The sequence below is a fragment of the Rhodococcus sp. B10 genome, assembly GCF_011770055.1.
GTDB lineage: Bacteria > Actinomycetota > Actinomycetes > Mycobacteriales > Mycobacteriaceae > Rhodococcoides > Rhodococcoides kyotonensis_B.
Genome location: NZ_JAAFYV010000003.1, coordinates 57,242 through 114,912, shown reverse-complemented (window position 1 = coordinate 114,912; position 57,671 = coordinate 57,242). Strand labels below are relative to the sequence as shown.

The 57,671-nt window shown below is 66.5% G+C and carries 53 protein-coding genes (2 of these 53 running past the window's edge); 14 read left to right on the top strand and 39 right to left on the bottom strand.

Translation table 11 applies throughout. The annotated features are described in order from the left end of the window. Both RhoFasB10_RS03015 and RhoFasB10_RS03010 read right to left on the bottom strand, forming a co-directional pair. On the bottom strand, nucleotides 1–99 hold the 5' portion of the coding sequence (locus RhoFasB10_RS03015) for a pyruvate dehydrogenase (RefSeq protein WP_167675013.1). Its footprint begins 1,689 nt before the window's first position; 99 of the gene's 1,788 nt are visible here — the first part of the coding sequence; its start codon is at nucleotides 97–99; the stop codon falls past the left edge of the window. After that, entirely contained in the window at nucleotides 99–536 is a 438-nt protein-coding gene (locus RhoFasB10_RS03010) for a nitroreductase family deazaflavin-dependent oxidoreductase (RefSeq protein ID WP_068420713.1), read from the bottom strand. Before RhoFasB10_RS03010 ends, RhoFasB10_RS03015 begins: the two co-directional genes overlap by 1 nt. A 163-nt stretch (nucleotides 537–699) precedes the next feature. Between RhoFasB10_RS03010 and RhoFasB10_RS03005 the strand changes: the two genes are divergently transcribed. Continuing rightward, nucleotides 700–933 (top strand): hypothetical protein, encoded by a 234-nt coding sequence (locus RhoFasB10_RS03005; protein ID WP_167675011.1) that lies wholly within the window; start codon nucleotides 700–702, stop codon nucleotides 931–933. A gap of 90 nt (nucleotides 934–1,023) precedes the next feature. Here RhoFasB10_RS03005 and dnaE read toward each other — a convergent pair whose 3' ends face one another. The 4 genes from dnaE to lspA form a co-directional block, all read right to left on the bottom strand. Further along, nucleotides 1,024–4,560, bottom strand: a complete 3,537-nt coding sequence (dnaE, locus tag RhoFasB10_RS03000) for a DNA polymerase III subunit alpha (protein WP_068420963.1) — start codon at nucleotides 4,558–4,560, stop codon at nucleotides 1,024–1,026. A gap of 134 nt (nucleotides 4,561–4,694) precedes the next feature. Then, complete coding sequence (locus RhoFasB10_RS02995) at nucleotides 4,695–5,357, bottom strand: hypothetical protein (RefSeq protein ID WP_240930843.1); 663 nt, start codon at nucleotides 5,355–5,357, stop codon at nucleotides 4,695–4,697. Then, nucleotides 5,354–6,280: an RluA family pseudouridine synthase gene (locus RhoFasB10_RS02990; protein WP_068420709.1), complete on the bottom strand. Its 927-nt coding sequence runs from the start codon at nucleotides 6,278–6,280 to the stop codon at nucleotides 5,354–5,356. Before RhoFasB10_RS02990 ends, RhoFasB10_RS02995 begins: the two co-directional genes overlap by 4 nt. Then, nucleotides 6,277–6,783: a signal peptidase II gene (gene lspA, locus RhoFasB10_RS02985; RefSeq protein ID WP_240930854.1), complete on the bottom strand. Its 507-nt coding sequence runs from the start codon at nucleotides 6,781–6,783 to the stop codon at nucleotides 6,277–6,279. The genes RhoFasB10_RS02990 and lspA overlap by 4 nt, the downstream gene beginning before the upstream one ends. Before the next feature lie 213 nt (nucleotides 6,784–6,996). On the opposite strand from lspA, the gene RhoFasB10_RS02980 reads away from it, so the two are divergent. Then, nucleotides 6,997–7,920, top strand: coding sequence for a hypothetical protein (locus tag RhoFasB10_RS02980; protein ID WP_308115154.1), 924 nt, complete (start codon nucleotides 6,997–6,999; stop codon nucleotides 7,918–7,920). Nucleotides 7,921–7,960: 40 nt separating this feature from the next. Then, nucleotides 7,961–8,665, top strand: coding sequence for a hypothetical protein (locus tag RhoFasB10_RS02975; RefSeq protein ID WP_240930842.1), 705 nt, complete (start codon nucleotides 7,961–7,963; stop codon nucleotides 8,663–8,665). 72 nt (nucleotides 8,666–8,737) lie between these two features. On the opposite strand, the gene RhoFasB10_RS02970 is transcribed toward RhoFasB10_RS02975, so the two are convergent. The 25 genes from RhoFasB10_RS02970 to RhoFasB10_RS02850 all read right to left on the bottom strand — a co-directional run bounded on the left by RhoFasB10_RS02970 (nucleotide 8,738) and on the right by RhoFasB10_RS02850 (nucleotide 37,372). Next, nucleotides 8,738–9,250: a hypothetical protein gene (locus RhoFasB10_RS02970; protein ID WP_068420701.1), complete on the bottom strand. Its 513-nt coding sequence runs from the start codon at nucleotides 9,248–9,250 to the stop codon at nucleotides 8,738–8,740. Between the two features lie 239 nt (nucleotides 9,251–9,489). Beyond that, a complete protein-coding gene (locus RhoFasB10_RS02965) occupies nucleotides 9,490–10,827 on the bottom strand; it encodes a DNA polymerase IV (protein WP_068420699.1) in 1,338 nt (445 codons plus the stop codon). A 34-nt stretch (nucleotides 10,828–10,861) separates the two neighbouring features. After that, the gene (locus tag RhoFasB10_RS02960) at nucleotides 10,862–11,506 is read right to left on the bottom strand and encodes a peptide deformylase (protein WP_114330577.1); all 645 of its coding nucleotides are present in this window, start codon (nucleotides 11,504–11,506) and stop codon (nucleotides 10,862–10,864) included. Then, nucleotides 11,503–14,637 (bottom strand): isoleucine--tRNA ligase, encoded by a 3,135-nt coding sequence (ileS, locus tag RhoFasB10_RS02955; protein WP_114330673.1) that lies wholly within the window; start codon nucleotides 14,635–14,637, stop codon nucleotides 11,503–11,505. The genes RhoFasB10_RS02960 and ileS overlap by 4 nt, the downstream gene beginning before the upstream one ends. 291 nt (nucleotides 14,638–14,928) lie before the next feature. Further along, nucleotides 14,929–15,099, bottom strand: a complete 171-nt coding sequence (locus tag RhoFasB10_RS02950; RefSeq protein WP_165839562.1) for a hypothetical protein — start codon at nucleotides 15,097–15,099, stop codon at nucleotides 14,929–14,931. Nucleotides 15,100–15,183: 84 nt separating this feature from the next. Then, complete coding sequence (locus RhoFasB10_RS02945; protein ID WP_114330576.1) at nucleotides 15,184–16,041, bottom strand: DivIVA domain-containing protein; 858 nt, start codon at nucleotides 16,039–16,041, stop codon at nucleotides 15,184–15,186. A 160-nt stretch (nucleotides 16,042–16,201) separates the two neighbouring features. Next, on the bottom strand, nucleotides 16,202–16,489 hold the full coding sequence (locus tag RhoFasB10_RS02940; RefSeq protein WP_068420693.1) for a YggT family protein: 288 nt from the start codon (nucleotides 16,487–16,489) through the stop codon (nucleotides 16,202–16,204). A 101-nt stretch (nucleotides 16,490–16,590) separates the two neighbouring features. Further along, on the bottom strand, nucleotides 16,591–17,256 hold the full coding sequence (locus RhoFasB10_RS02935; RefSeq protein WP_068420690.1) for a cell division protein SepF: 666 nt from the start codon (nucleotides 17,254–17,256) through the stop codon (nucleotides 16,591–16,593). A 102-nt stretch (nucleotides 17,257–17,358) separates the two neighbouring features. Next, a complete protein-coding gene (locus RhoFasB10_RS02930; protein ID WP_346764343.1) occupies nucleotides 17,359–18,123 on the bottom strand; it encodes a YggS family pyridoxal phosphate-dependent enzyme in 765 nt (254 codons plus the stop codon). Beyond that, nucleotides 18,120–18,851 (bottom strand): peptidoglycan editing factor PgeF, encoded by a 732-nt coding sequence (gene pgeF / locus RhoFasB10_RS02925; RefSeq protein WP_167675093.1) that lies wholly within the window; start codon nucleotides 18,849–18,851, stop codon nucleotides 18,120–18,122. Before pgeF ends, RhoFasB10_RS02930 begins: the two co-directional genes overlap by 4 nt. Before the next feature lie 35 nt (nucleotides 18,852–18,886). Beyond that, nucleotides 18,887–20,113, bottom strand: a complete 1,227-nt coding sequence (gene ftsZ, locus RhoFasB10_RS02920; protein ID WP_068420685.1) for a cell division protein FtsZ — start codon at nucleotides 20,111–20,113, stop codon at nucleotides 18,887–18,889. A gap of 238 nt (nucleotides 20,114–20,351) precedes the next feature. Then, nucleotides 20,352–21,188, bottom strand: a complete 837-nt coding sequence (locus RhoFasB10_RS02915; RefSeq protein WP_346764342.1) for an FtsQ-type POTRA domain-containing protein — start codon at nucleotides 21,186–21,188, stop codon at nucleotides 20,352–20,354. After that, a complete protein-coding gene (gene murC, locus RhoFasB10_RS02910; RefSeq protein WP_068420952.1) occupies nucleotides 21,185–22,672 on the bottom strand; it encodes a UDP-N-acetylmuramate--L-alanine ligase in 1,488 nt (495 codons plus the stop codon). The genes RhoFasB10_RS02915 and murC overlap by 4 nt, the downstream gene beginning before the upstream one ends. 35 nt (nucleotides 22,673–22,707) lie before the next feature. Next, on the bottom strand, nucleotides 22,708–23,862 hold the full coding sequence (murG, locus tag RhoFasB10_RS02905) for an undecaprenyldiphospho-muramoylpentapeptide beta-N-acetylglucosaminyltransferase (RefSeq protein ID WP_068420683.1): 1,155 nt from the start codon (nucleotides 23,860–23,862) through the stop codon (nucleotides 22,708–22,710). Beyond that, nucleotides 23,859–25,328, bottom strand: coding sequence for a putative lipid II flippase FtsW (ftsW, locus tag RhoFasB10_RS02900; protein WP_240930841.1), 1,470 nt, complete (start codon nucleotides 25,326–25,328; stop codon nucleotides 23,859–23,861). The genes murG and ftsW overlap by 4 nt, the downstream gene beginning before the upstream one ends. After that, the gene (gene murD, locus RhoFasB10_RS02895; protein WP_084423516.1) at nucleotides 25,325–26,761 is read right to left on the bottom strand and encodes a UDP-N-acetylmuramoyl-L-alanine--D-glutamate ligase; all 1,437 of its coding nucleotides are present in this window, start codon (nucleotides 26,759–26,761) and stop codon (nucleotides 25,325–25,327) included. The genes ftsW and murD overlap by 4 nt, the downstream gene beginning before the upstream one ends. A gap of 87 nt (nucleotides 26,762–26,848) precedes the next feature. Further along, nucleotides 26,849–27,928: a phospho-N-acetylmuramoyl-pentapeptide-transferase gene (gene mraY, locus RhoFasB10_RS02890; RefSeq protein ID WP_068420681.1), complete on the bottom strand. Its 1,080-nt coding sequence runs from the start codon at nucleotides 27,926–27,928 to the stop codon at nucleotides 26,849–26,851. 72 nt (nucleotides 27,929–28,000) lie between these two features. Further along, nucleotides 28,001–29,491, bottom strand: coding sequence for a UDP-N-acetylmuramoyl-tripeptide--D-alanyl-D-alanine ligase (gene murF, locus RhoFasB10_RS02885; RefSeq protein ID WP_068420679.1), 1,491 nt, complete (start codon nucleotides 29,489–29,491; stop codon nucleotides 28,001–28,003). Next, on the bottom strand, nucleotides 29,488–31,086 hold the full coding sequence (locus RhoFasB10_RS02880) for a UDP-N-acetylmuramoyl-L-alanyl-D-glutamate--2,6-diaminopimelate ligase (RefSeq protein ID WP_068420678.1): 1,599 nt from the start codon (nucleotides 31,084–31,086) through the stop codon (nucleotides 29,488–29,490). Before RhoFasB10_RS02880 ends, murF begins: the two co-directional genes overlap by 4 nt. A 195-nt stretch (nucleotides 31,087–31,281) precedes the next feature. Then, complete coding sequence (locus RhoFasB10_RS02875; protein WP_167674213.1) at nucleotides 31,282–33,237, bottom strand: penicillin-binding protein 2; 1,956 nt, start codon at nucleotides 33,235–33,237, stop codon at nucleotides 31,282–31,284. Between the two features lie 106 nt (nucleotides 33,238–33,343). Next, nucleotides 33,344–34,075: a hypothetical protein gene (locus RhoFasB10_RS02870; protein WP_240930840.1), complete on the bottom strand. Its 732-nt coding sequence runs from the start codon at nucleotides 34,073–34,075 to the stop codon at nucleotides 33,344–33,346. Then, complete coding sequence (rsmH, locus tag RhoFasB10_RS02865) at nucleotides 34,072–35,079, bottom strand: 16S rRNA (cytosine(1402)-N(4))-methyltransferase RsmH (RefSeq protein WP_174551338.1); 1,008 nt, start codon at nucleotides 35,077–35,079, stop codon at nucleotides 34,072–34,074. The genes RhoFasB10_RS02870 and rsmH overlap by 4 nt, the downstream gene beginning before the upstream one ends. Before the next feature lie 227 nt (nucleotides 35,080–35,306). Next, nucleotides 35,307–35,738: a division/cell wall cluster transcriptional repressor MraZ gene (mraZ, locus tag RhoFasB10_RS02860; protein ID WP_068420672.1), complete on the bottom strand. Its 432-nt coding sequence runs from the start codon at nucleotides 35,736–35,738 to the stop codon at nucleotides 35,307–35,309. 512 nt (nucleotides 35,739–36,250) lie between these two features. Continuing rightward, a complete protein-coding gene (locus RhoFasB10_RS02855) occupies nucleotides 36,251–36,691 on the bottom strand; it encodes a DUF3040 domain-containing protein (RefSeq protein ID WP_068420670.1) in 441 nt (146 codons plus the stop codon). A gap of 231 nt (nucleotides 36,692–36,922) precedes the next feature. Beyond that, nucleotides 36,923–37,372: an SAV_6107 family HEPN domain-containing protein gene (locus tag RhoFasB10_RS02850; protein WP_068420669.1), complete on the bottom strand. Its 450-nt coding sequence runs from the start codon at nucleotides 37,370–37,372 to the stop codon at nucleotides 36,923–36,925. 187 nt (nucleotides 37,373–37,559) lie between these two features. On the opposite strand from RhoFasB10_RS02850, the gene RhoFasB10_RS02845 reads away from it, so the two are divergent. Genes RhoFasB10_RS02845 through RhoFasB10_RS02825 form a run of 5 tightly spaced genes read left to right on the top strand, consistent with a single transcriptional unit; the run spans nucleotide 37,560 to nucleotide 42,552 of the window. Next, nucleotides 37,560–38,168 carry a GNAT family N-acetyltransferase gene (locus tag RhoFasB10_RS02845; RefSeq protein WP_068420667.1) on the top strand — a complete coding sequence of 203 codons (609 nt, stop codon included), beginning with the start codon at nucleotides 37,560–37,562 and terminating at the stop codon, nucleotides 38,166–38,168. 10 nt (nucleotides 38,169–38,178) lie between these two features. After that, nucleotides 38,179–39,792 (top strand): NAD(P)/FAD-dependent oxidoreductase, encoded by a 1,614-nt coding sequence (locus RhoFasB10_RS02840; RefSeq protein WP_084423502.1) that lies wholly within the window; start codon nucleotides 38,179–38,181, stop codon nucleotides 39,790–39,792. Continuing rightward, nucleotides 39,789–40,610 carry a carotenoid biosynthesis protein gene (locus RhoFasB10_RS02835; RefSeq protein WP_068420665.1) on the top strand — a complete coding sequence of 274 codons (822 nt, stop codon included), beginning with the start codon at nucleotides 39,789–39,791 and terminating at the stop codon, nucleotides 40,608–40,610. Before RhoFasB10_RS02840 ends, RhoFasB10_RS02835 begins: the two co-directional genes overlap by 4 nt. Before the next feature lie 35 nt (nucleotides 40,611–40,645). Next, on the top strand, nucleotides 40,646–41,380 hold the full coding sequence (locus RhoFasB10_RS02830) for a DUF3153 domain-containing protein (RefSeq protein ID WP_068420664.1): 735 nt from the start codon (nucleotides 40,646–40,648) through the stop codon (nucleotides 41,378–41,380). Further along, nucleotides 41,377–42,552, top strand: coding sequence for a glycosyltransferase (locus RhoFasB10_RS02825; RefSeq protein WP_254303365.1), 1,176 nt, complete (start codon nucleotides 41,377–41,379; stop codon nucleotides 42,550–42,552). Before RhoFasB10_RS02830 ends, RhoFasB10_RS02825 begins: the two co-directional genes overlap by 4 nt. Here the strand turns inward: RhoFasB10_RS02825 and RhoFasB10_RS02820 are convergent. Beyond that, nucleotides 42,535–43,461 (bottom strand): methylenetetrahydrofolate reductase, encoded by a 927-nt coding sequence (locus RhoFasB10_RS02820; protein ID WP_068420662.1) that lies wholly within the window; start codon nucleotides 43,459–43,461, stop codon nucleotides 42,535–42,537. The two genes, RhoFasB10_RS02825 and RhoFasB10_RS02820, sit on opposite strands and share 18 nt — an antisense overlap. A gap of 212 nt (nucleotides 43,462–43,673) precedes the next feature. On the opposite strand from RhoFasB10_RS02820, the gene RhoFasB10_RS02815 reads away from it, so the two are divergent. From RhoFasB10_RS02815 to RhoFasB10_RS02800, 4 genes are all read left to right on the top strand, one after another. Then, nucleotides 43,674–44,756, top strand: coding sequence for a polyprenyl synthetase family protein (locus RhoFasB10_RS02815; RefSeq protein WP_254303364.1), 1,083 nt, complete (start codon nucleotides 43,674–43,676; stop codon nucleotides 44,754–44,756). A gap of 17 nt (nucleotides 44,757–44,773) precedes the next feature. After that, nucleotides 44,774–46,420, top strand: a complete 1,647-nt coding sequence (gene crtI, locus RhoFasB10_RS02810) for a phytoene desaturase family protein (RefSeq protein WP_068420660.1) — start codon at nucleotides 44,774–44,776, stop codon at nucleotides 46,418–46,420. A gap of 71 nt (nucleotides 46,421–46,491) precedes the next feature. Beyond that, a complete protein-coding gene (locus RhoFasB10_RS02805; protein ID WP_114330563.1) occupies nucleotides 46,492–48,102 on the top strand; it encodes an alpha-(1->6)-mannopyranosyltransferase A in 1,611 nt (536 codons plus the stop codon). Beyond that, nucleotides 48,095–49,132 carry a phytoene/squalene synthase family protein gene (locus RhoFasB10_RS02800; RefSeq protein ID WP_068420657.1) on the top strand — a complete coding sequence of 346 codons (1,038 nt, stop codon included), beginning with the start codon at nucleotides 48,095–48,097 and terminating at the stop codon, nucleotides 49,130–49,132. The genes RhoFasB10_RS02805 and RhoFasB10_RS02800 overlap by 8 nt, the downstream gene beginning before the upstream one ends. Here the strand turns inward: RhoFasB10_RS02800 and RhoFasB10_RS02795 are convergent. Further along, nucleotides 49,104–49,475 (bottom strand): Rv2175c family DNA-binding protein, encoded by a 372-nt coding sequence (locus tag RhoFasB10_RS02795; RefSeq protein WP_068420655.1) that lies wholly within the window; start codon nucleotides 49,473–49,475, stop codon nucleotides 49,104–49,106. The two genes, RhoFasB10_RS02800 and RhoFasB10_RS02795, sit on opposite strands and share 29 nt — an antisense overlap. A gap of 134 nt (nucleotides 49,476–49,609) precedes the next feature. Between RhoFasB10_RS02795 and pknB the strand changes: the two genes are divergently transcribed. Continuing rightward, nucleotides 49,610–51,628, top strand: a complete 2,019-nt coding sequence (gene pknB / locus RhoFasB10_RS02790) for a Stk1 family PASTA domain-containing Ser/Thr kinase (protein WP_068420653.1) — start codon at nucleotides 49,610–49,612, stop codon at nucleotides 51,626–51,628. Nucleotides 51,629–51,647: 19 nt separating this feature from the next. On the opposite strand, the gene RhoFasB10_RS02785 is transcribed toward pknB, so the two are convergent. Both RhoFasB10_RS02785 and RhoFasB10_RS02780 read right to left on the bottom strand, forming a co-directional pair. Beyond that, nucleotides 51,648–53,036, bottom strand: coding sequence for a 3-deoxy-7-phosphoheptulonate synthase class II (locus tag RhoFasB10_RS02785; RefSeq protein WP_068420651.1), 1,389 nt, complete (start codon nucleotides 53,034–53,036; stop codon nucleotides 51,648–51,650). A gap of 125 nt (nucleotides 53,037–53,161) precedes the next feature. Further along, a complete protein-coding gene (locus RhoFasB10_RS02780; protein ID WP_114330559.1) occupies nucleotides 53,162–53,647 on the bottom strand; it encodes a polyadenylate-specific 3'-exoribonuclease AS in 486 nt (161 codons plus the stop codon). Between the two features lie 188 nt (nucleotides 53,648–53,835). Between RhoFasB10_RS02780 and RhoFasB10_RS02775 the strand changes: the two genes are divergently transcribed. Beyond that, nucleotides 53,836–54,996, top strand: a complete 1,161-nt coding sequence (locus RhoFasB10_RS02775) for a glycosyltransferase 87 family protein (RefSeq protein WP_157105198.1) — start codon at nucleotides 53,836–53,838, stop codon at nucleotides 54,994–54,996. On the opposite strand, the gene RhoFasB10_RS02770 is transcribed toward RhoFasB10_RS02775, so the two are convergent. The 4 genes from RhoFasB10_RS02770 to RhoFasB10_RS02755 all read right to left on the bottom strand — a co-directional run. Further along, the gene (locus RhoFasB10_RS02770; protein WP_068420647.1) at nucleotides 54,993–55,715 is read right to left on the bottom strand and encodes a lysophospholipid acyltransferase family protein; all 723 of its coding nucleotides are present in this window, start codon (nucleotides 55,713–55,715) and stop codon (nucleotides 54,993–54,995) included. The two genes, RhoFasB10_RS02775 and RhoFasB10_RS02770, sit on opposite strands and share 4 nt — an antisense overlap. 145 nt (nucleotides 55,716–55,860) lie before the next feature. Continuing rightward, nucleotides 55,861–56,838 carry an ROK family protein gene (locus RhoFasB10_RS02765; RefSeq protein ID WP_068420645.1) on the bottom strand — a complete coding sequence of 326 codons (978 nt, stop codon included), beginning with the start codon at nucleotides 56,836–56,838 and terminating at the stop codon, nucleotides 55,861–55,863. Nucleotides 56,839–56,903: 65 nt separating this feature from the next. Next, nucleotides 56,904–57,368, bottom strand: coding sequence for a hypothetical protein (locus RhoFasB10_RS02760; protein ID WP_114330558.1), 465 nt, complete (start codon nucleotides 57,366–57,368; stop codon nucleotides 56,904–56,906). Between the two features lie 13 nt (nucleotides 57,369–57,381). Further along, a protein-coding gene (locus RhoFasB10_RS02755; RefSeq protein ID WP_084423515.1) for an ArsA-related P-loop ATPase crosses the window boundary here: on the bottom strand, nucleotides 57,382–57,671 show its final stretch. Its footprint extends 925 nt past the window's final position; 290 of the gene's 1,215 nt are visible here — the last part of the coding sequence; its start codon lies off the right edge, out of view; it ends in the stop codon at nucleotides 57,382–57,384.

The following is a 57,671-nucleotide window of genomic DNA, read 5'->3' as shown; positions in this document are numbered from 1 at the left end:
GCTGTCGCCGACGACGCCGTAGATGCGCCGCACCCCCGCGTCGACGAGTTGCGCGACGAGCTGCTCGGCTACCGTGCCGGGCTTCGAATTCCTCGCCACTACTGGACCCGGGTCAGCACGAAGACGGGAATCTCGCGGTCCGTCTTCTTCTGATAGTCCGCGTAGTCCGGGAACGCCTCGACGGCCCGCTCCCACCACACGGCCTTTTCGTCGCCGGTGACTTCCCGTGCGGTGTAGTCGGCGTTGTCGGTGCCGTCACGGAGTTCGACCAGCGGCTCGGCGACGATGTTGTAGTACCAGACGGGATGTTTCGGTGCGCCGCCCAACGATGCGACCACCGCGTATTCGCCGTCGTGCTCGACGCGCATCAGCGGCGTCTTGCGCAGCTTGCCGGACTTGTTGCCCTTGGTCGTCAACAGCACGACCGGCATGCCGCGCAACGACGTTCCCTCGGTGCCGCCTGAACCCTCCAGCAGCTCGGCCTGCTCGCGCGCCCAATCGGATGTGCTCGGTTCGTATTCACCTGTCAATGGCATGACCCCGAGTATCCCAGCATCGATGGACCGTGGCAGCCGTTGGACAACTGTCGTGGACCATCGATGCACAAACAGGGCGCCGACAGAAGAAGTTTCGGTGGACCGAAACCTGCGATGCGTATACCCTGAAGCGAGTACGCAGCACAGCCGAACGGAGCGCGCAATGACCTACGCAATCCCCCGAATCCCTACCCGCAGGCCCGCGCAGGTACACACCGTCGACATCGCCGGGACCGCGTGGCCGGTGTACAAGGTCGAGTCGTTGATTTTCGGTGTGCTCGTGTTCGTCGGCGCGCTCGCTCTCACCACGTCACTGCAGGTCGCCGTCCTCGGTGCCGCAGCAGCAACCGTCGTCGCGTGGTGGGTTCTGAAGTCGACGGAGCAACTGCGCAACTGACTGCACGACAGTGGCCGGTGTCGACGGATTCGTCGTCGACACCGGCCACTGTCGTGTACCAGCAACTGTCGTAGACCGGCTACCGGTCCGCTAGCCGGCGAGGCAGCCGGGACCGAGTAGAGCCTTCAGGTCACCCATCAGCGCCGACGTCGGAGTGACGCGCAAACTGTCGTCGAGCTTGAGTGCGGTCACCTTGTCGCCGCTGACCAGACGCAAGTGCACGTCCGACGTCCCCGGGTGACTCATCAACACGCGCTTGAGCGCACCGACCTTGTCGGCCGTGCACAACCGCGTCGGCAACATGACCGCCAACGGCTTCGCGACACCGACGGCCGACAGATCCGGCACGGCAAGGTCGTTCGCGATGATCGAGATCCGATCGTCGCGCACCGACACGCGACCCTTCACCAGAACCACCGAGTCCTCGGTCACGTCGGCGCCGAACACCGAGTACGACTGCGGGAAGAACAACACTTCGATGCCACCGACGAGATCCTCGAGCTGCGCCGACGCCCACGTCAGACCGTTCTTGTTGATGCGGCGGTTGACCGACGCCAGAATGCCGCCGATCGTGACCTGCGTTCCGTCCTTGACGTCACCTTCGAGGATGGCCGGGATGTTGGTGTCCGACTGCGCAGCGAGCATGTGCTCGACGCCCATCAGCGGGTGTCCGGAGACGTACAGGCCGAGCATCTCCCGCTCGAGCGCGAGCCGGTGCTTGGAGTCCCACTCCTCGTCCGGCACACGGACATTGAACACCGAGCTGATCGACTCGTCGGCGTCCTCGCCGCCGAACAGGTCGAACTGACCGATGGCCTCGGCTTTCTTCGTGCCCATCACCGAATCGATGGCGTCGGCGTGGATGAGCATCAAGCCCTTGCGCGGATGGTCGAGCGAATCGAACGCACCGGACTTGATCAGCGACTCGGTGACCTTCTTGCTGCACGCGGTCGCGTCGATCTTGTTCAGGTAGTCGGAGAAGTCGGTGTACTTGCTCTTCTCCTCGCGCGCTCTGATGATCGACGCGACGACGTTGGTGCCGACGTTGCGCACGGCGCCGAGACCGAATCGGATGTCCTTGCCCACGGATGCGAAGTTCAGCTCCGACTCGTTGACATCCGGAGGAAGCACCGTGATGCCGAGCTTGCGGCAGTCGGCGAGGTAGACCGCAGACTTGTCCTTGTCGTCGCTGACGCTGGTGAGCAGACCGGCCATGTACTCACCCGGGTAGTTGGCCTTGAGGTAGCCGGTCCAGTACGAGACGAGTCCGTAGCCTGCGGCGTGCGACTTGTTGAACGCGTACCCGGCGAACGGGAGAATCGTGTCCCACAGCGCCTTGATCGCGGGCTCGGAAAAGTTGTTGGCGAGCATGCCGTCGCGGAATCCGGCATACGCCTCTTCCAGCACCGACAGCTTCTTCTTACCCATCGCTCGACGCAGAATGTCGGCCTGACCGAGCGAGTACCCGGCGACCTTCTGCGCGATCTGCATGATCTGCTCCTGATACACGATCAGGCCGTACGTGTCCTTCAGAATCTCCGCGAGCGGTTCTTCGAGCTCGGGGTGAATCGGCTTGACCTCTTGTCGACCGTTCTTGCGGTCGGCGTAGTCGTTGTGCGCGTTCATGCCCATCGGACCGGGGCGGTACAGCGCGAGCACGGCGACGATGTCCTCGAACCCGGTCGGCTGCATGCGTCGCAGCAGGTCTCGCATCGCGCTGCCGTCGAGCTGAAACACGCCGAGAGTGTCACCGCGAGCGAGCAATTCGTACGTCGCCGGGTCGTCGAGGCCCAGCGTGTCGAGATCGAGGTCGATGCCGCGATTGGACTTGATGTTGTCGATGGCGTCACCGATGACGGTCAGGTTCCGCAGACCCAGGAAGTCCATCTTGAGCAGGCCGATGGCCTCACACGACGGGTAGTCCCAGCCGGTGATGATGGCGCCGTCCTGCGCGCGCTTCCACACCGGAATCGCGTCCGTGAGCGGTTCCGACGACATGATGACCGCGCAGGCGTGCACACCGGCGTTGCGGATCAGACCTTCGAGCCCGCGAGCGGTCTTGTAGATGGTCGCCACATCGGGGTTGGAGTCGATGAGCGCACGGACCTCGGTCGCTTCCTTGTACCGCTCGTGCGCCGGGTCGGTGATGCCGGCGACCGAGATGTCCTTCGCCATGATGGGCGGCGGCAGCGCCTTGGTGATCTGGTCGGCGATCGCGAAACCGGGCTGGCCGAACTGGACGCGCGCGGAGTCCTTGATGGCGGCCTTGGTCTTGATGGTGCCGAACGTGATGACCTGCGCGACGCGGTCGCTACCCCACTTCTCCGTGGCGTAGCGCACCATCTCACCGCGGCGACGGTCGTCGAAGTCGATATCGATATCGGGCATCGACACGCGCTCGGGGTTGAGGAATCGCTCGAACAGCAGGCCGTGCGGCAGCGGGTCGATGTTGGTGATACCCATCGCGTACGCGACGAGCGAGCCTGCAGCCGAACCACGGCCGGGTCCGACGCGGATACCGACGTCGCGAGCATGCGCGATGAGGTCACCGACGACGAGAAAGTACGCTGGGAAGCCCATTTCCAGGATGACGCTGATCTCGTACTTCGCGCGATCGCGATATTCCTGCGGCACCCCGTTCGGGAACCGCCATTCGAGGCCCTTGTCGACCTCCTTGGCGAGCCAGGACCCCTGCGTCTCTCCCTCCGGCACGGGGAAGATCGGCATACGGTCGCGGTGAGCCCAGACGTCGTCGTACGGCTGCACACGCTCGGCGATGAGCAACGTGCTGTCGCACGCACCGGGAACCTCGCCGTCCCACAGCTGACGCATCTCGGCTGCGGACTTGAGGTAGTAGCCGTCGCCGTCGAACTTGAACCGGGTGGGGTCGCTCAGCGTCTTACCGGTCTGGATACACAGCAGCGCTTCGTGGTTCTCGGCCGCGTCCTTGGTGACGTAGTGGCAGTCGTTGGTGGCGAGCGGCCGAATGTCGAGTTTTCTGCCGATCTCCAACAGACCTTCGCGGACACGTCGCTCGATCGACAGACCGTGGTCCATCAGCTCGAGGAAGAAGTTGTCCTTGCCCCAGATCTCCTGCCACTTCGCGGCCGCTTCCAACGCTTCCCGGTCGTGACCGAGGCGCAGACGCGTCTGCACCTCTCCCGACGGGCAGCCCGTCGTCGCGATGATGCCCTCGGCGTGCTGGGCGATGATCTCCTCGTCCATGCGAGCCCACTTGCCGAGCTGACCCTCGATCGAGGCCAGGGACGACAACTTGAACAAGTTACGGACACCCGTCGCGTTCTCGGCGACCATCGTCATGTGGGTGTACGCGCCGCTACCGGAGACGTCGTCCGACTTCTGGTTGCGGTCACCCCACAACACGCGCTTCTTGTTGAAGCGCGACTCGGGAGCGATGTATGCCTCGATGCCGATGATCGGCTTGATGCCTGCCTTCTTGGCCTCGTTGTAGAACTCGCTGGCGCCGTACATGTTGCCGTGGTCGGTCATACCGACGGCCGTCATCTCCAGGCGGTTCGCCTCTGCGAACAGCGGCGCGATCTTCGCCGCCCCGTCGAGCATCGAGTACTCGGTGTGGTTGTGCAGATGAACGAACGAGTCAGCCACGAAGGTTCTCTCCTGAGGGTCGAGCGGCACAGCTGGATGGTCGAGCGGCCGAGGCAGGTCGGCGGAAGTGCCCCCACTCTATTACTCGGCAGCGACAGATCCGTAGTCGTCGGTGTGTCCGAAGCCCCGCGTGTCTAGGGCGCCGGGATCGGACCGTCGTCGGGCAGTGCACCCACGACGTCGATGTAGTCGGGCAGCAGTGCCCGAACCGCGAAATGACCTGCGCGCGCATCGGCAGGCAGTGCCTCGACGGCACGGACGCCCGGCTCGTTCTCGATCGCCGCCAGCGCGGACGGATCCGCGCGCACGACGAGACCGACGACACAGTCGCACCCCGCCGCGAGACGAGTGACCGACGCCGCGTCGATCTGCGCCTGCCGGTCCCATTGTCCGACTCCCGCATGCAGCTCCGTCGCCGCGACGTCGAGCGCAGAACTCACGGACGCGTCCGTACCCGGGACACCGATGGCGAGCACTCGCGTCTGTACTCGCTCGATCGGCACCCGGATCAGCACCTGGGCGATCCGTTCACCCCGCGCTGCCGAGAACGACTGTCCGGGCGAGACGTACGTGTCGAACGACACGAGCGCCCAACGAGGTTCGGAGTCACCCGGTTCGGCCAGTCCGGCGCGCGCGCGGCCGGTGTACTCGGCGACGGTCTCCCCCGAGTCGGGTCCGAGACGGTCAGTGCTCACACCGGCCACGGGCAGGGGCTTCGCGATTCCGACGACGGCGCACAGCCCGACGGCAGCCGCCGCGATCACGACGCCCTCGACGAGGCCACCTACCCGCATCATGCGTTTCGCAGTACCTCGAGGGCGTGTTCGAGGTCGGCGGGGTACTTGCTCTCGATCTCCACCCATCGACCGTCGGATGGATGCGCGAACCCCAGCGACTTGGCGTGCAGCCACTGACGCTCGAGACCGAGCCTCTCGGCCAGCCGCGGATCGGCGCCGTACGTCAGATCGCCGCAGCACGGGTGTCGCAACGCCGAGAAGTGCACGCGAATCTGATGCGTACGACCGGTTTCGAGGTGCACGTCCAACAGACTTGCCGCCTGGAACGCCTCGATGGTGTCGTAGTGCGTCACGCTCGGCTTGCCGTCCGCGCGCACCGCGAACTTCCAGTCGTTGCTGCCGTGACGCCCGATCGGCGCGTCGATCGTTCCGCTGCTCGGATCCGGATGGCCTTGCACGAGAGCGTGATAGCGCTTCTCGATGGTTCGTTGCTTGAATGCCCGCTTCAGAATCGTGTACGCGCGCTCGGACGTCGCGACCACCATCACGCCGGACGTACCGACGTCGAGCCGATGCACGATGCCCTGACGCTCGTGTGCACCGGACGTCGAGATGCGGTAGCCCGCCGCGGCAAGACCGCCGATGACCGTCGGACCGGTCCATCCGACACTCGCGTGCGCCGCGACGCCGACCGGCTTGTCGACCGCGACGATGTCGTCGTCGGCATACAGGATGTCCATCCCGGGAACGGGTTCGGCCTCGATCGTCAGCTCCCGAGCAGGCTCGGGAAGCTCCACCTCGAGCCACGTACCCGCAGAAAGCCGGTCGGACTTGCCCACCGCCGTGCCGTCGACGGCGACCGACCCTTCCTCGGCGAGCGTCGCGACGACGTTTCGGGACAACCCGAGCAGCCGTGACACGCCCGCGTCGACGCGCATTCCGTCGAGGCCGTCGGGAACCGGCATCGACCGTGATTCCCTCATTCGTCGGCCGCCGAGGTCGACGCTGCCGCAGACTTCTTCGAGTGCGCCCGAGTGCCGTTCGGCTCGAATCCGAACAGGCTCAACACGACGAGCAGAATCGCGCCACACACGATCGACGAGTCGGCGACGTTGAACACCGGCCACCAGCCCACCGACACGAAGTCGACGACGTGTCCCTGCAGTGGCCCCGGCGCGCGGAAGAACCTGTCGATCAGATTGCCCAGCGCGCCGCCGAGGACCAGTCCGAGGCCGAGAGCCCACAGCGGTGACCGCAGCGTCCGCCCGATTCTGATCACGCCGATGACGACACACACCGCGACGATCGTCAACAACCACGTCATACCGGTGGCCATCGAGAACGCCGCACCGGGGTTGCGGACGAGACGGAGAGTCACGACGTCGCCGATGATCTCGACGGGGTTGCCGGGCTCGATCCATCGAACGACCGCGATCTTGGTGACGAGGTCCAACGCGAGGATCACCGCGGCGATCAGGACGAGCATCCGGGTGCGCAACGGCTTGGTCGACGCCACCTCGGCTTCCGCGCCGGGGTTCTCGTCGGGCTGTTCTGGGGGTTTGGGGTCGGCTGGACGGTCGTCACTCACCCCTCCATCATGAAGCATCACATGTGCATGCCGAACATCCGACCTATCGGGGAAGGGGATTCGACCGACGCGTGGCCGCGCCCGGGCCCCGCACATCCGTAGCCTGGTCCCGTGATCTCGACTTCCGAAACTCCGATGCGGCGCCTGCGCGCCCTCGCGGCGCTGGTCGCCGCCGCAGCCGTGATGACCGCGTGCAGCTCGTCCGACGACAGTGCATCCGCCGACACCGAGGCCACGTCGACGCCGACGAGCGTGTCGCTTCCGGTCACCCCGGTGACGACGACGTTGGTCGACCCGGGCGCCGAGCCGCGCTCGCCGCTGACCCCCGCGTACGACGGCGAGCAATCGGTACAGCTCGTCACCAGCTCCACGGTGACGCAGCAGATCGACGACCAGGCCGTCCAGGACTTCTCGACTCCGGAGTTGACGCTTCCCCTGACCGCGTCGCCGGACGGCGACCAGGTCGCGCTGTCCATCGGAAAGGCGACGTCGGCGGACCAGCGCCTGACGGACGCTCTTGCGGCGTCGGAAGGTTCGGCTGCCGGGTTGACGGTCACCGACACCGGTGCCGTCACCGCGCTGAGCATCACACCCTCCGAACAGGCACAGGACTCGGCCAGAGCCGCGATCGAACAGGCACTCAATCAGGCGGTCTACCGCTCGGTGTCGTTCCCCGAGGGCGATGTCGGCGTCGGCGCGGTATGGACCACCTCACAACAGGTCATCAGTGGTGTGACGCTGAACCAGGTCACCCGGGCCACGTTGCGCGCCCGCGACGGCGACCGTCTCACCATCGATCTGCAGATCGACCAGACCCCCGCGTCGACGACGCTCGACCTCCCCGACGAAGCCGGCAGTCTGAACATCGATTCCTACGTCATGTCCGGGTCGGGAACGGTCGAACTCGACCTGACGAAGCCACTTCCGGTGAGCGGCGACGTGTCCGTCGGGGGTATGCAGCAGTACAGCGACCCCGAGGGGACGACCGTGCTGGGACAGAACATCACCGACTCGCTGCGATGGACGACGTCGTGACCGGTCCCTGCGCCTCGCCGTGGTACTGGGGACGTGCGCGGTGGTGTCCGCGGCCTGCGGCGCGAACTCGGACGACACCGCGCCCAGCACTACCGCGCCTGCACCGGCGGCAGTGTCCGCACCGGACCCGCTGGCCGGTCCGCCGATCACCGACTCTTCGGTGCTGCAGTCGGCGATGATCCCGCTGGAGTCGCTGCCGCCCGGCTACACCGTCATCCCCGACCCGGTACGGGACCTCGGACTCGATCCGGCGCCCGAGTACGACGCACCGGACCAGTCGGGCACCGACCCGCAGCGCTGCGCCGATGTCCTGGCGCCGATCTCGCAGCAGTTCGCCGACGCGGCCGCGTCGGCCGAGGTGCGCTACTCGGGTCCCGACTTCTCGTCGATCGACGAGGACGCCGCCAGCTACGTCGATCGGGGCGCTGCCGACGCGTTTGCCGCCGTCCAGGCGACCTTCGCCGAATGCGCCACGTTCACCGGAACGGACGCCGACGGAATCGACGTCGCGTACACCCTCTCGGGCCGCGACGGCGACGTCACGGCAGGTGACGCGTCGGTGGCGGCCCGGCTGCAGATCGAGAGCGGCGGCTTCACGCTCGTGTCGGACGTCGTCGTCGCCGTCGTGGATTCGACTGTCGTTCAGGTGGTCGCGACCGACGAGGACGGCGTCGACGACGCCACGTTGTCCGCGCTCGCGCAGGCCGCGGTGGACGGAATCCGCGGCGTCGCCCGCGGGGTGTAGAAACACCGATGCCGGTGTTCGGTTCGTGAAGAACCGAACACCGGCATCGAATGAAGCCGTGAAACTAACGCATCATGCGCAGGCAGGCGACGTCAGCTGCGCGAGCTGGACGAAGCTGCAGGCGTTCTCCTTCGACAGCTTCCAGACGCCGTCCTCTGCGACGAAGGTGAAGTTGCCGGGGTTGGCCTGTCCGCCGATGGTCAGGGTGGCACCCGCGTTGAGCGTGCCGTCTCCGAGGTCGTCGACACTCGTGATGACGATTTCCGCGCCGTTCTGGACAGCCGCGGCGGCAACCTGGTTGATCAGTTCGGGATCGGCCTCGGCGCCTTGAATGAGCTGAGCCTTCTCCTCGACCGGCACGGCCGGGTCGAGTCCACGAGCAAGCTCCTGGTTGAGCTCCTCGGCGGTGGGAACAGGTGGGTAGTCGCTCTGAGCCTCGGTCGTAGCGGTGGTCGACGCAACCGACGCGGACGTCGTGGCGTCGTTTCCTCCCTCGTCGTCACCGGAACTGCATGCGGTCATCGTCAGCGTGGCGGCGATCGCGACGCCGGCAACCAGTGCCCGTCGGGTGTTACGAAGCTTCAATTGCTCTGTCCCTTCAGTTCTTCTGCGTGTCTTTTCACGTAGCCGGCGCCACTTCGTCGGCGCCGGCGGGTCATCGGGTCGTTCGTTTCAGGCGGCTCCACTATGCCAGGACACGAGCCACCCGGCCAGAAATTGCCTACTCACCGGTAAGGTCGTTCCTGCAGGCTCCACTCCCGTCCCACCGGCAAGGTCGTTCCTGCAGGCTCCACTCCCGTTCCTCAGCTTCTGCGGCCCGAGCCTCATTCCAGACTTCCGAGCGCGTCCGCTACCTCGAGCATCGTGTCTCCCTCGGCAAAGGTACGAGCACGACCGGGTCCTGAAGATCGCGTCTCGAATCGAACCGTCACCACGGAGTGGCCAGCCCCCTGGACCCACCCGTGTCCGTATTCAGGATGCCTTACGTCCATGCCCGGGTGCCACTTCGGACCGTGCTCTCTTACCGAAGCCACAATTTCCGCCGCCGTCGTTTGTTCGCGAGGTGAATCCTCGGAATCGTGCTCCAACTCCGGAAACAACGAACCCTGTTGCACAGCGGACAGTCCGGCCAGACCGACACCGACGAGGCGAATGGGACCCAGCTCGACGGGATCGAGCACCTGCCGCTGGGCGGCCGCCACGATGGTCTGCTTGTCGACGGTCGCGTAGGGCAGTGTCACCGAACGGGTGACGATACTCATATCCGACTTGCGCAGTTTCAGCACGATCGTGCGCGCCCCCCGGCCGTCCTTCAGCAACCGTCGATGCGCGGCGTCCGCGCTCTTGTCCACCGCGGCGCGTAGCTGAGCCAGCGTCACCAGGTCGTGCGCGAACGTCGTCTCGGCACTCACCTGCTTCGCCTCGGCACGTTCCGCGACGGCTCGATCGTCGATTCCTCGTGCAAGCTTGTGCAGGCTGGGACCGACGGTGCCGCCCAGAATCGAGGCCACCTCGGATTCGGGTGTGGCGACGAACTTCCCAATCGTGTCGATACCGAGCCGCCGCAGCTTCTCGTCGGCGACAGGACCTATCCCCCACAGCTTGCGTACCGGCAGCGCGGCCATCAGAGCCGTTTGCTCGCCGGGTGACACCACCGTGACGCCGTCGGGTTTCGCCAGCCCCGACGCGATCTTCGCGATCTGCTTTCCCGACCCGGCTCCCAGGCTGCAGATCAATCCAGTTTCCTCGCGGACGAGTGCTCGCAACGACTCGCAGAACTCCTCGACCTCGGCGGCCGTCGCACCGGCGAGTTCGGCCGGTTCACCGAATGCCTCGTCGAGCGACAGTTGCTCGAGCACCGGCATGCGGGTGCGAAGACTCTCGAACACCCGGCGGCTCAACACCTGGTAGAGCGCACCACGAGGCGGCAGCACGACGGCACCTGCGCCGACGAGTCGTCGCGCCTGGTGCATCGGCATCGCGGACCTCGCGCCGAACACGCGGGCCTCGTAGCTGCATCCTGCGACGACGCCACGCCCACCCGCGCCGCCGACCAGCACAGGCCGTCCACGCAGCGTCGGACGGGTCAGCTGCTCGACGGACGCGAAGAACGCATCCATGTCGAGATGCAGAACCCACCGTCTACTGCGTGAGTCGGTCATGGCCGAAACGTACTCCCGGACTTCCGACAGGTGATCATTCGTCGAGCGCGAAGCCCAACGCGTCGGCGGCCCGATGCGGCGACGCGTCCGCCCATCGGTCGACGTACACGTCGGTGGCGGCGATCGACCGCGTGACGGCTTTGTCCAGGTAGACGACGCCGTCGAGGTGGTCGGTCTCGTGCGCGACGATGCGCGCCGGCCAGCCGTGCAGCGTCTCGACCACCTCCCGCCCGTCGTGGTCGGTGCATTCGAGGCGAACGTCGGCTGCCCGCGACACGACCGCCTGATATCCCGGAACGCTCAGACACCCCTCGTAGAAAGAACGGCGCGCAGGCCCGATCTCGGCGTACGTCGGGTTCACCACCACGCGAAACGGCACAGGCGTCCGTTCGCGCACCGCGGCAACCTCGGGTGCGACGTCGTACTCGTCCTCTATCACGGCGATGCGTAACGGCACGCCGATCTGCGGAGCAGCCAGTCCCACGCCCGGTGCATCGCGCATCGTCTCGCGCATCACGTCGATCACACGCCCCAGGGTGCGCGCTTCCAACTGACCGGTGTACGCCGACGCCGGAACCCGGAGGACCGGATCACCGACGGCGACGATCGGCACGACACCGTCACGCGCGGAGGACAACACCCGACGGACGATGCCCTCCACCGACTCCTCGATCGTCACTGCGCTCGTGTGATCCGAACACGCACACTCTCACCCAGGTCGACGCCGTCGGCACCGGGATCGCCGTCGACGATCGACAGCGCGAGGACCTCACCGGCGATCAGATCGCGGTGCGTGTCGAACCACTGCTGCCGGTCGGCCGGAACCGACGCGACGATCTCGATCCGATCCGACACGTCGAGACCGAGGCTGCGACGCGCATCCTGCAGCTCACGGATGCGGTCCTTGGCCCAGCCTTCGGCTTCGAGCTCGGCCGTCACCTGCGAGTCGAGCACCACGAGACCGGCGTTGCCCGGCAGCGCGGCCGTCGAATCCGGTTCGGCGGCAACCAGTTTGCGGGTGTACTCGGTCGGCAGCAGCTCGATTCCGGCGGCACTGACGGTGCCGCTCTCGTCCTCGGACCACTCCCCCGCCTTGACCGCCTTGATGACCTTCTGCACGTCCTTGCCGATGCGCGGGCCTGCGGCGCGCGCGTTCACGACGAGCTCGAACTTGCCGTGCACCGCGACGTCGTCGGTGAGATCGACCTTCTTGACGTTCACCTCGTCCGCGATGATGTCGGCGTACGGACGCAGACGCTCGGCGTCCTCGGCGGCAACCGTGACCTCGGGCAGCGGCAACCGCACCCGCAGGTTCTGCGCCTTGCGCAGACCGAGCACGGTAGAGCAGACCGACCGCACCTCGTCCATCGAGCTCACCAGCTCGGGGTCCGACGGCAGATCCAGCTGCGCCGGCCAGTCCGCGAGGTGCACCGATCGACCACCCGTGAGACCGCGCCACACCACTTCGCTGATCAGCGGAAGCAGCGGCGCCGCAAGGCGTGTGAGCACCTCGAGCACCGTGTGCAACGTGTCGATCGCGTCGGAGTCCTCGCTCCAGAACCTCGAACGCGACCGTCGCACATACCAATTGGTGAGTGCGTCGCAGAACGTACGCAGTTCGTCGCACGCACCGGCGATGTCGTCGACCTCGAGAGCATCGGTGATGGCGTCCCGTGTCGCCGACAGTTTCGCGAGCACGTACCGGTCCAGGACGTGCGGCGAATCGGTACGCCACGTGCCCGGCTTGCCCGCATACAACTGCAGGAAGCTCCACGCGTTCCAGATCGGCAGTAACGCCTGGCGCACACCCTCACGGATGCCCTGCTCGGTGACGATCAGGTTGCCGCCGCGCAGGATCGGCGACGACATCAGGAACCAGCGCATCGCATCGCTGCCGTCCCGGTCGAACACCTCCTTCACGTCGGGGTAGTTGCCCTTGGACTTGCTCATCTTCAGTCCGTCGTCGCCCAGCACGATGCCGTGTGCCGCAACGGTCTTGAACGCGGGACGATCGAACAATGCCGTCGCCAGCACGTGCAGCGTGTAGAACCAGCCGCGCGTCTGACCGTTGTACTCGACGATGAAGTCGCCGGGGTTGTGCGTGTGGAACCAGTCTTCGTTCTCGAACGGAAAGTGCACCTGCGCGTACGGCATCGACCCGGATTCGAACCAGCAGTCCAGTACCTCGGGAACACGACGCATCGTCGACTTGCCCGTCGGATCGTCCGGGTTCGGACGCGTCAGGTCGTCGATGTACGGACGGTGCAGATCGTCCGGCCGCACGCCGAAGTCTCGCTCCAGATCGTCGAGACTGCCGTAGACGTCGATGCGCGGGTACTCGGGATCGTCCGACGTCCACACCGGAATCGGGCTGCCCCAGTAGCGGTTTCGGCTGATGTTCCAGTCTCGGGCGCCTTCGAGCCACTTGCCGAACTGGCCGTCGCGGATGTGCTCGGGAACCCAGGTGATCTGCTGGTTCAGCTCGACCATGCGGTCGCGGAACTTCGTCACCGCGACGAACCACGACGGGACCGCCATGTAGATGAGCGGCTGACCCGACCGCCACGAGTGCGGGTAGGAGTGCTCGATGGTCTCGTGCCGCAGCAGCCGTCCCGACGCCTTGAGGTCCTTGATGATGACCGGGTTGGCGTCGAACACCATCAGGCCCTCGTACGGCGGTACGAGCGAGGTGAACTTGCCACCCGGGTCGAGCGGTTGCACGACCTCGATGCCGTTGGCTGTCGCGACATCCATGTCCTCTTCACCGAAAGCCGGTGCGAGGTGGACGATTCCGGTACCGGAATCGGTGGTGACGTACTCCGCGTCGAGGACCCGATGGGAATTCGGGTGCCCGAGGAAGAAGTCGAACGGCGGCGCGTACGTCAGTCCGACGAGATCGGCTCCGACGTGCTCGGACAGCACCTCCGGCTCGTCGCCGAGTTCACGCGCATAGTGTGCGACGCGTTCCGCCGCGAGCACGTAGCGTTCGCCGTCGCTTCCGCGGACCTGCACGTAGCGCACCTCGGGATGAACCGCGATCGCGAGGTTGGACGGCAACGTCCACGGCGTCGTCGTCCAGATGAGCGCGTTCGCGCCGTCCAGCACCGAGTCCGGCGCGGACAGTGGCATCGTGACGGTGACGGCCGGATCCTGACGCATCTTGTAGGCGTCGTCGAGGCGGGTTTCCTGGTTGGACAACGGCGTCTGCTCGTACCAGCTGTACGGGAGCACGCGGTAGCCCTGATAGATCAGGCCTTTGTCGTACAGGGTCTTGAACGCCCACATGACGGACTCCATGAAGTCCGTGTCCAGGGTCTTGTAATCGTTGTCGAAGTCGACCCACCGCGCCTGCCGGGTGACGTAGTCACGCCACTCGTCGGTGTACCGCAGCACCGACTGCTTGCAGTAGTCGTTGAACTTGGCGAGACCCATCTCGTCGATCTCGGACTTGTCCTTGATGCCGAGCTGCTTCTCTGCTTCCAGCTCGGCAGGCAGTCCGTGGCAGTCCCAACCGAATCGACGCTCGACCTTCTTGCCTCGCATCGTCTGGAAGCGCGGTACGAGGTCCTTGACGTAGCCCGTCAGCAGGTGCCCGTAGTGAGGAAGGCCGTTGGCAAAGGGAGGGCCGTCGTAGAAGACGAACTCCTCGGCGTCCGCGCGGTTCTCGACGCTCGCTCGGAACGTCCCGTCGGCGGCCCACGCCTCGAGAACCTTCTGCTCGAGTTCGGGGAACGAGACGCTACCGGCCTTGCTGCCGGCGTAGTCGACGAGCGGATACGACTCGCGCGACGAGGACTCGACGTCGGTCATGGTGGTCACTCCTCCGTGCCAACCGCTCGCGTGGAGCGGAACAAAGATTCGGCACGGGGACGACGTCGGCGTGTGGACGCCGATACCGCGGTACCACCCCGTTTGCACGAAGATCGTCAGACGATTCTCCGAGCCACTTTCCGTAACGGCTGTGACGGGCCGACCCGTTCGGTTCTACTGAGCGAGACGCGTGGTCCCGCCGTTCTTCCGAAGGCTCCCCGGTGATAGCCGGATCGACGCCTGACAACGATTGTAACGACGGATGCAAACCGGATCCCCGTCGGTGTTGCACTACCGATCGGGCGGGGTCTTCCTCCCGATCAACGCACCGGCGAGGAGCAGAACCGCACCGAGGACACACACCACGATGCAACCCCACGCCCACAGGACCGAGCCGGTCATCAACGCGATGACCAGCAACGCGAATCCGACCGCGGCCGCACACAGCGTCAGTACCAGCACGACCCACCCCGCTCCCGATGCGCCTCTCGGCGTTGTTCAGACCCGGGGTCGGCCGTGACGCACGACGCGTTCAGACGAGCAACCTCAGTTGTTCCCCTTGGCGTACGACTGGCTGTACCCGGACGACTGATTGTCCTGGTTGAAGCTGTCCTGGCCGTTGTCGACGGGAAGAGCGGACGAGCGGTTCTCGAGCTCTTCGAGCTGCGACTCGAGGTAGGACTTCAGGCGAACACGGTATTCACGCTCGAACGTCTTGAGCTGCTCGATGCGGCCTTCGAGGACCGAGCGCTGCTCGTTGATCGTCGCCATGATCTCGGTGTGCTTGCGCTCTGCATCGGCCTGGAGGGCATCGGCCTTCTCCTTGGCCTGCCGGAGCTGCGTCTCGGAACGCGTCTGAGCGTCGGACAGCAACGACTCCGACTTCTGACGTGCATCGGACACCATCGCCTCGGACCGCGTGCGCGCGTCGGTGACGAGACGCTCGGCGTTGGTACGAGCGTTACCCAGCAACTGCTCGGACTCGGTCTTCGCGTCGCTCGTCAGGCGGTCGGCCATCTCCTGCGCGAGGCCGAGAATCTTCGCGGCCTGCATGTTCGAGTCTCCACCGCTCTGAGCTGCCGCAGGTGCGGGAGCAGGGGTGGGCGCCACGACGGGCGCAGGCTTCGGCGGCTCGACCGGGCGCTGAGGCTCGGGGGCCTTCTGAACCGGAGCAGGCTGCTGCGAGGAGCCACCGCTCTGGCGAGCGTTGCTCTTGGCGTCGGACAGTTCCTGATCGAGTTCACCTACCCGCTGGCGCAGGTCTGCGTTCTCTTCGATGAGTCGCGACAACTCTTGCTCGACGAGATCGAGGAAGGCGTCCACCTCGTCTTCGTTGTAGCCGCGCTTACCGATCGGCGGCTTGCTGAACGCGACATTGTGCACATCAGCTGGAGTCAGCGGCATGGAAGGATCCCTTCACGCGTCTTGAGGCGGTAGAGCAAGCATTCAGTTATATCCCATTCCACACGGTCCGGAACAAACAAACTGTAACTGGCGTCCATTCTGTCACATCGGTTTGCGCAGGTCGCGCGCGCCCCGAAGTCTTTCACCGAAGTATCGACTGCTACGACCCCAAACTCCGTACGACCGTCATCAGGATGAATACCCCGAACAACAAAACCATGATCGACAAGTCGAGACGAACCCCACCCAGGTTCACCGGCGGTATCAGACGGCGAAGCAGCTTGACCGGCGGATCGGTCACCGTGAATATCGCCTCGAGCAATACCACCACAATTCCCGACGGGCGCCAATCACGCGCGAACGTCCTGATGAATTCGACGATAATGCGGCCGATCAGCAGAAGCCAGAATATGAACAGAACGAAGTAGAGAACCGCGAACAAGGCCACAGCTCATACTCTGCCCGAAAAAAGCGGTTCGATCAAAGCGAGCAGGTCAGAGACCTGAAACGCTCGATCGAACCGCCGGGTATTTCACCTCGAAAATACGGTCACTGCTGGCTGTAGAAGCCGGTCTCGGCGATTCGACGTCGCTCCTGCGGCGACACGTCGATGTCCGCAGGCGACAGAAGGAACACCTTCGTCGCCACCTTGTCGAACGATCCGCGGAGAGCGAACGCAAGGCCCGCCGCGAAGTCCACGAGACGCTTGGCGTCGGCGTTGCTCATCTCGACCAGGTCCATGATGACGGGAGTGCCGTCACGGAAACGCTCACCGATCGTCCTGGCCTCGCTGTAATCGCGGGGACGCAGCGTGGTGATCTTCGACAGAGCGCTCTGGTCGTCGACGACCGGGCTGCGACGCGTCTCCGCGCGTACGTCCATTCGCGTGTCCACTGCCAGGTTGCCTCTCGTCGCGGCGCCTCGACCGACCGACGTCGGTCGCGAGGACCGACCGCCGATCGGCGCCAACGTCGGTGCCTGACGCGGGGCCTCGTAGTCGTCGTACTCGTCGTCGATGTCGTCGAGCTCTGCACGCGACGGGCGACGCGAGCTGAAGCTCGGCTTCGCGAACTCGCGGTCACCACGATCGTCGTCGGCGTACGGGTCGCGACCGCGCGAGCCCCGATGCGTATCGGGCTCGTCCAGGTAGTCGTCCTCGTAGTCCGCGAGAGGAACCATGCCGAAGTACGCCTTGAACTTGTGCAGGGTGCTCATCGATCGTGCCTTCCGCTCAGTCTGGTCATTCCGCTGGCTCCACTCCGGATCAGTCTGGTCATTCCGCTGGCTCCACTCCGGTCAGTGTGGTCAATCCGTGTGTCAGTTGTGACTGGAGTGATCCGTGGTCTGTACTGGCGAGGCTATCGGCCGAGAACCGAGTATTGCGGTTCCGACACGCACGCAAGTCGATCCATGTCGAACAGCGGACTCGAGATCGGACGTCATGCCGGCGGACAACTGCGTCGCACCGGGGTGGTCGGCGAGGATGTCGCGATGCAGCTGCGCGAGGTCGGCGAACGCGGCATCGGGGTCTGCGCCGAGCGGCGGGACGGCCATCAGTCCCGCGAAGGACAGGTCGTGTCGCGATGCGACGTGGTCGGCGAGCGCTGCGAGGTCCGCGCGTTCGACACCACCTCGGTGCACGTCGCCGTCGAGACTCACCTGAATCAGCACGTTCAGCGGCGTCGTACGGTCGCCGTCGTCGTGCGCCCGTCGCACTGCCTTCTGCAGCGCGTCCACGAGTCGGTCGCTGTCGACCGAATGTATGGAATGCGCCCAGCGGGCAACGGCTCTGGCTTTGTTGCGTTGAAGGTGACCGATCATGTGCCACTCAGCGGGACCGTCTGCGAACGTCTCGTGCAGCTCCGCCGCCTTCGCCGTCGCTTCCTGCTCCCGTGACTCTCCGAACTCGCGGCATCCGAGTCGATACAGGATCTCGACGTCGCTCGCCGGGAAGAACTTCGTCACCGGCAGCAGCATGACGTCGTCGTGGCGCCCGGCGACCTCGCATGCAGCGCGAAGACGCTCCCGGACGGCGGTCAACGCCGCCTCGATCTCCTGGACGCGGCCTGCGTCGGGAGTCACGACGCCTGCTCGCCTGCGGACGTGTCCATCCAGACCACACTGGCCAACCTGCCGGTCGGTGCTTCGCGACGGTGGCTGAAGAGGGTCCGGTCCTCGATCGTGCACCGAGGATCGACCGCGACACCGGACACACCGACGTCGAGCAGTTGCTTACGAATCCCGGCCCGAATGTCGAGACCCGGCGTCTTGCGCACGGTGGTCGTCGCACTGCCGGGCAGGTGCTTCTCGACGTCGGCTTGCATGTGCGCGGGCACTTCGTACTGCCTGCCGCTGGCCGCGGGACCGAGGAACGCGCCGATACGCGACAGTTCGGCACCCTGCTCGACCATGACTTCGAGAACGCGGGGAATGATGCCGGTCCTGGCCCCCACTCGGCCTGCGTGCACCGCCGCGACGACACCCGCCTCCTCGTCGGACAGGAGAACCGGGACGCAGTCGGCGGTCAGCACCACCAGACCGAGGTCGGGCGTCGTCGTCACCAGAGCATCGGTGACCGGGACCGGCCCCACCGTCGACTCGTCGACGACGGCGACCGTTCGCCCGTGTACCTGCTCCATCCAGACGAGACGGTCCGAGCCGAGCCCGAGCTCGCGACCGAGACGCTCACGATTGGCGGCCACGGCCGACGGCTCGTCGCCGACGTGGTCGCCGAGGTTGAAGCTGTCGAACGGAGGCGCCGAGACACCTCCGGCACGTGTGGTGGACACTCGACGTACCTTGAAACTCAGTGTTCTCGTTCCTCTCGTGCGCGCGTTCGCTCGTGTCAGCGACGCATGAACGAGGGTACGTCGACGTCGTCGTCACCGTCGTCGTCGGAGACGGGAACGCGACGTCCCGAGTCACGGCTCGGCGGCTGGCTCGAACCGGGGCCGGACGTCGACAGCGGTGGAAGGTTGCTGCTCGTCGGAGCGCCGACGGGGTCACGGAACACCGCACCCGACTCGGTCGACTCCTGCCCACGCGAGGACACCTCGCCCGATCGAGCCGACCCGATGGGGCCGCGTCCCGACGCGGGAGCTGCCTCGACGGGACGACGCGTCGGCGTACCGCCGTCGAACCCGGCCGCTATGACGGTGACGCGCACCTCGTCGCCGAGCGAGTCGTCGATGACGGTGCCGAAGATGATGTTGGCGTCGATGTGGGCCGCTTCCTGAACGAGCGACGCAGCTTCGTTGATCTCGAACAGCCCGAGGTCGGATCCACCCGCGATCGACAGCAGCACCCCGCGAGCACCTTCCATCGACGCTTCGAGCAGCGGTGAATTGATCGCAGCCTCGGCAGCTTTGATGGCGCGGCCTTCGCCGCGAGACGACCCGATACCCATCAACGCGCTGCCTGCACCGGACATCACGCCCTTGACGTCGGCGAAGTCGACGTTGATCAGACCCGGGGTGGTGATGAGGTCCGTGATGCCCTGCACGCCGTTGAGGAGCACCTCGTCGGCGCTGCGGAACGCGTCCATCAGGCTGACGGCCGCGTCGCCGAGCTGGAGCAGACGGTCGTTCGGAATGACGATGAGCGTGTCGCAGGATTCGCGGAGCTGCTGGATGCCCGAGTCGGCCTGGCCGCCGCGTCGCTTGCCCTCGAACGAGAACGGACGCGTCACGACGCCGACGGTCAGTGCACCGAGCTTGCGTGCGATGTTCGCGACGACGGGGGCGCCACCGGTTCCGGTTCCACCACCTTCACCGGCCGTGACGAACACCATGTCGGCACCCTTGAGTACCTCTTCGATCTCGTCCTTGTGGTCGTCGGCAGCCTTGCGACCGACCTCGGGGTCGGCACCTGCGCCGAGTCCGCGCGTGAGTTCGCGACCGACATCGAGCTTGACGTCGGCGTCGCTCATCAGCAGCGCTTGCGCGTCGGTGTTCACCGCGATGAACTCGACTCCCTTGAGTCCCTGTTCGATCATGCGGTTGACCGCGTTAACGCCGCCGCCGCCGATGCCGACGACCTTGATTACGGCGAGGTAGTTGTGCGGGGGCGTCATGGGCTCTCGCCTTCCGTATTGACTGATGAAGCTGATTGCTGTGTGGTCCGTGGTCCTGCTGGGGCCGAAGTCTCGACGGAAACCCTCAACCTCAACCACAGGCTCAGTGTTATGTCAAGTATTCGACTGGAGGGAACGCTATGCATCGGTGCCACCATCCGCCGTTAGGCGCGCCGAGCGACACCGAAGAAATTGTGATTCGTGTGTCGCGTGGGATTCGGACCGATGTAAGGACAATCTACTTGGTCGTCGGAAGGTCCGGACTCGAGACGTCCAGTATCTGTCCGGGCTGCGACATGAGAGCAAGAGCCACAGCGGATTTCCGCTCGGCATTGTCTCGGTTGCCCCACACCAGCGTTCGTCCGTCGAGCAGCAGCATCGACACGTCCGAGATCGACGACGCGCGCACCTCCCCGACCATGCCGCGCAACGATTCCGGAAGCGAATCGAGCACTGCCAGAGCGCTTTCCGTTGCCGGATCGCCGGCGCCAGGAGTGTCGGTGACCAGACGCACCGTCCCCGGGGGCGGTGGTGCGACCGCGAAGTCGACGCCGTCGGAATCGAGAAGGTGTGTGCCGTCCGGCTGGTCGACGAACACCACCGCAACGCGCTCGACGACGGTGACGCGCACCGTCGATGGATACATGCGTTGCACACGGGCCGACGCCAGCGCGGGAATTCCCGCGACGCGTTGCGCCGCGGCACCCGTGTCGACGTGAACGAGGCGTTCCCCCAGCGGAATCGCCAGATCGCCGACGATCTCCTCGGTCGAGACGGACGAGTTCCCGTCGACCTCGATCGACCGCACCGTCAACAACGGGGTGAAGTAGACGGCGATCACGCCCGCGACGATCACGGCGACGACCGCCGACGCGATCAGGAGCCCGCGTCGACGAGATCGCTTGACCCGCCGGCGTTCTTCCTCGCGCGCGGCACGTCGGCGTTCGCGGTCGAGCGCCTCGGGTGACGGATCGGCTGCGACATCTTCGGAATTGCGCGACCGTGCTCGACGCCGATCGCGTCGGTTCGCGTCGGTGCCGGGCGGTCGTTCGGACCGCCCCGAGCGAGCATTCACTCCGATGCCTGGCGTTGCCCAGTTCGAAAGTCGGTCTTCGAACGCAACGCGTCGAGTATCGGCCCGGCCAGCATGGTGACGTCACCCGCACCCATCGTGATGACGACGTCGCCCGGCGCGGCCAGCCCGGCGACCTGCTTCGCGACGAGCGACAGATCCGGCTGATAGTTCACCGGCGTGGTGACCGCGGCGGCGACCAAGGCTCCGGTGACACCGGGCAGCGGTTCCTCGCGGGCACCGTAGACATCGAGCACGACGACCTCGTCGGCGAGACTGAGCGCGGCGCCGAACTCCGACGCGAACGTCTCGGTCCGCGAGTAGAGATGCGGCTGGAACACCACGACGACACGTCCGCGCTCGCCGTTCTCCCCTGCCGCGCTGGCTACCAGCTGCTGCGCTGCGGTGAGCACCGCTCGAACTTCGGTGGGGTGATGCGCGTAGTCGTCGAACACCCGGATGCCGTGCTCGCGACCGCGAATCTGGAACCGTCGGTGCACGCCTCCGAAGCCGGCGAGGCCCGCGAGAAGGTCGTCGATGTCCGCACCGACCTGCAAGCCGGCGGTGAATGCACCCAACGCGTTCGACGCCGTGTGCCGTCCGGGCACGCCCAGTCGCAGCGTGCGCGGCTTGTCCTCCCCCGCGACGAGCAACTGCGCGACGCCACCCGCGTCTTCGGGCTCCCAGCCGAGCAGCCGGACGGCCATTTCGACGTCCCCCGCGTCGACATCCTCGGATCCGTACCCGAGAACCCGAACGCCGGGAATCGCGCGGGCGTGCACTCGCTTGGCGAGCGCAGCCGAGCCCGGATCGTCCATGCACGCCACGAGGACACCGCCCTCGCCGAGCCTGGCGACGAAGTCGTCGAACACCTGGACGTACTTCTCGGCGGTGCCGAAGTAATCGAGGTGATCGGCCTCGATGTTGGTGACGATGACGACGTTCGGCGAATACTGCAGCAGCGACCCGTCGCTCTCGTCGGCCTCGGCGACGAACACGTCTCCGCTGCCGTGATGCGCGTTGGTTCCGGCTTCGTTGAGCTCGCCGCCGACCGCGAACGACGGATCGAAGCCGCAGTGCTGCAGCGCGACGACCAGCATCGACGTCGTCGACGTCTTGCCGTGCGTGCCGGACACCAGCAGGGTGCGGTAGCCCTCCATCAACGACGACAGCACGGCCGGGCGCAGCACGACCGGAATTCCGCGCTTGCGCGCCTCGACGAGCTCGGGATTGGTCTTGGGAATGGCGGCGTGCGTCGTGACGACGACGGTGGGTCCGCCGGGCAGGATGTCGAGCGCCGACGCGTCGTGCCCGATCCGCACTTCGGCGCCGCGGGCACGCAGCGCGAGTACGCCCCGGCTCTCCTTGGCGTCCGAGCCGGACACTTGTCCGCCGCGGGCGAGCAGAATACGGGCGATACCGGACATGCCGGCTCCGCCGATGCCGACCATGTGTACCCGCTCGAGCTCTGCGGGAAGCTCGGACATGTCCGTCCCTTCGGTCATCACGTCCCCTTCGGTCTTCACGTCGCGAGCGCGCCGTTCTCGTGTGCCGACGCGACGTCGAGCACGATCTTCGCGACGGTCGCCGCCGCGTCGCGGTGGCCTGCCCCGGCCGCGTTTCGCGCCATGGACCCGAGCCGCTCGGGATCGGTGATCAGGCCGACGATCTCCGTCGCCACGAAATTCTCGTTCATCTGCGCGTCGGTCACCAACAAACCTCCACCGGCGTCGACGACCGGCCGCGCGTTCAGCTCCTGCTCACCGTTTCCGTGTGGCAAAGGAACGTACACCGCGGGCAGTCCGGTCGCGGACACCTCGGCGACGGTCATCGCGCCCGAGCGGCAGACGGCGAGATCGGCTGCGGCGTACGCCAGATCCATCCGATCGACGTACGGCACGGCCACGTACGGCGCGCTGGGGTCGGTGGGTCCGACGTCGACGGTGTTCTTCGGGCCGTGTGCGTGCAGAACCGACACCTTCGCGTCGGCGAGTGCCGACGCGGCCCCGGACACCGCCTGATTGAGCGACCTGGCACCCTGCGATCCGCCGAACACCAGCAGCACCGGCCCCTCGGCGGGAAGACCGAAGTGCTCACGCGCCGCGGCACGGGACGCGACGCGGTCCAACCCGGTGATGGTCGGCCGCACCGGGATTCCGACGATTTCGGCATCCCGGGCGCCGCGCATCGAGACACCGGATCCGGGCACGGCCGCGAGGACACGCGTCGCGAGCCGGGCTCCGACCTTGTTCGCTATACCTGCGCTCGCATTCGCCTCGTGCACGACGATCGGTACGGAACGACGCTTGCCGAGACCACCGCGTGCCGCCAGGTACGCAGGCAGTGCCACGTATCCCCCGAATCCGACGAGCACGTCGGCGTCGGCATCCTTCAGCGCCTTCCGCGTGCGTCGGACCGATGCGACGACGCGCCCGGGCAGCTTCAGCAGGTCCACCGTCGGCTTACGCGGAAGCGGGACCGGCGGAATCAGTTCGAGTCGATAGCCGCGCGCCGGCACGAGCGTGGTCTCGAGGCCACGAGATGTGCCGAGCGCGGTGATACGGACATCGGGATCGAGCTCGCGCAGCGCATCGGCAACAGCCATCGCCGGCTCGATGTGACCCGCGGTTCCCCCTCCCGCGAGGACGACGGACTTCGGACTCGTACGTACGTTCACCGTCCGTATCCTCGCCCATCCGGATGTCGGCGTTGCATCCCGGGTTGCCGTGCAGACCGCCGACTCGGTTCGGGCTGGCGTCCGCCGGACGGCACCCGACCGTCCCTACCAGCACGAACACCTGCGTCGGCGCGCACGGGACGTCTGGCGTCCCCGGCGCGCTGCTCGAGCGAGCGGCGCGCACGACCGTCGAGGGCAGGCCGCGTCGACTTCGACCGTGCGGCTGCCGCGCGCATCGGCGAGAACGACGACGGCATCGGCAGGCGCAGGACACGGTCGAGTCGGCTGTCGTGGCCCGCGTGCAGCGCGGCGATCGCCTCGGGCTCGTGCCGCGCGGCGTTCGCGATGATGCCGAACATCAACAGCGTGATCGCCGTCGACGAACCGCCGTACGAGACGAGCGGCAACTGCAGACCGGTCACCGGAAGCAGACCGACGACGTATCCGATGTTGATCATCGCCTGCGCGAAGATCCAGGTGGTGGACCCGGCAGCCAGCAGTCGAAGGAATGGATCGACCGACCGCATCGCGATGCGCAGGCCCGTGAAGACGAACAGCGCGAACAGTCCGAGGACGGCCATGCATCCGATGAAACCGAGTTCTTCGCCGATGATCGCGAAGATGAAGTCGTTGTGCGCGTTCGGGAGGTAGCTCCACTTGGCGCGACTCTGCCCGAGACCCACACCGAACGGTCCGCCGTCCGCGAGCGAGAACTTGGCCTGGTTCGACTGATATCCGAGGCCCTGGGGATCGTCACCGGGATTGAGCCACGCCTTGATGCGGTTCGATCGGTAGCCTGCCGTGAACGCGAGCACGGTCGCCGCGGCCAGACCGCCGCCCAGGATGATCGCGAACAGGCGCGCATTGAGACCGGCGTACCACAACAGCGACACGAGGATGATGCCGACCGCGATCGCCGTACTGAGGTTGGGCTGGAGCACGATGAGCCCGGCCATCAGCAGCGCTGCCGGAACCAACGGGATCAACAGCGACTTCAGGCTCGCGTGCTCACTGCGCCGGGATGCCAGGATGTGCGCGCCCCAGAGCACGAGCGCGACCTTCGCCAGCTCCGACGGCTGGAACGAGACGCCCGCGACGTTGAACCACCGGCGCGCGCCGTCCGCTCCCTCGGATCCGATGCCCGGTATCAGGACCATCATCAGCAGCACGATCGACAGGCAGAACACCGGGAACGAGATCTTGCGCAGAAAGCGCACGGACATTCGCAGTGCGATGTAGAACGCGACGACGCCGAGACCCACACCGATCAGCTGCTGGGTGAACAGCGAGTACGCCGACCCGTCGGCTGCATACGCCTCCGCGGCCGAGGACGACAACACCATCACCAGGCCGAGCAGCGTCAGCAGCGCCGCGACCGTGACGATCAGGTGGAACGACGCGAGAGGCCGTCCGAGCCACACTCCGACCCTGGCGCGTGCTCCGGCGCGCGGGGTGCCGGTGCTCATGACTGCTCGCCGCCGTCGACCACATCGGAGTCGGTGAGCGCCGAGACCGCATCGGCGAAACTGCGACCGCGATGCCCGTAGTCGACGAACATGTCGAGAGACGCCGCAGCAGGCGCGAGGAGGACGGTGTCTCCGGGTTCGGCTCGGCGGGCGGCTTCGCGCACGACGGCCTGCATCACTACATCAGCATCTTCAGCCACACGAGTCACATCAGCATCGTCTCCCGTCGAGAACGTCACGACGGGAACATCCGGCGCGTGTCGCGCCACAGCCTCTGCGATCTGCGTCCCATCACGGCCCATGACGAGCGCCGCGGCGAGCCTCGGAGCTACTTCGGCAACCAATTCGTCGACCGCCGCACCCTTGAGCAACCCTCCGGCGATCCAGACGATGCGGTCGTACGCGAGCAGCGACGACCGCGCGGCATGCGGGTTGGTGGCCTTCGAGTCGTCGACGAACGTCACGCCCGCAACGGTTCGTACGACCGCGTTGCGATGCGGCCCGACCTGATAGGAACGCAGCCCGTCCGCAACCGTGTCGGGCGCAATGCCGATCGCCCGCGTCACTGCAGCCGCAGCGAGCGCATCCATGACGCCCGCGGGTCCCGCAGGATGCACGTCGTCGACCGAGATCAACGACGTGTGCTCGGCGAACGCACGATCGACGAGATCGGAACCCACGACGCCCAGCTCGCCGACCGACGGCTCACCCAGGCGAAATCCGACGACGCGTTCGGCGGGTGAATCCGAGGCCAGTGACGCGGCCCGCGCGTCGTCGAGGCCCACCACGGCGACGCGCCCCGTCAACGCGCCCGCCTTCGCGCGAACGTAGCCGTCCATACCGCCGTGCCAATCCAGATGATCCTCGGCGATGTTCAGCACGACGCCCGCCTCCGGACGCACCGACGGTGCCCAGAAGAGCTGGAACGACGACAGCTCGACGGCCAGCGCGGCCGGATGCGGATCCCGACGCAACGCGTCGAGCACCGGGAGGCCGATGTTGCCGCACGCCGCACTCTCGATCCCTGCCGACTCCAGTATCGACGCCACCATCGACGTCGTGGTCGTCTTGCCGTTCGTGCCGGTGACGACGAGCCACTGCGTCGGCGGTCCGTACAGCCCGGCCCTGTCGATGCGCCACGACAGCTCGATGTCACCCCAGATCGGGATGCCGCGACCGGCTGCCGCGGCGAGCACCGGCGAGTCGACGCGCAATCCCGGGCTCGTGACGACGAGGGCGATGTCGTCGAACGATGCCGGGTTCGCCAATAGATCGTCCTGCAGTATTCCTCGGGCACCGAGCGTTTCCGCCTTCGCGACAGCGCCGGAGTCGGAGTCGGTGACCAGGACGTGAGCACCGAGATCCTGCAGCGGCGGGACCGTCGCAAGCCCGGAGACCCGTCCGCCCGCCACGAGCACGGTGCGCCCGCGCAGTCGCGTCAGATCCTCGTCGTCGAGCGCGCGAAGTCGTGTCTGTCTCCCTGGTCGTTCCTGCGGGCTCCACTCCTGCGTCACTGGGCCCTACCCTCCGACTGCCGCGAGATATTCGCTGTAGAACAACGCGAGACCGACCGCCGAGGAGATCGCCGCCAGCAGCCAGAACCGGATGATGACCGTGGTTTCCGCCCATCCCCCGAGTTCGAAGTGGTGGTGGATCGGGGCCATCCGGAACACGCGTCGCCTACTCGATCGGAAGACGGCTATCTGGATCAGAACCGATGCAGCCTCGGCGACGAACAGAGCACCGATGACGACCATGATGAGTTCGGTGCGCGTCACGATGGACAGTCCGGCGAGCAGACCGCCGAGGGCGAGCGAGCCGGTGTCACCCATGAAGATCTTGGCCGGGGCCGCGTTCCACCACAGGAACCCGATGCACGCGCCTGCCGCGGACGCGCAGATCAGCGCCAGGTCCAACGGGTCGCGCACGTCGTAGCAGCCCGGGCCCGGGCTGGTGGAGCATGCCTGACGGTACTGCCAGAACGTGATGACGGTGTACGCGCCGAGCACGAGTGTCATCGATCCCGCGGCGAGGCCGTCGAGGCCGTCGGTCAGGTTCACCGCGTTCGACCACGCGCTGACCAGCAGGTAGCAGAACAGGATGAAGACGACGGAACCCATGCTGACCGTCGCGATGTCGCGGACGTACGACAACTGTGTGCTGCCAGGGGTGAGGCCGTTCGGGCCGCGGAACTGCAACGCGAGAATGCCGAAGATGACCGCGGCGAACAGCTGGCCGACGAGCTTGGCCGTCTTGTTCAGGCCGAGGTTGCGACGCTTGCGAATCTTGATGAAGTCGTCGAGAAAGCCGACGAGGCCGAGGACCGTCGTCAACCCCAGCACGAGAAGTGCCGACGCCGACGGGCCGTCGGCGTCGTACGCGATGCCGATGAGGTGCGAACCCCAGTAGCCCGCCCAGAGGCCGGCCAGGATGGCCATGCCGCCCATCGTCGGGGTGCCGCGCTTGGACTGATGACTCGCCGGGCCCTCGACCCGGATCTCCTGGCCGAAACCTTGCCTGGAGAACGCCTTGATCAGCACTGGCGTCAGCAGGATCGCCACAGCGAGCGCAATGCCTCCGGCGAAGAGGATCTGTCTCACTGCGTTGCCTCCGGTGTCATCGTCTGTCTCTCCCCGTCCCGCTCACTGACCGTCTTCACTGCTGCATCGTCGTCACTGCTGGACCCCGTCCGACAGAAGCGCGTCGGCGACCGTCCACAGACCCACGGATTGCGACGCCTTCACCAGGACGACGTCGCCCGGTGCCACCTCGGACCGCAACACCTCGATGGCCGACGCGTCGTCGGGCACGAGCATGGACTCCTCGCCCCACGAACCTTCCATCACGGCACCTTGATGCATGGCCCTCGTCGACCGTCCGGACTCCACGATGATCAACCGGCTGACGTCCAGCCGTACGGCGAGTCGCCCGATCGCATCGTGCTCGATGATCGATTCTTGCCCGAGTTCGGCCATTTCGCCGAGCACGGCCCACGTGCGCCTGCGCGGACCGTCGTCGGACCGCGACATCGACACGAGCGCCTTGAGCGCGGCCCGCATCGAGTCCGGGTTGGCATTGTAGGAATCGTTGACGACGGTGACGCCGTCAGCTCGGGTGCGCACGTCCATGCGACGCACCGACGCGGCTGCCGCACCGGACAGAGCCGTCGAGATCTGCTCGAGGGTTGCACCGCATTCGAGAGCGACGGCGGCAGCGGACAACGCGTTGCCGATCTGATGTTCTCCGTGGACGGCGAGTGCGATGTCGATCTCCCCGTCCGCTGTCACGAGAGTGAAGCGCGCCCGCGCGTCGGCGTCGAGCCGGACATTCGTTGCGCGGATGTCGGCGTCCGACGAGAGGCCGACCGTCACGACGCGAGCCCGGGTGCGCGACTGCATCTCGAGCACGAGTGTGTCGTCGGCGTTCAGAACCGCGACTCCCCCATCGGCTGCGCTCGGAAGAGCCTCGACCAGTTCGCCCTTGGCCAGCGCGATGTTCTGGCGCGATCCGAACTCGCCGAGATGCGCGGTTCCGACATTGAGGACGACGCCGATGCGCGGCGGCGCGGTACGTGCCAGCGACGCGACGTGGCCTACCCCGCGCGCCGACAGTTCCAGCGCGAGGAACGTGGTCTGCTCGTCGGCGCGCAGAGCGGTCCACGGATGACCCAGTTCGTTGTTGAAGGACCCCGGCGGTGCGACGACCGACCCCAGTGGCGCCAGCACCGACGCCAACAGGTCTTTCGTCGACGTCTTGCCCGACGACCCGGTCACGCCCACGACAGTGAGCCCGGTCTTCGCGCTCAGCTCCATCACCGACGCGCGTGCGAGCGTCGCCAATGCCGCCAGCACGGCAGCGCCCGAACCGTCGTGATCGTGTTCGAGGGCCATGGCCCGGCCGTCGTGCGGTGTCGGCTCGACGACGATCGCAGGTACGCCGATGGGGCGTGCAGCCAGAACCGCGACGGCACCTGCGTCGATCGCCGCCGCGGCGTGATCGTGTCCGTCGACGCGGGCGCCGGGCAGCGCGAGGAACAAGCCCCCGGCCGTCACTTTGCGCGAGTCGAACTCGACTGTGCCGTCGACCACGAGGTTCGGGTCGGGCACGTCGTGCAGGGTTCCGCCGACCACGTCGGCGATCTGCTGCAACGTCAGGGAAATCACGATGTCACTCCGGATTCTGCGTGGATCCTGCGGTCGATGGCGTCGGCGAGGACCTGCCTGTCGTCGAACGGGTGCTTGACGCCCGCGACCTCTTGTCCGGTCTCGTGGCCCTTGCCCGCGACGAGCACCACGTCGCCTGCCTGCGCCCACTGCACGGCTTCGGCGATCGCGTCGGCGCGGCCACCGACGTTGCGAACCTCGCCGCGCACGTGCGCGTCGACGGCAAGCGCCCCGGACGCGACGGCCTCACGTATTGCGGCCGGGTCCTCCGAGCGTGGGTTGTCGTCGGTGACCACCAGCAGATCCGCGCCTCGAGCGCCGGCGGCACCCATGAGCGCGCGTTTTCCCGTGTCTCGATCGCCTCCTGCGCCGAGAACCACTGCGATACGTCCGCGGCTCTGCGCTCGCAGCGTCTCGATGACGGCTTCGACCGCGGCCGGCTTGTGTGCGTAGTCGACGACGGCGAGGAAGTCCTGTCCGCGTTCGATGCGCTGCACTCGTCCCGGCACGTCGACGGCGGCCATGCCCGCGATCGCGCGGTCGACGTCGACCCCGGCGGCCGCGCACACCGCGGCGGCGAGAACGGCGTTGGCGACGTTGTACCGCCCCGGCAGGCGAATCGACGCCGGGTGCCGTTCACCGGACGGATCGACGACGGTGAAGCTCTGCGATCCGTCGTCGTTCGTCGCGGCGTCGGCGACGGTCCAGTCGGACTCGGCGCCGACCGAGGCGGTGACGACGGCCGAGCCTGCAGACAGGGCGATCTCGGCCATTCGCTTGCCCCAGACGTCGTCCACACAGACCGCGGCGGACCGGGTGTGGACGGACGAATCGGCGGCGAACAACCGCGCCTTGGCCTGGAAGTAGTCCTCCAGCGAGTCGTGGAAGTCCAGGTGGTCCTGGGAGAGGTTCGTGAACGCCCCGACGGAGAACACGGTGCCGTCGACGCGTCCGAGGGACAACGCGTGACTGGACACCTCCATCACGACGGTGTCGATGCCCTGCTCGCGCATGACGGCGAACAGTGCGTGCAACCGCGGGGCCTCGGGGGTGGTCAGCGCACTGGGCACGCGAGATCCGGCGATCTTGGTCTCGATGGTGCCGATCAATCCGGTGACCTTCCCTGCCGCGGTCAGTGCCGCCTCGAGAAGGTACGACGTGGTGGTCTTACCCGACGTGCCGGTGATACCGATGACCGTCATGTGTTCCGACGGGTTGCCGTAGACGAGCGCGGAGACGGCGCCGAGTACCGCGCGAGGCGCGTCGTGCACGAGGACCGGTACCGGTATCTCGGTGAACGTCCGACGCACGATGTCGAGGCCTGCCGGATCGGTGAGTACCGCTGCCGCGCCGCGCTCGAGCGCGTCGGCGACGAATGTCGCACCGTGCACGGACGATCCGGGAAGCGCGGCGAACAGGTCTCCGTCTCGAATGTCCTGGGCGCGAAGGTCGACGCCGGTGACAGCTCGGCGCGTCGACGAGGCCGACGCGACTTCCGAGGCGCCCGATGCGGCGGCGATGTCGTCGAGCGACGTCTGCGGCGGCCGAGAGGGGCGAGTGTCGGACGGAGCCGACCCTGGTGCTGGCACGGGCACTGTGCTCCTTTCTGCTCGGGCTGTGAGGTGGTCGCGGCGACCGAGAATCTCACCTGATACGGCCGAGCGTGACAGCGTCCGTATCCGGACTCGGCCGACGAGTCAGGTTACCGGCGAGTCCGTCCTCGACGTGAAACGGGACGTGCCGTCGATGCTGGATCGTGACCCGACCAGGACGTTCTTCGCGAAACGGGTCTAGTCGGCCTGCAGCACCAACCTGCGTCCCTCCGAGGACATCGGGACGCTGTCGCGCTGCAGCATCCAGCTCGCGATGTTGTGGAACAGCGGCGCAGCCGATTGACCGCCCGAGCCGTCGGCGCTGCGAGTCGGAGCGTCGAGCATGATTCCGATCACGTACCGAGGATCGTCCGCGGGAGCGATACCCGCGAACGTGATCCAGTAACTCGAGTTGGAGTAGCAGCCGCAGTCGGGATCGACCTGCTGCGCGGTACCCGTCTTGCCGCTGATCTGATAGCCCTCGACCCCTGCTGCGACGCCGGTTCCTCGCTGATTTCCGGTGTCGTCCTGCGTCACCGAGCGGAACATGTCGCGCACGGTCGCCGCGGTCTGCGGGCTGACGACGTACGTGCCCTCGGGACGTTCGGTCTCGGTCTTCGTGCCGTCGGGAGCGATCGTGGACCTGACGATGCGCGGCGGAATCCGCATCCCGTCGTTGGCGATCGCCTGGTACATCGCCGTCATCTGCAGCAGGGTCATCGACAAACCCTGTCCGATGGGAAGATTGGCGAACGTACCGCCCGACCACTGGTCGCGGCTGGGCACGCTGCCCGCACTCTCACCGGGTAGACCGACATTGCTGCGCTGGCCCAGTCCGAATCGCGACAGCATGTCCGCGAAACGGTCCTCGCCGACTCGTTGCGCGAGCATCAGTGTTCCGACGTTCGACGACTTACCGAACACGCCGGTCGAGGTGTAGGGAACGACGCCGTGGTCCCACGCATCCTTGACCGATACCCCGGACATGAAGATGTTGCCCGGTACCTGCAGCACTTCGTCGGGGGTGGTGAGTCCGTACTCGATCGCGGCTGCGGCCGTGATGATCTTGTTCACCGACCCCGGCTCGAACGGTGTGGAGACGGCCAGGTTGCCCATCTCCTTGTTGCGGTCGTTGTTGCCGACGCCGATTCCGGGATTGAACGTGTTGTCGTTGGACATCGCGAGCACCTCGCCGGTGTGCGCGTCCTGCACGAACGCCGATGCATTCTTCGCCCCCGACAGGTCCTTCGCGAGCTGGACCTGCTGCTGGACGTAGTACTGCAGGTCGGCGTCGATGGTCAGTTCGACGCTCGAACCGTTGACAGCCGTCTGCTTGTCTCGCCAGCTACCCGGGATGACGGCACCGTCCGAGCCGCGGTCGTACGTCTCCGAACCGTCGGTACCCGCAAGGGTCGAGTCGAGTGCATCCTCCAAGCCCAGGAGACCGTGACCGTCCCATCCGGTTGCGCCGACGATGTTGGCCGCCAGAGATCCGCCCGGGTACTCGCGAATGTCCTGTCGTTCGAGACCGACTTCCTCGAACTCGTCGTTGATCTTGCTCGCAACGGTGGCGTCGACCCCTCGAACCAGGTAGGTGAAAGTGTCGTTGCTCTTCAGCTTCGCCAGAATGTCCTGCTCTTTCGCGACATCGCCCAGCGCGTCGTGGATTCCGGCGGCAATAGCCGCGAGCCGGTCGTCCGTCGTCGGCTTGCTCGGGTCCTTCGCGTGTGCGTCGTCCAGTTCGCCCCGAACCCGAACGGGCTGAAACGTCAGCGCCTTGGCTTCCATCGTGAACGCGATGGGCTTGCCGTTGCGATCGGTGATCGAGCCCCGCATCGCGGGGTCGACGAGTGTCGTGGTCCGCTGCGACGCCGCCTCCGCGGACAGCCGCGAACCGTTGATACCCATGATCCACACGAGCTGCAGCGCGACAACTGCGAGAACGCCGAACATCAACCAGCGGCCGAGCCCGTGTCGGAAGCCGAACGACGACGCATCGAACTTCCCCGACCCAGGCCGGCGCGGCGGACGGGGCGTACCCGCGGCGCGCGGAGCCGGACGCTGGCCCCGCGCCCCGTCACGCGGACGTGCGCCACCAACGGCGTTGTGCGGCAACGGTCGACGACGAGGAGCCCCGGTGGTCGGCCGTGTCATCGGGTCATTCCTGCAGGCTCCACTCCCGCGCTTGCCCTGGTCATTCCTGCAGGCTCCACTCCCGCGCATATCCGGGTCATTCCTGCAGGCTCCACTCCCGGGCGTGTCACTGCGGACTACCCGTTGGACTGGCCGACGGGGTACTCATGGGAACCAATTGTTCACCGGAAGCCTCGGACGAGGCGTTATTGGACGTGTTCGGCGTGGCGGCCGACGCCGGAGGAGCCGAGGATGCAGCCCTCGCGGTCGGTTGCGTGCTGGTCGACTGCTGCGAACTGGTCTGCAGCCGAGGCGTGTCGGCGTCGGTAGCCGGTGGATCCAACGGTGCGACGGGCTTGCCCTCGGCCGGAGCGGGCGTACCGATGACCTGAACGCTTCCGTCCGGCGACACGACGAGTCGTGCGGCGTTCGCGGCCGGGACCATGCCCTGTTCGGCCGCCTTCCGAGCGAGTTCGGGTGCGGAATCGGCAAGTTCGACGTCACGCTGCAACGACGCCCGTTCCTGCACGAGACGTTCGTTGTACGCCTTCGCGTCGCTGAGGTCGTACGAGTCCCCCGCCGACCGCGTGGTCAGCAGCAACGTCAGTCCGAGCCCGAGCGTCAACAACCCGATGATCAACGCCACGAACGGGATTCGCGCCGCGATCGACGCGCCGGACCCCCCGACGCGCGCAGCCCCGTGACTGCTGCTCGGCGCAACCGCGACACCGTGGGTCGATGCGCGCTGCTGTCGACGCTCGTACGCGCGCAGAGCGGCACCCGACCGTGGTGCGCCGTCATCGGACGACCGGGTGCGACGGGTGCGCTTGGTTCCTGCAGAACCCGCGGTGATGGTCATGCCGCTCTCCTCGCAATTCGCTCGGCTGCACGCAGGCGCACGGGCGCCGAACGCGGGTTGTCTTCGATTTCTTCGTCCGAAGCGCGCTCGGCGCCGCGGGTCAGCATCCGGAATTCCGGTCCCATGCCGGGCAATTCGACCGGGAGCCCTTCGGGCGATCTCGATTTGATGCGAGGCGCGAGATGCTTCTTGACGACCCGATCCTCGAGGGATTGGTACGACATGAACACCACGCGACCGCCGACCGCCAGTGCGTCGAGCCCGGCAGGTACGGCTTTCTCCAACGAATCGAGCTCTCCGTTCACCTCGACACGGAGAGCCTGAAAAGTTCGCTTCGCGGGATGCCCGCCCGTTCTACGGGTGGCTGCAGGAATGGACTCGTACAGCAGTTCCACGAGCGGTCCGCTGGTCGTGAACGGTGTCGTCTCCCTGCGTCGTACGATCGCGGACGCGATTCGGCCGGCGAATCGTTCCTCGCCGTACGTGCTCAGCACCCTCGCGATCTCGCCGTGGCTGTACGTGTTGAGCACGTCGGCCGCAGTGATGCCCGTCGTCGGATTCATCCGCATGTCCAGCGGTGCGTCCACCGAGTACGCGAACCCACGATCCGCCTCGTCGAGTTGCATCGACGAGACACCGAGGTCGAACAGGATTGCGTGCACGGTGTCGTGCTCGTCCAACCCTGCTTGCTCGAGGGCCATCGCGATTCCGTCGTACGTGGTGTGCACGAATGTCGTCCGCGACGAGAACTCGGACAGGCGTGCCGACGCGAGCTCGAGAGCGTTCGGATCGCGATCGAGTCCGATCAACCGGATGTTGGGGTACGTGCGAAGAAAGTGTTCGGAGTGTCCCCCGAGTCCGAGCGTGGCGTCGATCATCACTCCGCCGCCGTGTTCGTCTGCCGCGATCAGCGCGGGACCGAGCAGCTCGTCTGCTCTACCCAGTCGAACCGGAACATGCTTCGGTGTCGACGGCTCGGGAGCGCTATCCGGGTCGGGCGAAATGTCCTCGCCTGCCACAATGATTCCTCCCGGTCTTGCTTCTGCTCGCCGCCGGGCGGCGAGCTGGTCGATCGATGGTGTGCTGAATGCCTCGAGGTCCCTGTCCGATAGGGAACCTGGCGTTGGGGAAGAACGTCAGGGTCCTGATCTGCGAAACCTGGCGTCGGGGAAGTACGTCAGGGTTCTGATCGGGCAGAGGCCTCGCGGCACTCGGCGGTGATCGAAGGGAGCTACAAGATCCCTCCGAGCGATTCGTCGAACGCGTCGGAGAAGCTCTGTTCGCTCTCGCTGGAGTACCGAGCCCACGCCTCGTCGTTCCAGATCTCGATGAATTCGATCGATCCGTTCACGACGACGTTTCGACCGAGATTTGCGTACCGACGATGTTCGGCACTGAGCGTGATTCGGCCCTGAGCATCGACCTGCTGCTCGTCGGTGCCTGCGCCCAATTGACGAATGTAGGACCGTGCCACGGGGTTCGATCGGGACGCTTCGGTGAGTCGGCGAACACGCTCGGCGAACTCTTCGCGCGTGTAGACGGCGAGGCTGTGATCCTGCCCTTTGCTCACCATCACACCTCCCGAGAGTGCTTCGCGAAACTTTGCCGGCAACGTCAATCGACCCTTCTCGTCGAGCTTGGGCGTGTAGGTACCGAGGAACACTCGACACCTCCCAGCCCGGGCTCTCCGCTGTCCACCACTTTACCCCACTTTGCCCCACCTTCAACCCCACCGAGCGAAGAATTTGTGTGACGCGGCACAAACATGCAGGTACGACGCGTGGAGGAAGGTGGGGAAAACTCGGGTCGCAATCGCAAGGATCACGCGCTGCACCCGTCGCCCACGCCTATTTCCGCAGGTCGATGAAGTCCCGCGTCGCGGCGGATCGGCGAAATCCGTACAGCGTGGGTCGAAGTGGGGAATGTCGGCGACGACGGCGGCGAAGTGGAGGAAAGTGGGGATTCGTCGATTCCGGAGGGCTTGTCCCCGCGCGCAGTGGGGCTCGCGACCGGGTTCACACGACGGGCCGGCGCGTTCGCGGCTGTCGACAGGGTCGACTGACTGACACCAGAAACACCGGAGCGGTGCCTCACGTCGTGAGGCACCGCTCCGGTGTTGCGAATTTGCATTTGTACTACTCGACCCGGCCGATCACGGTCCGGGCGTCCCCGCGTCTACTCCTGTTCGAACCGCCGTCTGAAGCGATCTTCCATGCGCGAGGTGAAGCCGCCGCCCTTCCGTCCGGACTTGGGTTTCTGTCCCGAACCACCAGCCCCTGAGGACCGACCGGAACTACCCTCGCCCGATGCACCTTCTTGCGCTGCAGGAGCACCCTTACGGGATCCGCCGAGAAGGAACAGGACGCCCGCACCGAACATGAAGACGAAGCCGACGAGACTGATCACAGGGAATCCACCGGGTTTCACCGGCAGAGCCAACCCCGCGATCAGCAGAACAAGCCCCAGCACGAACAAAGCTGCTGCTTGGAAGCGGCGCTTGCTCGATGCAGTGCGCATACGTCCACTACGGACGTGAGAAGCAAACTTGGGATCCTCGGCGTAGAGAGCGCTCTCGATCTGGTCGAGCATGCGCTGCTCGTGCTCGGAGAGTGGCACGGTACCTCCCCCTGCACAGAAATTGATAGTCATTTCGGGTGTGAAACGACGGGAAGCTGACCTTGGCGGCTACCTGAGTCCAATGATACGAGCAGAATCGACTGCTTACCACCTACTCGCTCGACGAGTTCCTGAAATTGTTGGAAGAACTGCTGTACAGGACACACGCACGCACTTCTCGAGTCCGATTTGCGGTGTTACGCATTACACGCCGAAACACGCTTCACCCGCTCACGCCGTCATCGAGCGACGTGCGCCGTCCGCGCGATCCAGCCGAGTGTCGGCACCGATGAAATCCTCCACGGCGTGCAGAAACCGACCTACCTCGGCATAGAACGCGTCGGCCTCCACGTCGTCGATCGAACGCGACAACCCGGCCTGCACGTCCGCCCTGATGGACGAGTAGCCGGAGAAGTACTCGGACCACGCGTCGAACTCGGGTGCGGCCTTGCTCAGCAGAACCCACGCACTGCGAGAGCGTGCGCGAGAGGTCGACACGGGACTGACCTCGAGGATCGCGGCAGCACCTCGCAGAGCGGCCATGTAGCAGTCGAGGAATCGCTCGGTAGCATCCGCAGCACCGATGGACCGAGACAGGAATGCGTCGGCTCGACCGAGGAGCACCCTGGCACGCGGCGACACCGGCGGACGTACATCGGCACGGATAACTTGTGTGGCCATACTCGAACACCTCCTGTTCGATACGCCGTTCGTGATCACATTCCGACACGCCCGGACCATGATGAAAGCTCTAGGGTCGGAACCCGGCGAGTCTCGCTTCCCTCGAGACCCGCCGGATCGCCGACATCGAACACCCGTTCGACATATTCAATATAGCTGTGCCCACCGACAAGTAGTCAAGGAAAGGTTGAGAACAGTCGACACCGACGCGGAAACGACCCCCTACCTGGTGGACCTCTCCCCCCAGGAGATCCGGCAACGCATGCCCGAGGCGCTGTCGATCTACGTCGAGGCCATGGGGTATCCGCGTGGCACGGAGTACCACCGCGCACCGATGTGGAACGAGCACGTACTTCGACCGGGATGGCGTGGGGTTGCAGCCGTGCTTCCGACGCCGGACACACCGATGGTCGCCATCGCGTACGGCTATCGCGGAGCCCGACACCAGTGGTGGCATCAGCAGGTACGCGACGGCCTGCGTAGGTCCGGGTGCAGCGCCGACTACGTCGATTCCGTCCTGTCGGACTACTTCGAACTCACCGAACTGCATGTCAAGCCGAGCGCGCAGGGACACGGGTTGGGCGCCGCCCTCACGCACCGCCTCCTGCACGGGCGCGAAGAACGAACGGTGTTGCTGTCCACACCGGAGGTCGCCCACGAGGCCAACCGCGCGTGGCGGCTGTATCGCAGGCTCGGTTTTCAGGACGTACTGCGCGACTTCACCTTCGCGGGCGATCGACGACCGTTCGCGGTGCTCGGCCGCACGCTGCCGATCGAAGTCTCGGCGGCCCCGTAGCGTGTAAGACGTGATCGACGTCGTCGTCGTCGGTTCGGGACACAACGCCCTGACCGCCGCTTGTTACCTGTCCGAGGCCGGCATGGCCGTCGAAGTGCTCGAACGCGACGTCATAGCCGGGGGTGGTGTGTCCTCCGCCGAGCGCTTCCCGGGACATCGGGTGGACCGCGGCTCGTCCGCGCACATCATGGTCCGTCATACCGGGGTCATCGAGGAGCTGGGCCTGGCGGAACACGGACTGCGCTACGTCGACTGCGATCCGTGGGCGTTCGCTCCCGGAGCCCCCGGCACCGACGAGCCCGCGCTCGTGTTTCACCGCGACCTCGACCGCACCTGCGAATCCATCGCCCGTGCGTGTGGCTCCTCCGACGCGGCCGCATACCGCCGATTCGTCGACGTCTGGGGACCCCGTAGCGCACGCACGATGCGTGCGTTCTCGGCGCCTCCGACAGGCCCGAATCTCCTCCGCTCCTTCTGGGGACTCGGCGCCCCCGACGGCGGTAGCGCGCTGTCGCGGGAATTTCTGACCACCGGCGATGCACTGCTCGACGAGACGTTCGACAGCGAACGGCTCAAGGCCGCTCTCGCGTGGTTCGGTGCACAGTCGGGTCCGCCGATGTCGGAGCCGGGAACGGCGCCGATGGTCGGGTTCGCAGCATTGATGCACACGCTCCCGCCCGGACGCGCGATCGGCGGCAGTGGCGCCCTCACCGAGGCGCTGATCTCGAAGCTCACCTCTGCGGGAGGCTCGATCGCCCTCGGCGACGCCGTCGTCTCGGTGTCGCGACGGCACAACGAATGGGTGACGACGACGACGTCGGGCCGCACTCTGCGAAGCCGCATGGTCGTCGCGGGTTGTCACGTCCTCGCCACACTGGATCTCCTCGCCGCAGGCGGCTACGACCGAGGCCGGATCGACGGGTGGCGTCGAGCTGTCCGCGTCGGACCGGGGATCGGCATGGCCGTCCGCCTCGCGACCGACGCGCTCCCTCGATACGCGAGTGCGGAGGACCCGTCGCACGCCACGAGCGGACTCCAACTGCTGGTGCGCGATCGTGCCCACCTGCGTCTCGCGCACGGGGCCGCCTCCGCCGGGGAACTTCCTCCGACTCCCGTGGTGCTCGGTATGTCCTTCACCGCACTGGATCCGAGCGTCGCTCCCCCGGGCCAACACCAGGTCTCCCTCTGGTCGCAGTGGCATCCGCACACCCTGTCGGGGAACCGGGCGTGGCGTGGGGACGGGGGCCGCGTCGACGCCCGCGACGTGGCCGAGTGGGAAGGCGACCGAATCGTCGCCGAGATCAGCTCGTACGCACCGGGTTTCGACGAGTCGGTTCTCGCGCGCCACGTGCAGTCCCCGGCCGACATCGAGCGTGAACTCGGGATGATCGGCGGCAACATCATGCACGTCGAGATGTCACTGGACCAGATGATGATGTGGCGACCGATACCGCAGTTGTCGTCTCATCGAGTTCCGGACGCACCCGGTCTGTATCTGACGGGGGCATCGACACACCCCGGCGGCGGAGTCTCGGCCGCATCCGGCCGCAGCGCCGCCAGGATCGCCGTGAAGGACGCACGCGAGGGACGACTACGTCGATGGATAGGTGACAAGGTCCGATGAACCGGCTCGTGTGGGGTCTCGTCGCCGCAGCGATCGCATCTCAGATCACCTACCCTCTCGTCTCGGGCACCGGGCGCGACCTGGTGACCGTGGCGGTCGTGGGGTTCCTCGCGTCCGCGGTGCTGGCGCACGCCGTCGTCACACGGGGGGTCGCCTGGGCGTCGGTGCTGTTCGCAACCACAGCGGGCATCGGAATTCTGGCCGAGATCGTCGGCACCGCAACCGGGTTCCCGTTCGGCAGCTACTTCTACGCGACGGGCAGGCTGGGTCCCGACATCCTGGGTGTTCCGGCCGTCGTCCCGTTGGCCTGGACTGCCGGCTTCTACCCGATCTGGTGCGCGGTGGGCTACGTGCTCGATCGCAGCGGTATGACCGAGGGACGTCGACGACGTCACCGAGTGGTCGCGACGGCCGTCGGAATGGTCGGCTGGGACCTCTACCTCGACACGCAGATGGTCACCGACGGCCAATGGACCTGGACGTCGGACATCGCTGGTCTGCCGGGAATTCCGTCGATCCCGGTCAGCAACTATCTCGGCTGGTTGGGTACGGCGTTGATCATGGCCGCCGTCATCGACGTCGTCGGCGATCGAATCGCAGTCCGCCGCGCGGCCGATTCGCGCATGTCCGACACCGCGCCCCTCGTTCTGTTCGTGTGGACATGGCTCGGTTCGGCGCTGGCCCACTCGGTGTTCCTCGCCGGTGACGAGCTGCGGTTCTCGGCGATCTACGGGTTCTGCGCGATGGGCATCGTCGGCATTCCTTTCCTCGTCGCGTTGCGCCGAGAAGTCGGACGCGCCGCAACGGCAACTCCCTGACGCGGTGACGCGGCCGCGTCTGGCACGATGTCGCTGTGCAGTCGACAACCCGTGAAGGCAGATCCCGTACCCGGCGTCGGCTGTTGTCGGCGCTCGCGCTGGCGTTGTTCGTCGCGCCGCTGCTCACCGGATGCCTCCGCGTACAGGTGTCGATGGGGATCTCCGCCGACGATCGTGTGTCGGGTCAGATCGTCGCGGCGACGGTTCCGGCGTCGGACACCGACACCGGTCCGACGCTCACCGCACCGACGACGCTTCAGGACAAGATCAGGATCGAGGAGTACAGGCAGGACGGGTACGTGGGCACCACGGCCAGGTTCTCGGACCTGTCGTTCGGCGATGTGCAGACGCTGGGATCGATGAACGATCAGGCCACCGGCAGTTTCCAGATCGCACTGCACCGCAGCGGCGATCAGGTGACTCTCGACGGCAAGGCCGACCTGCAGACCGTTCCCGTGCAGGGTTCGGACGTTCAGTTCACGATCGCGTTCCCCGCGCGGATCGGAACCACCAACGGAACCCGCGACGGCGACAACATCATCACGTGGAAACTGCCTGCGGGCGAGGTCACCACGATGCGGGCCGAGGTCAGCTATCCGGATCCGAACACCAGGAGTTTCGCCGGTTGGGCGGGCATCGTCGGCGGCGTCACCGTCGGAGTCGCGGCCATCGTCGCGGCGATGGCCTGGGTCACGCGTAACCCGCCGGTGGGACGCGTCGGCGCCGATGCACCCGCGGGCGCCGGACCCGACAACACGCCTACTGCGTGATCTCTGCTCGTCCCGTCGTATTGGCCGGCGCCGCTCTGGCGTGTGCGTCCGCCGTCATGTCGGTGGCAAACGCCGCCAGCATGCCTCGCTTGCGTCCCCCTCGTGACGGATCCACACCCGAGTCCGTCGTGGTCTGTGTTCCTGCGCGCGACGAGGAACGCGATCTGCCGCTTCTGATCGCCGATCTACGCTCTCAGCATTACGGGGGCCGTCTGACCGTGATGATTCTGGACGACGGGTCGTCGGACGACACGGCCGCTGCGGCGCACGCCGCGACCGAGGGAGACCCCCGTTTCCACGTCGTGTCCGAGTCGGTTCCGCCGCCCGACGGCTGGACGGGCAAGGCCGCCGCGTGCCGACGCCTCGCCGACCTCGCTGCCGCGTTCGACCCCGACGTTCTCGTGTTTCTCGACGCCGACGTCCGACTCGGCAGTGGTGCGATCGAGGCTGCCGTCGATGCCCGACGCCTCCTCGGCGTCGCGCTGCTGTGCCCGTGGCCCGAGCAACTCGCGGCCACCGTCGCGGAACGGCTCGTGCAACCGTTGCTGAGCTTCTCGTGGATGTCGACGCTGCCGGTTCGCGTCGCCGACCGATCGCTGCGCCCCTCCACCGTGGTGGCGTGCGGTCAGATGATGGTGTTCGACGCGGCCGCCTACCGCGACGTCGGCGGACACGAATCCGTCGCGTCGAGCGCGACCGAGGATCTCGACATCGCACGCGTCCTACGCCGTGGCGGCCGTCGCACCGCCGTCGCGTCGGGGGCGGGCTACGTCTGCTGTCGCATGTACGACGGTTGGGACGACCTGCGCGACGGATACACACGCTGGCTGTGGTCCGCATTCGGCGGCCGTACGGGTACCGCGTCGATCTCGGCGGCGATGACGCTCGCCTACCTGGTGCCTCCCGTCGCCGCGGTGTTCGGATCCGGTACGGTCCGCCGCGCCGGGCTGCTCGGGTACGCGGCAGCCGTCGTCGCACGAGTCGCTGCGGCGCGGTCGGAGTCCGGGCCCGGGCGCCTCACCGGGCAGGTGGCGGCCGCGTCGGCGCACCCGGTGTCCGTCGGCCTCTATCTGTGGCTGGGCGTGCAATCGCATCGACGCCGAGGTCGCGGCGCCCTCACATGGAAGAGTCGTCCGCTCGTGACACCGCCGGGGTCAGACCCGAGCCGGTGACAGCCCCAGGTTGACGAGCACCTCGCGGGTAGCCCGCGCGAAGTTCAGCGTGATGAAGTGCAGCGCAGGCGCGCCTTCGGCGATGAGCCGCTCTCCGATCGACGTCGCGAGTTCGATGCCGACCTCGCGCACCGCCGCGCGATCCTCCTCCGAGCCGGTGCCTGCAGCTTTGACGAACCGATCGTCGATGTGGCGAGGCAGCGCCGAACCGGACAACGACAGTGCGCGTCGTACCGACCGCAGCGACGTGATCGGCATGATCTCGGGAATGATCGGCTTGGCACCCTGTTCGGGATCGAAGGCCACCACCCGATCACGCAGGCGCAGATAGTCGTCGACGTCGAAGAACATCTGGGTGATCGAGTACTCGGCGCCCGCACGCAGCTTGTTCACGAGCACTCGCGTGTCATGCTCGAGGTCCACCGCGCGATAGTGGCCCTCGGGGAACGACGCGACGCCGACGTGGAAATCGCCCAATTCCCGCACGAGACACACCAATTCCTCGGCGTATTCGACGCCCTCGGGGTGCTTCTCCCAGTCCCCCAACGGATCGCCGGGCGGGTCACCGCGCAGCACGAGAATGTTGGAGATGCCGCGATCGGCGTAAGCGCCGACCATCGACCGCAATTCGGCGATGCTGTGCGAGACCGCGGTCAGATGCGCCACGGGCAGCAACGTGGTCTCCTCGGCGATCTGGCCGGTCACCCGAACGGTCCGATCGCGGGTGGACCCACCTGCCCCGTACGTCATCGAGACGAACGCAGGCTGCATCTGTTCGAACTCACGAACCGCACGCCAGAGCCGAGCCTCGGCATCGTGGTCGCGAGGCGGCGAGAACTCGACCGAGAACGGGATACGGGAGTCGCTCGACGTCCGTAGGCGATCGACTATCGATGGAGTCCGAGTCACCCACCCGTCACTTGACCGCCCCCTGACGGCATCGGATGTCACCGGCTCATCATAGTTTCGCCGGGGGCGCGCCGTCACGGCAGGCTCGTCTGTCGGAATCACCCATTAGGCTTGGCTCCGGCCAGCCCGCCCACCTGCCCGTTACGGAGGATCCCCTGTCCGGAGACCTGACCTCGTCCCCCACTCGTGAATCGAGTGGACTCGACACCGCAGTGCGCGACGAATCCGTAAACACCGTTCAGCTCGTCGAGACGGCGCTGACCGAGTTCTTCGCGTCGAAACGGCAGCTGGTCGGCGCATTGGGCGGCGGGTACGCGGACGCCGTCGACGACCTCGTCGCATTCGTCCTTCGCGGCGGTAAACGCCTTCGACCCGCGTTCGCCTGGACGGCGTGGCTCGGCGCGGGCGGTGACCGCCACGGGCCGGACGCGTCCGCCGTCCTTCGCGCGTGTGCCTCGTTGGAACTGATTCAGGCGTGCGCGCTCATTCACGACGACATCATCGACGCCTCCCTCACGCGGCGCGGCTTTCCGACCGTGCATGTCGGGCTGGCCGAACGGCATCGGGCGCAGCAGTGGTCCGGATCGGCGACGCGTTTCGGTGAATCCGCCGCGATTCTGCTCGGTGATCTCGCGCTGTGCTGGGCCGACGACATGCTGCGGGAGTCCGGACTCGACGCGTCCGCCATGGCCCGCATCTCTCCGGTGTGGTCGGCGATGCGCACGGAGGTCCTCGGCGGGCAGCTCCTCGACATCGAAGCCGAGGCAGGACGGGACGAATCCGTCGACGCCGCGATGCGCGTCAACCGGTTCAAGACCGCCGCGTACACCGTCGAACGTCCGCTGCACCTGGGCGCTGCCGTCGCGGGGGCGTCGGACCTCGTCGTGGCAAGTCTGCGGTCCTTCGGCACGGACATCGGCGTCGCGTTCCAGCTGCGCGACGACCTGCTCGGCGTCTTCGGAGACCCCGCTGTCACCGGAAAGCCGTCGGGCGACGACATTCGCGAGGGCAAACGGACCGTGCTCATGGCCGTCGGACTGCAGCGAGCCGACGCCGGTCACGCCGACGTCGCGACGCTGCTGCGCACGTCACTGGGTTCCGAGGACCTCACCGACGAGCAGATCCACGCCATTCGTGCCGCCCTGACGGATCTGGGTGCTGTCGACGATGTCGAGCAGCGGATCACCGAACTGACCGAACGCGCGCTCGACACGTTGGCAGCCGCCGACATCGACGCGGAGGCCGCTGCCCGGCTGCACGCCATCGCCATCGCTGCCACGCAGCGGAAATACTGATCGGTTCCGGAGGTCACATGTCCACACCACGATCGATAGCCGGCCCGACGGACTCGGTAGTCGTCGTCGGCGCAGGGTTGGCCGGGCTGTCTGCAGCCCTTCATCTGACCGGGGCAGGCCGTCGTGTCACCGTGCTCGAACGCGACGACGCGGTCGGCGGACGCGTCGGCACCTACACGGTGCCGGGCGACGACGGACAGCCGCTGTACGACATCGACAACGGGGCGAGCGTTCTGACGATGCCCGAGCTGATCGCTTCCGCGTTGGGTGCTGTCGGCGAGTCGTTCGACAGCACGTCGCCGCCGTTGCGATTGAAGACCCTGTCGCCCAGCTATCACACGCGCTACGCCGACGGCAGCCATATCGACGTGTTCTCCGACCCCGAACGTATGGCCGCGGAGGTCGAGCGAGCGTGTGGCCCGGACGAATCCCAGGGCTACCGCAGGCTTCGTCGCTGGCTCGCGGCCATCTTCGACGCGGAATTCGATCGCTACATCGATTCGAACTTCGACTCACCGCTCGACCTCGTGTCCAGCCGACCTGCGCTGCGCGACACGGCGAAACTCCTCGTCCTGGGCGGCTTCGGCAGGCTCGGACCACGCGTCGGGTCGTACCTGAAGGACGAGCGGCTGCGCCGCGTCTTCACGTTCCAGGCGCTCTACGCGGGCATGGCGCCTGCGAAAGCTCTCGCCGTGTACGGAGCGATCGCGCACATGGACACGTCGATGGGCGTGTACTTCCCCGAAGGGGGCATGTCGGCCATCGCCCGGTCGATGTCCGATGCACTGGTGCGCAACGGTGGCACCGTCGTCACTCGGGCCGACGTGTCCGGTCTCGACGTCGCACACGGACGCGTCACGGCGGTGGAGACCGCGGACGGCCGCCGCTTCCCGTGCGACGCCGTCGTGTTGACGCCGGATCTGCCCGTCGTCGATCGCCTGTTGGACGGCGCAGGCATCACCGCACGTGGTCGACGCCGCGGGTATTCGTTCGTGTCCCCGTCGGCGGTCGTCTTCCACGGCACGGTCCCGACGCGTGTCACCGACACCTGGCCGGCGCGAGCTCACCACACCATCGATTTCGGCGACGAGTGGGCGCGCACGTTCACCCGCATCACCGCGCGCGCCGGCCGCGGACAGCTGATGGCAGACCCGTCGCTGCTGATCACACGCCCCGCCGTCTCGGATCCGTCGTTGCTGATCACGCGTGGCGGCGAGACGGTCGAGCCGATCTCGATCCTGGCGCCGTGTCCCAATCTGGACAGCGCGCCTCTCGACTGGGAGAGCCTCGGCGAGCCGTACATGCGGGAGATCCAGCTCGTGCTCGAGCAGCGTGGCTACGAGCACCTGGCAGCGGAGATGGTCGTCGACCACCTGGACACCCCGAAGACCTGGGCGGACAAGGGCATGCTGCACGGCAGCCCGTTCTCTTCGTCGCACGTGTTTCGGCAGACCGGGCCGTTCCGACGTGAGAACCTGGTACGAGGCGTCGACAACGTCGTTCTCGCCGGATCCGCGACCACACCGGGGGTCGGCGTGCCCACCGTCCTCGTCTCGGGCAGACTTGCCGCCGAACGAGTACTCGGGCCGCGGGTCACTGCACGCGACGCTGCACACACCGAAACGTCGCGGTTCGTGAGACGACGACGGGAAGCACTAAACTGACTCCGGTCCGGAAGGAAAGCACGCCTTCTGCCACACCTTCCGCAGCCATCCGAGAGGAGAATGACCCGGCAATGTCGTCGATCTCGTCGAATGCCGCCACCTCGGGTGCCACGGATTCCAGCGACTCCCCGTCCAGGACACCAGCGTCGTCGTCTCGTGTGAGGCGCTTGTCTGCGTTCCTGCGTAGCCCGGAAGGCCATGCCGCGCTGCTCGGTGTCGTCGGCGGAATCATGATCACGTTCGGCGGGTTCGGCGCAGGCAGCGTTCGACGACGCGACCCGCTCCTCGAATCGATGCACCTGTCCTGGTTGCGCTTCGGACACGGTCTGGTGTTGTCGAGCATCATCGTGTGGGTCGGTGTGCTGCTGATGATCATCGCGTGGGTTCGACTCGGCCGCGCGACGCTGGCCGGACGCACGACGCTCGGCGAGCTGCGATGGGTCGTGCCCGCATGGACCGCTCCGATGCTGCTCGCCGTGCCGATGTTCAGCCGCGACGCGTTCTCCTACCTCGCGCAGGGCGCTCTGCTGCGCGACGGCTTCGACCCGTACGCCGTCGGCCCCGTCGCCAACCCCGGCGTCCTTCTCGACAACGTCAGCAACGTCTGGACCACGACGACGGCACCCTACGGGCCGCTGCACCTGCTCATCGGGCAGGCGATCACCGCGGTGACGGGCGACAACGTCATCGCCGGCACGATGTTCTTCCGCCTCGCCATGCTGCCCGGACTCGCGCTGATGGTGTGGGCCGTTCCGCGTCTCGCCGACCATCTCGGTGGCACACCCGCGATCGCCCTGTGGCTGGCCGTGCTCAATCCTCTCGTCCTCATCCACCTGATCGGCGGCGTCCACAACGAACTGCTCATGGTCGGACTGATGGCTGCGGGCATCGTTCTGGTCCTCGAACGACGCCATATCGCAGGCATCGTGCTCGTCGCGATCGGTGTGGCGATCAAGGCGACGGCAGGCCTCGCCCTGCCGTTCATCGTGTGGATCTGGATGATCCACGAGAAGCAGAAAGCGATCGAGGAGAACCGCAAGCCCCTGTCGCCGATCGCCGCGTTCGCGAAGACCGCGGGTGCCGGCTTCGCGGTCTTCGTGGGCGTGTTCGCTGTGATGTCGGCCCTGGCAGGCGTCGGAATCGGTTGGCTGACAGCCTTGTCGGGTTCGGCAAAGATCATCAACTGGCTGTCGCTGCCCACGATCATGGCCCATCTGGTCACCGTCAGCACCTCGTGGTTCCTCGACATTCGTCTGGCCCCGGTCCTCGAAGTGACACGCATGATCTGCGGTATCGCGCTGGTCGTCGTCGTGCTCGCAACATGGTGGAAGTTCCGTCGCACCGAGGTCGACGCCGTGAAAGGCATTGTCATCGCGATGGTCGCGGTGGTCGTCCTGTCCCCCGCCGCCCTGCCGTGGTACTACTCGTGGCCGCTTGCCATCGCGGCCGGGTTCGCGCTCTCCACCCGGACGCTGATGATTCTCGTCGGGCTGTCGACGTGGCTGATGCTCGTGTTCCGGCCCGACGGCTCCATCGGTTTGTACACGTTCGTGCACGTCGCTCTCGCGACGTTCGCTGCCGTCGTCGCCGCTCTGTCGTTGACGCGAGTCGACCCGCTACGACTGCGCTCGACGCCGTCCCCCGCACCCGCCGCCGAGAATTCAGCCGCAGACCGTGGGTGAACTCGACGGGATCGACCCAGCGCTGCACGACGCCTATGCGATCTGCAGGGACCTGAACGCCGAACACGGCAAGACGTACTTCCTCGCGACCCGGCTGCTGCCTGCGGACAAACGAGCGGCAGTGCACGCCCTCTACGGATTCGCCAGGATGGTCGACGACATCGTCGACGTGGACGTCGATTCCGCCGACGTCGAACTGCCGGAACTACCCGAGGACGCGCAGTTCACCGCGAACGACAGCGACTCGACGATCGACCGCGAGGCGAGCGCCAAGGTCGACGTCCTCGAACACCATGTTCGAGCCGCGCTGAACGGCGGCGCTCTCGGCCGTAGCAAGTCCGATCGGGTGCTCAGGGCGCTGGTCGACACCACCGAGCGCTATGCGATTCCGCACGAGTACTTCTACGCCTTCTTCCATTCGATGCGCATGGACATTCCCGGCACACCGATGTTCCGGTCGCGCTACCGAACGATGGACCAGTTGACCGAGTACATGTACGGCTCCGCGGCCGTCATCGGCCTCGAGATGCTCCCGATCCTCGGCACCGCGGTGGATCGGCGCGTCGCCGAAGGACCCGCCGCCGCGCTGGGCGAGGCATTCCAGCTGACGAACTTCATCCGCGACATGGGCGAGGACCTCGACCGGGACCGGATCTACCTTCCTACCGACGAGCTCGCTGCGTTCGGTGTCGACGAGGGCCTGCTGCACCATTGCCGCGAGACAGGTCGCACCGACGCGCGTCTCGAACGAGCGCTCGCGCATCTGATCGCCCATACCCGCGCCGTGTATCGCACCGCGGAGCCGGGCATCGACATGCTGGATCCGGCGGTTCGTCCGGGAATGCGCACCGCCCTGACGCTGTACGGAGACATCCTCCGCGAGGTCGAGGACGGCGGCTATCGCGTGCTGCATCAGCGAGCACGCGTCGGGGGTCTGCGACGGTTGTCCGTCGCAGCTCCCGGGCTGGCGTCCGCCGGGTGGACGAGCGCGCGCGGAAAACTCAGAAGGCCATCGCCTGCGCGCGCCTGATCACCTCGCGCATCAGGTGCCCGTGCATCGCGTCGACGGGACGGCCGGGCAAGCTGTCGTCGGACTCGAACAGCCACCGAAGGATTTCGTCGTCCTGGTATCCGCCGTCGTGCAGCACCGCGAGCAGACCCGGCAGGCCCTTGACCACGTTGCCGCCCTCGGTGTCGAGAAACACCTCGGGAACGCCGGGAACGCGGCTCCGCTTGACCGCGATGAGATGCCGATCACGCAGCATCTGCTCGACACGCGAGATGGGAACGCCGAGAACCTTGCTGACGTCGGTCAGCTGCAGAAGGGACTCGGAGGGGTCGAGAACGTCGGCGGCGTAAGGGATTGTGCTCACTCCGGTAACGTTAACGGGTTCGCTCTCGGTTACGAAAAGCCAGGGCCGCACCGCGGTCCATCGAGACTGAGGCGATACCTGCGCTGGCTACCATCGCCGGAGTAGCGACTTTCGATGGAGGTGATCCCCAGGTGATGTCCGTAGGGTCCGCGTCAGCGGGTTCGATGCTCGACAGGCGATATCGCATCGACGCGCCTATCGCCCGCGGCGGCATGTCCACGGTGTACCGAGGGCTCGACACACGCCTGGACCGGCCTGTTGCGGTCAAGATCATGGATCCGAAGTTCGCCCACGATCCCCAGTTCGTCGCCCGGTTCGAGTTCGAGGCCAGGGCCGTTGCCCGGCTGAACAACCCAGGGCTCGTCGCCGTGTATGACCACGGTCGCGACGGAGAATACGCGTTCCTCGTCATGGAACTGGTCGAGGGCGGCACGTTGCGCGAACTCCTGCGCGAGCGCGGTCCGATGCCCCCGCACGCCGCCGCTGCGGTTCTACGTCCGGTACTCGATGCCCTCGGCACCGCCCACCGCGCCGGTCTGGTGCACCGCGACATCAAGCCGGAGAACATTCTCATCTCGGACTCGGGCGACGTGAAGATCGCCGATTTCGGACTCGTTCGGGCCGTCGCAGCGTCCAATGCGACGTCGAGCAGTGTGATTCTCGGCACGGCGGCCTACCTGTCACCGGAGCAGGTGACGACCGGTTCCGCGAACGCCGGAAGCGACGTGTACGGCGTCGGCGTCGTCCTGTACGAGCTTCTGACGGGACGGACACCGTTCACCGGTGACACGTCCTTGTCCATCGCCTATCAGCGCATCGACAACGACGTACCGCGACCGGGCGACGCCATAGCGGGCGTGCCGGAAGAGTTCGACGACCTGGTCCGACGCGCCACCGTGCGCGACCCGGCAGGTCGCTTCCAGAACGCCGACGAGATGGCCCGTGCGCTGCGCGCGGTCTGCGCGCGGCTCGAGTTGCCGCCCTATCGTGTCCCGGCGCCCCGCAGGTCGGCGGAGCATCGCAGTGCCGCCGCGTTGGGTGCGCCGACGGCCTTCGCGGGTGAGCGACCCGACCCCGCGCGTTCACCGGCAACCGAGATCGTCGCCGTCCCGCCGACCGAAGTCCGTGCCGACCCCTCCGCGGACGGCGTCCAGCACACCCGCGTGCAGACCGCACCGACGCCGCGAGACCAGTGGGCCGGCAACGACACTCCCCCGCCTGCGCCGCCGGATCGGCGTCAGTATCGATTCCCCGACTTCGACGCGGACCGCCATCGGTCGCGTCGCGCGATCGTCGTCTGGCTGACCATCGTCGCATTGCTGGCGGTACTCGTCGGGATCGGCGGCTGGTGGATGGGGTCAGGTCGCTACACGTCCGTTCCCCTCGTCGAGGGATTGGACGTGGCATCGGCGACGTCGGAAATCGAGGCCGCCGGGCTGACGACGGATACGCGAGGCACGTATTCGGACACCGTGCCGGTCGACGCGTTGATCGGCACCGATCCCGCGACCGGCGCACGTATCCCCAAGGGCGACACCGTGTCTCTGCTCGTGTCTCTCGGGTCACCCGTGGTCCCGGACATCGCGCCGAACATCGCGATCGGGGACATGCAGCAGCAGCTACGGGACCTGACGTTCGAACCGGTCGACGGCGGCGAGGCGTTCAGCACGACGGCACCGGTCGGCGGCGTCGCCGCGCTGGATCCGCCGCCCGGCACGACACTCTCGGTCGGCGACACCGTCAAGATCCTGCGTTCGAAGGGCGCTCCCCCGGTCGACGTTCCGAACGTCGAGAAGATGAGCGAGTCCGACGCCGTCGCCGCCCTGGCTGCCGTGGGAATCACGGTGTCGGGCACCGACGTCGAGTTCGACAAGCGCGTGGACGGCGGATCCGTCATCGGCACGAATCCGAAGATCGGCACGTCGGTGACCGCAGGCACGTCCGTACGACTGACGGTGTCGAACTCGATCACCGTGCCGTCACTGCTGGGCAGGTCGGTCGGGTCGGCACGCGAGACCGTTCAGGGTCTCGAGCTGGGCTTCACGGTCCGTCAGGTGGTCGACACCGACGGATCGCTCGTCATCTCGCAGAACCCGAGCCCGGGTACCAGAGTGGCCCCGGGCTCGTCGGTGTCCGTCGTCTCGCTTCCCTGATCGTTCGGCGAGCGTTTCGTCAGCCGCGCAACATCTCGGCGACGAGGAACGCCAGTTCCAGCGACTGCTGGGTGTTCAGGCGCGGGTCGCACGCGGTCTCGTAGCGACCCGACAGGTCGAGGTCGGAGATGTCCTGCGCGCCACCCAGGCATTCGGTGACGTTGTCCCCGGTCAGCTCGACGTGGATGCCGCCGGGATGGGTGCCGAGGCCGCGGTGGACCTCGAAGAAGCCCTGGACCTCGTCGACGATGCGGTCGAAGTGGCGCGTCTTGTAGCCCGTCGATGCCTCGTGCGTGTTTCCGTGCATCGGGTCGCACTGCCAGATGACCTGGTGCCCGGACGCCTGCACCTTCTCGACGATGGCCGGCAGCAGGTCGCGGACCTTGCCGTTGCCCATGCGCGAAATGAGCGTCAGACGACCCGGCTTGTTGGTCGGGTCGAGACGTTCGACGTATTCGAGCGCCATCTCGGGCGTCGTCGTCGGACCGATCTTCAAGCCGATCGGGTTCTGGATCAGTTCGGCGAACGCGATGTGAGCACCGTCGAGCTGCCTGGTTCGGTCACCGATCCACAGGAAGTGTGCCGACAGGTCGTACAGCTTGGGGTTGTCGGCGTCGGCGTTGTCGAGGCGCAGCATGGCGCGTTCGTAGTCCAGAACCAGTGCCTCGTGGCTGGCGAAGATCTGTGCGGCCTCGAGATTCGGATCCGTCACGCCGCACGCGTCCATGAAGCGCAGTCCGCGGTCGATCTCGCCGGCGAGCGCCTCGTAGCGGGCACCCGCGGGCGAGCTCTGCACGAATTCGCGGTTCCAGTCGTGCACTCGGTGCAGATCGGCCATACCCGACCCGGTGAGCGCGCGGACCAGGTTCATCGCGGCGCTGGCGTTCGCGTAGGCGCGTACGAGGCGCGACGGGTCGTGACGGCGAACCGCCTCGTCGGCGACGAGCGCATTGACCATGTCGCCCCGGTACGACTGCAGACCGAGCGCATCGGTGTTCGACGACCGCGGCTTGGCGTACTGGCCGGCGATGCGGCCGACCTTGACGACCGGCATGCTGGCGCCGTACGTGAGCACGACGGCCATCTGCAGCAACGTTCGGATGTTGCCCTTGATGTGGGGCTCGGTGTTGTCGACGAACGTCTCGGCGCAGTCACCGCCCTGCAGCAGGAACGCTTCGCCGCGTGCGACGGCGGCGAGCTGATCCGACAGCGACTCGACCTCGCCGGCAACGGTGATGGGCGGCACACTTTCGAGCACCTTGCGCATGTTCTCGGCCTGCGACGCGTCCCAGTTGGGCTGCTGGGCAGCAGGCTTGGCGAGCGCGTCGTCGAGCTGCGACCGCAATGTCGGAGACAGAGGCGGGAGCTCGGGCAAACGATCGATGGGTACGTCGACAGTCCAGTTCACGTGCCCCAGGATATTCGCTGATGCGGCTACGCCGAAACCGGCCTCCAGAGCTGGGAGTGGAGCCTGCAGCAATGACCCGAGGGGGCTGGGAGTGGAGCCTGCAGTAATGATGCGGGTGGCCGAGATCAGAGCGATGCGGCTTCGATCGCCCGGAACTTCGCCAGATTGTGACGGGCGTCGGCCAGTGCGTCGTGCGCGTCGTCCGGCGCCGACGGCAGGTAGGGGCTTCCCCGGTCCTCCCACAGCTGACGAAGCTCGCGGGTGAAGCGCGGCAGTGAGCGGGGCAATTCCGTCATGTCGCCCCACAACTGGCACAGCGCAACGTGATCGTAGGCCGCGACCCAAGCCCACAGTTCGACGTCGGCACCCGGCGTCGGGACGAGGAAGTCCAGCAGCTCGTCACGAATCCGCGCACGGCTCTTCCACAGCGGCGACGAGTACGGTGGCAGCTTCGGCAGCACGTTGCGTCGAACCCACTTGCCCGCGCGCTCGGGGTCGAACTCCGAGGACACCGCATAGAATTCGCGACCGTCCTCCGCGACGACCCCGATCGAGACGAGGTCGATTGTGCGACCATCTTCGATGAACTCTGTGTCGTAGAAGTAGCGCACGAGAAGACACAGTAGCGCCGACGCCGGTGCCGACAGAGATCGACCGCCATCAGAAGGAAGTTTCGTTGACGCCACCCGACCTCACCACGCTGTCCGACGCCGGTACGCCCGAACCGGCTGCGAACGACGTCGCCGCACCGCGCCGACGCCCCCGGGCGACGTGGCTCGTTCCCGTCGCGTGCGCTGCCGTGCTGGTGGCGGCGGTAGTGGGGCTCGCCTACAACTTGGTCGGGTTCCCCGGACTTCGTGCGCTCGGCGACTACTACCGAATCGATCTCGACGTGTACCGCCTCGGTGGTGGGGTGTTCATGTCCGGGACACCGCTGTACGGCGAGATGCCGCCGACCGCGCTGGGCAACACATTGCCGTTCACCTACCCTCCCATCGCGGCGGTGATCTTCGGACCGTTGTCGCTGATCACGCTGCACTGGGCGGGGATCGTCGTCACGGTGCTGTCGTTGGCGCTGCTGTTCGGCACGATCGTGCTCACGCTGGTGTCCCTCGGGTACTCGCCGCGAACTTTGATGCTGTGGGCGGCAGGTGCGGTGTTCGCGGTGTCCATGATTCTCGAGCCGGTGTTCTCGACGTTCGACTACGGGCAGATCAACATCCTGCTGATGGCGTTCGTCGCTGCGGATTGCCTTCCGAAGAAGACTCCGTGGCCCCGCGGCGCCCTCGTCGGATTCGTCGCCGCCGTCAAGCTGACGCCTGCCGTGTTCGTCCTGTTCTTCCTGTTCCGCAAGGACTTTCGAGCCGCGATAGTCACCGGCGTCAGCTTCCTCGCGTTCACGGCGCTCGGATTCGTCGCCACGTTCTCCGACTCGCTGCAGTACTGGACGAAAGTCCTCGTGGACTCCGATCGGATCGGGCGCCCCGCCTATCCCGCCAACCAGAGCATCACCGGAATGCTCGCGCGACTCGGCATGGACGACTCCGTCCGTTCGATGCTGTGGATCGTGCTGTCACTGATGCTGCTGGCGGTCACGTTCTACGCGATGCGACGCGCCTTCGCGACGCACCAGACCGCCCTCGCGCTCGGAGTGAACGCTGTGTTCGGGCTGTTGGTGTCACCGGTGTCGTGGTCCCACCACTGGGTCTGGACGGTGCCGTTCCTCGTCGCGCTCGGCACGCTCGCCTGGCGTCGACGCAATGTCGTCGCGCTGGCATTCGTCGGAATCGGTGTCGTCGTCCTGCATTTCGCACCGCACTGGCAGCTTGCCGTCGGACGCTGGTCCGGCCTGGGCTGGCCGATGTGGGACCAGATCGCAGCGTCGTCGTACGTGTGGTGGGGAATTGCGGCGATCGTCGTCGCGGCATGCGCCGCAACACCTCTCGCGCGACGCGCCTAGCTGGCCTTCGTCTCGGGGAGACGCTCGGCGCCCCCGTCCGCGGGGGCCGCGGTCTTCTTCAGCGAGGCGGCGTAGACGTCGACGTATTCCTGACCCGACAGAAGCATCAGTTCGTACATGACCTCGTCGGTCACCGCACGTTCGACGAAGCGGTTGCCCGCCATGCCCTCGAACCGAGAGAAGTCGATCGGCTTGCCGATCTTGATGGTGATCTTGGCCGGACGCCACACCTTCGACCCGATGGGGTTCATCTTGTCGGTACCGATCATCGCGACGGGAACGACCTGAACCCCGGTCTGCAGCGCGAGACGCGCCATGCCGGTCTTGCCCTTGTACAGACGTCCGTCGGGCGACCGAGTGCCCTCGGGGTAGATACCGAGAAGCTTGCCCTTGCCGATCACGCGGGCGCCCGCGTTGAGTGCGTCCTGGGCCGCGTCCGCTCCGGTCCGGTCGATCGGGACCTGACCCACCGCCGTGAAGAACCACTTCTGAAACGCGCCCTTGAGACCGGGTCCGGTGAAGTACTCGCTCTTGGCGAGGAACGTGATACGACGCGTCACCTTGAGAGGCAGGTAGAACGAGTCCAGCACCGCCTGATGATTGCTCGCCAGAATCATCGGCCCACGGGCCGGAATGTTCTCGAGGCCTTCGATCGTCGGTCTACCCAACGCAACCAGGAGTGGACCGATGAGCACGTACTTGAACAGCCAGTACCACATGGCGTCCTTCCTGATTCGATTCTTGTCCGGTCCGAAAACGCACTTTCGTCCGACGGTCCCACCTACTGATTCGCTGGTGACTCTACCTACCGTTTATGACGGCAGCCACATCACCGCGAAGGTGGGGACAGAGGTCACATGCTGTTCACCGACTGGTGACAACGAACTCCGAGCGCGCGAGGTCCGCTGCACCGATCATGCCGGCCGCTTCGCCGAGCTGCGTGCTGCGAATCGTGGCGACAGGCCGATGTCCGGCTCCGGTGACGAGCGACGCGTAGTGCTCCCTCGCCTTGTCGAGGAATTGATCCGACGACGTCGCCACGCCACCCGCGATGACGATCAGGTCGGGGTCGTAGACGTCGCTGACCAACGACAGACCGACGCCGAGCCACCGCGCGAAATCCTCCATCGTGCGTCGCGCGATGACGTCGCCCTCGTGCGCGGCCGACGCGATGCGACGACCGGTCAGGGAACCCGGGTCGAGAAACACGTCCCGCGCCAGGATGTTCGACGATCCCCGATCGTCCGCAGCGAGCAACTCGACCGCCGTGTCGACCAAAGCCGTTCCACTGCAATAGCGTTCCCAACACCCGCGCTTACCGCACGGGCACGCGCGGCCGTCGGGAACCACCTGGATGTGTCCGAGTTCCGGGGCCACACCGAAGCTTCCGCGGTAGATCTTGCCGTCGATCAGCAGCGCTGCACCGATGCCCGTTCCGATCGCCACCATGACGACGTTCTTGCCGTCCGCGGCAGCGCCGAATCGGTATTCGGCCCAGGCAGCCGAGTTCGCGTCGTGCTCGAGAACGACCGGAAGGCCGATGCGATCGCTCATCTGCTTCGCGACGGGAGTGTCGACCCACGGCAGGTGGGGCGCGAAGCGTACCGAGGTCCTGTCCGCGTCGACGAAGCCGGCGACAGCGAGGCCGACTGCCGAAACAGGGTGTCGCGCAGCCAGTTCCTGAACCGCACGGTCGAGTCCGTGCTCGAGAGCCTTCGCCGAATGCGGCGTCGGCGACTGCGTGGAATCGATGACCTGCCCGGAAGAGTCGACCACCGATGCCCGAAGGCTGGTGCCACCCACGTCGATTCCGATGGTGAAGGCGTCGCGTTGCCGCTTCATTGTCCGACCTTTCTTCGCCGCCCCCCAACGGCTCTACGACTGACCGCCCGATCGGAACCGGATGTTCAGATGTCTCGATTCTCGTCTTTACCTCGGTTGCCCGACGCCGAGCTCTTCACGTTCACCGTAATGGGTACGAAACCTGCCCGTCGAACTCCCGACTCTTCCGTGTCGGGCGCAATATCCGGCTCCTGCATGTGAGCGGTTTCACGAATGTCCGCGTCGGCCCTCGCATTCGGCGGTTCCTGGGCGCCGGCGCCGGCGTGTGCTGCACTGTTCGAATGTTCCGAGACGACCTGCCGGATCATCGCGACGACCGTCGCCCCTTCGGTCGCCATCAGCGTGAGCAGATCGTGCTGCTCGCCACGGATCAGGGCCGCGAGCGCACACACGGGACACCAACTGCATCCCTGCTCGGATGCCTGCGCCTGACCCTCGACCGCGCGCGCAAGAATGGGCTCGAGACGCGTGAGCACCGTTTCGGCGAGGGCCCACAGCTCGGCCGCGACATCGGAATGTTCGGATGTCATCCGACGCCTCCCCTCACACCGGCCAGACATTCGGGTCGGGCGCGAACCTGATCACCAGATTCTCGTCGTCGAACTCCGCGCCGACGACGACGCAACGACGAAGCACCGACGCCAGACGCACACGCGTCCGCACGCCGTCGGCGCCGATGATCACATCGTCCTCCACTCGCCCCAGCGTCAGCGAAGACGTGTCGACGACCGGAAGGTGCATCGTCATCGTGTACACCGACTCCAACCCCGACCCCGACTCCCGTGCAACTGCTGGTGTGCCTCGACGCTCGTACGGTCGGGCGTTCGCAGTTC

What these genes read in the sequence shown, in the direction of transcription:
- RhoFasB10_RS03010 (WP_068420713.1), bottom strand. Translation starts at nt 536, where the DNA reads ATGCCATTGACAGGTGAATACGAACCGAGCACATCCGATTGGGCGCGC.
- RhoFasB10_RS03005 (WP_167675011.1), top strand. Translation starts at nt 700, where the DNA reads ATGACCTACGCAATCCCCCGAATCCCTACCCGCAGGCCCGCGCAGGTA.
- RhoFasB10_RS02995 (WP_240930843.1), bottom strand. Translation starts at nt 5,357, where the DNA reads ATGATGCGGGTAGGTGGCCTCGTCGAGGGCGTCGTGATCGCGGCGGCT.
- RhoFasB10_RS02990 (WP_068420709.1), bottom strand. Translation starts at nt 6,280, where the DNA reads ATGAGGGAATCACGGTCGATGCCGGTTCCCGACGGCCTCGACGGAATG.
- lspA (WP_240930854.1), bottom strand. Translation starts at nt 6,783, where the DNA reads ATGCTCGTCCTGATCGCCGCGGTGATCCTCGCGTTGGACCTCGTCACC.
- RhoFasB10_RS02965 (WP_068420699.1), bottom strand. Translation starts at nt 10,827, where the DNA reads ATGACCGACTCACGCAGTAGACGGTGGGTTCTGCATCTCGACATGGAT.
- ileS (WP_114330673.1), bottom strand. Translation starts at nt 14,637, where the DNA reads ATGACCGACGTCGAGTCCTCGTCGCGCGAGTCGTATCCGCTCGTCGAC.
- RhoFasB10_RS02945 (WP_114330576.1), bottom strand. Translation starts at nt 16,041, where the DNA reads ATGCCGCTGACTCCAGCTGATGTGCACAATGTCGCGTTCAGCAAGCCG.
- RhoFasB10_RS02935 (WP_068420690.1), bottom strand. Translation starts at nt 17,256, where the DNA reads ATGAGCACCCTGCACAAGTTCAAGGCGTACTTCGGCATGGTTCCTCTC.
- ftsZ (WP_068420685.1), bottom strand. Translation starts at nt 20,113, where the DNA reads ATGACGCCCCCGCACAACTACCTCGCCGTAATCAAGGTCGTCGGCATC.
- murC (WP_068420952.1), bottom strand. Translation starts at nt 22,672, where the DNA reads ATGTCCGAGCTTCCCGCAGAGCTCGAGCGGGTACACATGGTCGGCATC.
- ftsW (WP_240930841.1), bottom strand. Translation starts at nt 25,328, where the DNA reads ATGAGCACCGGCACCCCGCGCGCCGGAGCACGCGCCAGGGTCGGAGTG.
- RhoFasB10_RS02875 (WP_167674213.1), bottom strand. Translation starts at nt 33,237, where the DNA reads ATGACACGGCCGACCACCGGGGCTCCTCGTCGTCGACCGTTGCCGCAC.
- RhoFasB10_RS02870 (WP_240930840.1), bottom strand. Translation starts at nt 34,075, where the DNA reads ATGACCATCACCGCGGGTTCTGCAGGAACCAAGCGCACCCGTCGCACC.
- RhoFasB10_RS02850 (WP_068420669.1), bottom strand. Translation starts at nt 37,372, where the DNA reads ATGGCCACACAAGTTATCCGTGCCGATGTACGTCCGCCGGTGTCGCCG.
- RhoFasB10_RS02835 (WP_068420665.1), top strand. Translation starts at nt 39,789, where the DNA reads ATGAACCGGCTCGTGTGGGGTCTCGTCGCCGCAGCGATCGCATCTCAG.
- crtI (WP_068420660.1), top strand. Translation starts at nt 44,774, where the DNA reads ATGTCCACACCACGATCGATAGCCGGCCCGACGGACTCGGTAGTCGTC.
- RhoFasB10_RS02805 (WP_114330563.1), top strand. Translation starts at nt 46,492, where the DNA reads ATGTCGTCGATCTCGTCGAATGCCGCCACCTCGGGTGCCACGGATTCC.
- pknB (WP_068420653.1), top strand. Translation starts at nt 49,610, where the DNA reads ATGTCCGTAGGGTCCGCGTCAGCGGGTTCGATGCTCGACAGGCGATAT.
- RhoFasB10_RS02770 (WP_068420647.1), bottom strand. Translation starts at nt 55,715, where the DNA reads ATGTGGTACTGGCTGTTCAAGTACGTGCTCATCGGTCCACTCCTGGTT.
- RhoFasB10_RS02765 (WP_068420645.1), bottom strand. Translation starts at nt 56,838, where the DNA reads ATGAAGCGGCAACGCGACGCCTTCACCATCGGAATCGACGTGGGTGGC.
- RhoFasB10_RS02760 (WP_114330558.1), bottom strand. Translation starts at nt 57,368, where the DNA reads ATGACATCCGAACATTCCGATGTCGCGGCCGAGCTGTGGGCCCTCGCC.